At 55.1% G+C, this 57671-nt stretch carries 46 protein-coding genes and 2 pseudogenes (1 of these 48 running past the window's edge); 8 read left to right on the plus strand and 40 right to left on the minus strand.

All coding sequences use genetic code 11. The features are described from left to right. The 8 genes and pseudogenes from VJ464_02025 to VJ464_02060 form a co-directional block, all read right to left on the minus strand. The coding region (locus VJ464_02025) for a fibronectin type III domain-containing protein (protein ID HKQ03882.1) at window positions 1-3933 on the minus strand (3933 nt) is incomplete at its 3' end. Between the two features lie 102 nt (window positions 3934-4035). Continuing rightward, window positions 4036-4377, minus strand: coding sequence for a hypothetical protein (locus VJ464_02030; protein ID HKQ03883.1), 342 nt, complete (start codon window positions 4375-4377; stop codon window positions 4036-4038). 1280 nt (window positions 4378-5657) lie between these two features. Beyond that, on the minus strand, window positions 5658-6638 hold the full coding sequence (locus VJ464_02035) for a hypothetical protein (GenBank protein HKQ03884.1): 981 nt from the start codon (window positions 6636-6638) through the stop codon (window positions 5658-5660). Between the two features lie 572 nt (window positions 6639-7210). Then, a pseudogene (locus VJ464_02040) lies at window positions 7211-7483 on the minus strand (type II toxin-antitoxin system PemK/MazF family toxin). 50 nt (window positions 7484-7533) lie between these two features. Then, entirely contained in the window at window positions 7534-7767 is a 234-nt protein-coding gene (locus VJ464_02045) for a CopG family transcriptional regulator (protein ID HKQ03885.1), read from the minus strand. A 160-nt stretch (window positions 7768-7927) separates the two neighbouring features. After that, the gene (locus VJ464_02050) at window positions 7928-8986 is read right to left on the minus strand and encodes a nucleotidyltransferase family protein (GenBank protein HKQ03886.1); all 1059 of its coding nucleotides are present in this window, start codon (window positions 8984-8986) and stop codon (window positions 7928-7930) included. Between the two features lie 95 nt (window positions 8987-9081). Next, window positions 9082-9579, minus strand: coding sequence for a PqqD family protein (locus VJ464_02055; protein HKQ03887.1), 498 nt, complete (start codon window positions 9577-9579; stop codon window positions 9082-9084). 279 nt (window positions 9580-9858) lie between these two features. Next, entirely contained in the window at window positions 9859-11388 is a 1530-nt protein-coding gene (locus VJ464_02060) for an MraY family glycosyltransferase (protein HKQ03888.1), read from the minus strand. A 798-nt stretch (window positions 11389-12186) separates the two neighbouring features. Here VJ464_02060 and VJ464_02065 point away from each other — a divergent pair. Both VJ464_02065 and VJ464_02070 read left to right on the plus strand, forming a co-directional pair. Beyond that, window positions 12187-12465, plus strand: coding sequence for a hypothetical protein (locus VJ464_02065; protein HKQ03889.1), 279 nt, complete (start codon window positions 12187-12189; stop codon window positions 12463-12465). A gap of 51 nt (window positions 12466-12516) precedes the next feature. Next, the gene (locus tag VJ464_02070) at window positions 12517-12750 is read left to right on the plus strand and encodes a hypothetical protein (protein HKQ03890.1); all 234 of its coding nucleotides are present in this window, start codon (window positions 12517-12519) and stop codon (window positions 12748-12750) included. A 36-nt stretch (window positions 12751-12786) separates the two neighbouring features. Here VJ464_02070 and VJ464_02075 read toward each other — a convergent pair whose 3' ends face one another. From VJ464_02075 to VJ464_02215, 29 genes and pseudogenes are all read right to left on the minus strand, one after another. Then, window positions 12787-14073 (minus strand): glycosyltransferase family 4 protein, encoded by a 1287-nt coding sequence (locus VJ464_02075; GenBank protein HKQ03891.1) that lies wholly within the window; start codon window positions 14071-14073, stop codon window positions 12787-12789. 53 nt (window positions 14074-14126) lie between these two features. Next, window positions 14127-15074 carry a GDP-L-fucose synthase gene (locus tag VJ464_02080; GenBank protein ID HKQ03892.1) on the minus strand — a complete coding sequence of 316 codons (948 nt, stop codon included), beginning with the start codon at window positions 15072-15074 and terminating at the stop codon, window positions 14127-14129. A 5-nt stretch (window positions 15075-15079) separates the two neighbouring features. After that, complete coding sequence (gmd, locus tag VJ464_02085; GenBank protein HKQ03893.1) at window positions 15080-16123, minus strand: GDP-mannose 4,6-dehydratase; 1044 nt, start codon at window positions 16121-16123, stop codon at window positions 15080-15082. 45 nt (window positions 16124-16168) lie between these two features. Further along, a complete protein-coding gene (locus VJ464_02090; GenBank protein ID HKQ03894.1) occupies window positions 16169-17956 on the minus strand; it encodes a carbamoyltransferase C-terminal domain-containing protein in 1788 nt (595 codons plus the stop codon). Between the two features lie 73 nt (window positions 17957-18029). After that, window positions 18030-18527, minus strand: a complete 498-nt coding sequence (locus VJ464_02095) for a glycosyltransferase (protein ID HKQ03895.1) — start codon at window positions 18525-18527, stop codon at window positions 18030-18032. Next, window positions 18524-18964, minus strand: coding sequence for a PssD/Cps14F family polysaccharide biosynthesis glycosyltransferase (gene pssD, locus VJ464_02100; GenBank protein HKQ03896.1), 441 nt, complete (start codon window positions 18962-18964; stop codon window positions 18524-18526). The genes VJ464_02095 and pssD overlap by 4 nt, the downstream gene beginning before the upstream one ends. Further along, a complete protein-coding gene (locus VJ464_02105) occupies window positions 18961-20112 on the minus strand; it encodes a glycosyltransferase (protein ID HKQ03897.1) in 1152 nt (383 codons plus the stop codon). Before VJ464_02105 ends, pssD begins: the two co-directional genes overlap by 4 nt. Further along, the gene (gene asnB / locus VJ464_02110; protein ID HKQ03898.1) at window positions 20109-22037 is read right to left on the minus strand and encodes an asparagine synthase (glutamine-hydrolyzing); all 1929 of its coding nucleotides are present in this window, start codon (window positions 22035-22037) and stop codon (window positions 20109-20111) included. The genes VJ464_02105 and asnB overlap by 4 nt, the downstream gene beginning before the upstream one ends. Before the next feature lie 120 nt (window positions 22038-22157). Then, complete coding sequence (locus tag VJ464_02115; GenBank protein ID HKQ03899.1) at window positions 22158-22781, minus strand: glycosyltransferase family 9 protein; 624 nt, start codon at window positions 22779-22781, stop codon at window positions 22158-22160. Between the two features lie 492 nt (window positions 22782-23273). Then, a complete protein-coding gene (locus tag VJ464_02120) occupies window positions 23274-24776 on the minus strand; it encodes a hypothetical protein (GenBank protein ID HKQ03900.1) in 1503 nt (500 codons plus the stop codon). Between the two features lie 85 nt (window positions 24777-24861). Next, entirely contained in the window at window positions 24862-26034 is a 1173-nt protein-coding gene (locus VJ464_02125; protein HKQ03901.1) for a glycosyltransferase family 4 protein, read from the minus strand. A 136-nt stretch (window positions 26035-26170) separates the two neighbouring features. Continuing rightward, complete coding sequence (locus tag VJ464_02130; protein ID HKQ03902.1) at window positions 26171-27001, minus strand: FkbM family methyltransferase; 831 nt, start codon at window positions 26999-27001, stop codon at window positions 26171-26173. Between the two features lie 33 nt (window positions 27002-27034). Continuing rightward, the gene (locus tag VJ464_02135) at window positions 27035-27964 is read right to left on the minus strand and encodes a hypothetical protein (GenBank protein ID HKQ03903.1); all 930 of its coding nucleotides are present in this window, start codon (window positions 27962-27964) and stop codon (window positions 27035-27037) included. Between the two features lie 7 nt (window positions 27965-27971). Next, window positions 27972-29186 (minus strand): glycosyltransferase family 4 protein, encoded by a 1215-nt coding sequence (locus VJ464_02140; GenBank protein ID HKQ03904.1) that lies wholly within the window; start codon window positions 29184-29186, stop codon window positions 27972-27974. Continuing rightward, window positions 29186-29815 carry an acyltransferase gene (locus VJ464_02145; GenBank protein HKQ03905.1) on the minus strand — a complete coding sequence of 210 codons (630 nt, stop codon included), beginning with the start codon at window positions 29813-29815 and terminating at the stop codon, window positions 29186-29188. Before VJ464_02145 ends, VJ464_02140 begins: the two co-directional genes overlap by 1 nt. Window positions 29816-29830: 15 nt before the next feature. Continuing rightward, window positions 29831-30703, minus strand: coding sequence for a glycosyltransferase (locus VJ464_02150; protein ID HKQ03906.1), 873 nt, complete (start codon window positions 30701-30703; stop codon window positions 29831-29833). A gap of 12 nt (window positions 30704-30715) precedes the next feature. After that, complete coding sequence (locus tag VJ464_02155; GenBank protein ID HKQ03907.1) at window positions 30716-31660, minus strand: glycosyltransferase; 945 nt, start codon at window positions 31658-31660, stop codon at window positions 30716-30718. A gap of 27 nt (window positions 31661-31687) precedes the next feature. Beyond that, on the minus strand, window positions 31688-32632 hold the full coding sequence (locus VJ464_02160; GenBank protein ID HKQ03908.1) for an FkbM family methyltransferase: 945 nt from the start codon (window positions 32630-32632) through the stop codon (window positions 31688-31690). Next, window positions 32578-33804: a glycosyltransferase gene (locus VJ464_02165; GenBank protein HKQ03909.1), complete on the minus strand. Its 1227-nt coding sequence runs from the start codon at window positions 33802-33804 to the stop codon at window positions 32578-32580. The genes VJ464_02160 and VJ464_02165 overlap by 55 nt, the downstream gene beginning before the upstream one ends. Window positions 33805-33832: 28 nt before the next feature. After that, the gene (locus VJ464_02170) at window positions 33833-34801 is read right to left on the minus strand and encodes a glycosyl transferase (GenBank protein HKQ03910.1); all 969 of its coding nucleotides are present in this window, start codon (window positions 34799-34801) and stop codon (window positions 33833-33835) included. A 79-nt stretch (window positions 34802-34880) separates the two neighbouring features. Beyond that, window positions 34881-35753 (minus strand): methyltransferase domain-containing protein, encoded by an 873-nt coding sequence (locus VJ464_02175; protein HKQ03911.1) that lies wholly within the window; start codon window positions 35751-35753, stop codon window positions 34881-34883. Then, complete coding sequence (locus VJ464_02180) at window positions 35750-36493, minus strand: methyltransferase, TIGR04325 family (protein HKQ03912.1); 744 nt, start codon at window positions 36491-36493, stop codon at window positions 35750-35752. The genes VJ464_02175 and VJ464_02180 overlap by 4 nt, the downstream gene beginning before the upstream one ends. 135 nt (window positions 36494-36628) lie before the next feature. Next, window positions 36629-37384 (minus strand): class I SAM-dependent methyltransferase, encoded by a 756-nt coding sequence (locus VJ464_02185; protein HKQ03913.1) that lies wholly within the window; start codon window positions 37382-37384, stop codon window positions 36629-36631. 82 nt (window positions 37385-37466) lie between these two features. After that, window positions 37467-38252, minus strand: a complete 786-nt coding sequence (locus tag VJ464_02190) for a hypothetical protein (protein ID HKQ03914.1) — start codon at window positions 38250-38252, stop codon at window positions 37467-37469. After that, window positions 38249-39514, minus strand: a complete 1266-nt coding sequence (locus VJ464_02195; GenBank protein HKQ03915.1) for an ABC transporter ATP-binding protein — start codon at window positions 39512-39514, stop codon at window positions 38249-38251. The genes VJ464_02190 and VJ464_02195 overlap by 4 nt, the downstream gene beginning before the upstream one ends. Window positions 39515-39524: 10 nt before the next feature. Continuing rightward, the gene (locus VJ464_02200; GenBank protein HKQ03916.1) at window positions 39525-40373 is read right to left on the minus strand and encodes an ABC transporter permease; all 849 of its coding nucleotides are present in this window, start codon (window positions 40371-40373) and stop codon (window positions 39525-39527) included. Between the two features lie 44 nt (window positions 40374-40417). Next, window positions 40418-42823: a polysaccharide biosynthesis tyrosine autokinase gene (locus tag VJ464_02205; GenBank protein ID HKQ03917.1), complete on the minus strand. Its 2406-nt coding sequence runs from the start codon at window positions 42821-42823 to the stop codon at window positions 40418-40420. A gap of 176 nt (window positions 42824-42999) precedes the next feature. Beyond that, a complete protein-coding gene (locus VJ464_02210; GenBank protein HKQ03918.1) occupies window positions 43000-43221 on the minus strand; it encodes a DUF433 domain-containing protein in 222 nt (73 codons plus the stop codon). 495 nt (window positions 43222-43716) lie between these two features. Next, window positions 43717-43941, minus strand: a pseudogene (locus VJ464_02215) (ATP-binding protein). A gap of 199 nt (window positions 43942-44140) precedes the next feature. Here VJ464_02215 and VJ464_02220 point away from each other — a divergent pair. After that, the gene (locus VJ464_02220) at window positions 44141-44455 is read left to right on the plus strand and encodes a hypothetical protein (protein ID HKQ03919.1); all 315 of its coding nucleotides are present in this window, start codon (window positions 44141-44143) and stop codon (window positions 44453-44455) included. A gap of 433 nt (window positions 44456-44888) precedes the next feature. Here VJ464_02220 and VJ464_02225 read toward each other — a convergent pair whose 3' ends face one another. The 3 genes from VJ464_02225 to VJ464_02235 are packed head-to-tail and all read right to left on the minus strand — an operon-like array spanning window position 44889 to window position 49323. Then, window positions 44889-46589, minus strand: a complete 1701-nt coding sequence (locus VJ464_02225) for an alpha/beta hydrolase-fold protein (protein HKQ03920.1) — start codon at window positions 46587-46589, stop codon at window positions 44889-44891. Window positions 46590-46609: 20 nt separating this feature from the next. Next, window positions 46610-48871, minus strand: coding sequence for a molybdopterin cofactor-binding domain-containing protein (locus VJ464_02230; GenBank protein ID HKQ03921.1), 2262 nt, complete (start codon window positions 48869-48871; stop codon window positions 46610-46612). Beyond that, window positions 48868-49323: a (2Fe-2S)-binding protein gene (locus tag VJ464_02235; GenBank protein ID HKQ03922.1), complete on the minus strand. Its 456-nt coding sequence runs from the start codon at window positions 49321-49323 to the stop codon at window positions 48868-48870. Before VJ464_02235 ends, VJ464_02230 begins: the two co-directional genes overlap by 4 nt. A gap of 473 nt (window positions 49324-49796) precedes the next feature. Here VJ464_02235 and tkt point away from each other — a divergent pair, with 473 nt between their 5' ends. The 5 genes from tkt to VJ464_02260 form a co-directional block, all read left to right on the plus strand. After that, window positions 49797-51842, plus strand: coding sequence for a transketolase (gene tkt, locus VJ464_02240; protein ID HKQ03923.1), 2046 nt, complete (start codon window positions 49797-49799; stop codon window positions 51840-51842). Window positions 51843-51991: 149 nt separating this feature from the next. Next, window positions 51992-54865: a bifunctional transaldolase/phosoglucose isomerase gene (locus VJ464_02245; GenBank protein HKQ03924.1), complete on the plus strand. Its 2874-nt coding sequence runs from the start codon at window positions 51992-51994 to the stop codon at window positions 54863-54865. Window positions 54866-55038: 173 nt separating this feature from the next. Continuing rightward, a complete protein-coding gene (locus VJ464_02250) occupies window positions 55039-55875 on the plus strand; it encodes an HAD family hydrolase (protein HKQ03925.1) in 837 nt (278 codons plus the stop codon). 20 nt (window positions 55876-55895) lie between these two features. Beyond that, complete coding sequence (gnd, locus tag VJ464_02255) at window positions 55896-57335, plus strand: decarboxylating NADP(+)-dependent phosphogluconate dehydrogenase (GenBank protein HKQ03926.1); 1440 nt, start codon at window positions 55896-55898, stop codon at window positions 57333-57335. Between the two features lie 123 nt (window positions 57336-57458). Further along, window positions 57459-57671, plus strand: the start of a protein-coding gene (locus VJ464_02260) for an ROK family protein (protein ID HKQ03927.1). It continues 549 nt past the right edge of the window; 213 of the gene's 762 nt are visible here — the first part of the coding sequence; the start codon lies at window positions 57459-57461; the stop codon falls past the right edge of the window.

Here is a 57671-nt window from a genome sequence, read left to right on the forward strand (position 1 = left end):
AAACCCTGTCACCTGCACCATCTCGCCGCCCGCAGCCGACAGCAGCAGACTGTTCTGATCGGCGACGAAGCGATGCGCGTAGCTCAGTTTGACCGAGTCAATGACGCTGAAGTCCGAGCCACCTTGCGAGGTGAAGGTGAGTTGATTGTTGCCTTCTTGAAGCAGGCGCTGATTGATGCGGAATTGCGCCACCTGATGCTGCTGGCCGGTAAACGACATCGCGCCGATCTCCTGGCCGTTGAGCTGAAGGCGGACGGCGTGTTCGGGGCCGGTCGAAGAGCCGAGGCCCTGCAAGGCGACTTCGAGGAGGGCGTCATCCGAGGCTGCCTGGTTGAGCTTGGCGACCGAGATGGGTTGATTGAAAGGCGTCGGCGAAACGATGGCGCCGAACCAGTTTTCAGCCTCACCGTTGTTGATCGAAGGGAAGTAGAGGAAACGGTCGCGCCGCTCGACGGTTGAAGTAAAGCTGCGATTGCGGGTTTCGCGGCCTTTGCCGACCGAGACGACTGAGACGCGGCGACCGGGCAGCGCGCCGTTGGTGAGATAATAAGCGCGGCGATTGGTCGAAGGGGTATCGAGGCCCTGAGCGTAGAATTCGATGAAATCCGTTGGCTCAAGTCTGCCGCCGAGGCCGCCGCTGACGATGAGTGGGACTTCCTGGGCATCGGTGAAGAGTTGCAGGAAGCGGGGGTCTTTTGAAGTATCAAAGCCGGCGGCTAGAAGTTGCGGCTGAGTGATGCGATACCAGCCGGGTTTGCCGATCAGAATCTTCGCGCCGGCCTTTGCGGCAATCTCCCATTGCTTTTGCAGGTCACCTGACGACAGGCGCACAGGCGCAGCCGAGTCAGTTGCGGCGCTTCCCGGTCGCAGGATGCGCACGGCGTCAGCGTTAGCAGCACTGGCATTCACCTGGCTGAGCAACAAACTATCGGCGCGCGCCGGAAGCTTCCCGACCGGCAAGACGCTAAAGGGGCCGTGCAGGGTCGTTGTGCCGTCGAGGTCAACATCTTCGAGCCAGTAGATGGCCTCTTCTTTTGCGCTTGCCAGTTTATCCACCCAACTGTAATTGATACCGGCAGTCATCACGGTGCGGCCCGCAAGCGGCACAGACCCGGCGACGAGCGTCGGGTTAACCTTCTCACGCTGCCCCGCCTGCTCGCGGTAGATGTTGAAGCCGAGATTATTGACCTCTGTGCCGGTCTGCCATTCGATCAAGACATTGCCGCTCTCATCGCTTACGGCATTAAAGCCCATCATCTCGACCGCCGTCGGCGCATTCGGCCCTGAGATCGTCCAGGGAGAAAACTGGGTGACGCCGCTGAGCTTCACCCAATTGTTTGAAGCATCGTTACCGCCCGAGACATCCTTGCCTTTTGCTTGCCAGCCGAGCGTAGCATCTTTTCTCCAGAGCTGAAGCATGGACTCATCTGTGTTGCCGTTCAATTCGTTATCGAGGTAGTGCAACTGAACTGTGGCCGCAAGGTTAGTGCCGTTGTTCACCGTGATTGTATATACCCGCTTGATTGAATTGAGAAAATCGCTCGGCGTCGAGCCCTTGATTAAGTTCACAGTGATATCGTTAACCGTCCCAGCCGTTTCCGTGATCTGCACAAACGGATTTCCGAAACTCCTAGTGGTTCCCCCATTGAGATCAGAGCGGTTGACACTGCCGACCACGTCGCCGGTTCCTGTCGAATTGGGCGCATTGACGCCCATAAAAAGTGTGAACGCTCCGGTTGTTATATCGCCGCTAGTAAGCGCCAGCGTGCCGTCTACAGTTATATCGGCATTGAGTGTAACGCCGTTGGAATTATTTACGGTCAGGTTGCTGAAGGTTCTTGCTGCTACGAATTGTGCTGCTGTTCCCTTAAACTCAACCGTGCTTCCGCTATTGAGTGTTACCCCTCCCGTTGCAGTTATATTTCCGTTGATTGCACCCGAGGCACTCGTCGATCCGACCTTCAAAGTGCCTCCATTATTAATAGCGACAGAGCCTGCTCCCGAAATGACATTGGTAAGACAATCAAGTGTCCCATTAACTGTTACACTCTTTCCGGTTGCAACAGCCAGATTGTTATTTAGGGTTATGGAAGCGCCACTATTCACTGTCCAATTTATGTTGGTGTTTGTCAGTGTGCCTCCCGACTGCGTAAAGGTTTTGCTTGTGCCTGCGAAATTAAAACTCAAAGTCGCATTAGGATTGAAGGTTCCTCCAGATTGATTATAGGAACCACTCAAATTAACCGTACAGGTATTTCCTGTGCCGTTGGAGATGTTTAGAATACCGCCCTCAATTATTAAATCCCCACCTATGTTGATCGTATAGCCATTGGTTGAAGATAGTCTGAACCCGTTTGCGGCAGAGCCAGTATTCACAATTCTCAAATTGCCATTTACGGTAACCAAAGTACCGCTTGCCTGATAAGTCGCCGTTTGTCCTGAACTATTCCAAGTAACGTTTCCGTAGGAAGCTGAACTCGAAAATAGATTCGTGGAGGTTGAGTTGATCCAGCCTGTAACTTCAAATGTGGAGTTCGTGTCCCAAGTCGCAGTAGGACCCGCACCGCCATCTTGATTATGCTGATACTTGCTTCCACTGCCGAAGACTATGCTACCTGTTTGTGAAATTGTTCCCGCATTTACTAAAGTGCCGTTGACTGTCAGGTCGGCTCCTGATCCGTCCGCGACGGTTAGAGTAACACTGCTATTGAGGCTAATTTGCCCTGAGGTATTAACAGTCACTTGATCAACAGTTACATTGGCGGTGATTGTAACAGTATGACTAGCGCGTATAGTGATGGTGCTGTTAGTAGACGTTGGCGTTTGAGTAGCAGTTGACCAGGTCGTTCCATCTGTGGAGCTTTCCCAGGTCGCTGTCGAATTCCAATTCCCAGAAGCTGCGCTGCGGAATTGTATGGTCGCCGGGTCAACAGCGGTCGCCTGACTATTTGGATTATTAGTAGCCGTCGCTGTCAGGAACTTGATGGTAGACCCGCTACAGTTAGCCTCATAGACTCTGAAGAAATATGTCGTGTTTGCACTTAACCCCGTCACGCTAACACTGCTTCCGCTTCCATTAAAAACAACTTGTTCACCAGAGCCACCATAAGCCGCATTAGCTGAAGGGTCAGTTCCATCAACAGGATTAGTGAAAGAGTTGCTCGTATTAATCTTTACGATTCTCTTGCTGCCATCACCGTTCGTCCAACCAACCGTCATTGAGGTTGAAGCAACTGAACTGAAAATAAGTGCACTCGCTTGTGTCGTAGGAGTCGTGCAAGAACCCGTCGTGCCAGTTATCTTAACATCATCAATACACCAGCGTTCGCTCGTCGAATTATTAGTAGCAGTTATCTTTAAACTCACTTGAGAAGTCCCATCAGGAACATTAATAGTCACAGTGCTATATCCATCTGTTGTTCGCGCACCACCATTAGAAGGAGCAACAGAGATAGGTGTTCCTAAAGTGGTTGAAGCGTTACCTGTGCCAGTGGTGTAGTGCCAGAATGCATTATTATTCCCACTAATTGTTACTTGAGTGGAATAGTTTGTTCCACCGTCAGTACTGACCGCGGCGATAACAGTATCGGTACCGTCCATGCCATTGGTTGACCCAATAGAAAATGCAGCGACACGGAACGTTATTACGACGCTTGTATAACCAGAGAGATTTATGTTGGAGAAGGTAACCGTTGTGGTTCCATTGAGCGCAGACATTGCCGTGTTTGAACTGGTATAAAAAGTTGAACTTGCTGGTCTATCACCTGACCCGCTACTGCCGGCGACCGTATTAGCTGATCCTGTAAAAGTCCATGTGGGTGTTGCCGGTGTTGATTCAAAATCTTGTTGAGCAATAGTTGTCTGTCCCCATGCCGTTGCACTCAACAACAGAGTGCAAAATGCTGTGGCCAAGAAGAATCCTGCTTTCTTCATATACTCCTCCGTAGGGGCTTCCATTTGTGCTTACTAGATCGCTGCAAGATCAAGCTGCTGATTTGAGCGATCATCGGCTATCGCGATGTTCGCCGATTGGGACTATGCCACTCGGCTACGCGGAATTAACTCGCCAAAGGCTTCAGGCTCTGTACCGCCGTCGTGAAGAATAAGGGCTGTAATCGGGTGAGTTTCGCGGGTCAATGAGGCCGACAAGGCTATTTTGCAGGGGGAAACGCGACCTAAACCTGGCTTTTGTCGCGATACAACAGGCTGTTCTGCCTGCAAAAGCCGCACATGACCTTCGTAAATTCCTGTCAATAAAAGGATCAAAGATTCTTTGCGTGACATAGCGTTACAAATCGGGGGGTTCAGGGAGGTGACAGTCGCACCAATCCAGGGATTGCGGACTACCGCGGTCACAAACTTATTAACTGACTTCATGGGGGCTCCTACTAAACTAAGACTAAAAACTGCGAGCTTTTACACCTTACCAACTGGATGCCTGTGCGCCGCCCGCACATATTTGAGCGGTCGCGCAATTCTTCGCATTCGAGTTGAACGGCCGGAATTCTTGCCTGCGCTCGCAGGCCCGAGCGAATCGACTGCCGTGGGGAAGGCGCTACCCTAAAGAAAACAGCATCATGAGCTTTCTTTAGCGAGAGCGGCGCGGTCATGAAGAAGATACTGCAACCGCATTCCTAATTCGCCATCATCTGGCGAGCCTCTTAACCGCGGTTGAAAACCTCAATCTGCGGCTAAAGACATCTCAATGCTTTCGTTGTCACCCAGCGTCTTGCCGCTGTGCGCTGCTGTTCCACCAAGCGAATAACCTCGCCCTTACAACCTTGTGAATCAGCCATGCAGGTTTTACACCCGCGCCCGAGGGATTTGCAAGCAAAAACTGAACGGACTAGGGCTTCGCAAATCAGCGGACCTACATTTAAGTTTCTTCTATTTCTATAAGGTTGTGATGAGCGGTCGCCGTAATATGGCCTTGCTTTAAAAGCCTGTTTTTCCATCACGAAAGAAGTGTCACTCAGGATGACAAAAAACTTTGTGTGACAATGCGTGACAAATAGGGGGTAGCCCCTAGCACACCAGATATGGCCACTTTGTCAGGAAGATGAATCTAAAGGACCTTGCCCAAATTGCCTATGCCATCTCATAGCGTATTGCTTCGAGCCGCCTACAGGCCCACAAGTTGCCCTTGCGCGACATTGCGCGACAAAACGGGGGGTTGGCACCTCTCACTGCTGTCGCCGCTTTGGTAGGATGATAAGCCTACAGGAGACAAGTCCAAGCAATTGCGCTACCCGAATGTGAACGACTTCAGTTCATCAAGAAGGCTGCAAGAAATCTCTGCGTCACATTGCGTCACAAAACAGGGGGTTCATCCGGTTGAAATCAACGAAAAAGTAATTTAAACTCCTCAAAACATATCGTCTTCAGCTTACAACCCACTCTGATTACAAAGACTGTTCCAGATTACTCTATGGGATTAAGAGGAGGTGGAAAAGGGCAGGCCAAGATAGAAGCAAGTCCGCGGCAATGGAGGATTCCATCATGGGAATGAGGACTAAACAATCGTCAATCCTTTACAAGGACAAATGCCATGAGGCGTTTCAATCTTTGCATGGTCGGATGACGCCGCGTAAGGCTGTGGGTCGTGCCTGAAATTTTTATTGTCCCGAAAGGGGTGCGCTTGTTACCTATCGTGATAGCTACGATGAAGGCTTGCGCGGCTCCGAAAAGACTTTGATTGCATAATCTAAAATCTTCTGCATCTGTTTATAGTCGCCGCGATTCTGGGTAATCAATTCGAGCAGTTTCATGGCCATGTCTTGCGCCGTCATGTTGCTGGTATCTATCTTGCCCTTATCGTCATCTTTAACCATTTTCTTTTTCCATTTGCTCAGGTCTAAGACTCGTGCTGGTTTCGGCTCAAATCGTGGCTCGCTCGCTTCGCGTTCCGGCATGATCAGCACATTATAACGCGACGTGCTGAGGGCGACAGATGAACGATTCGCCCCGCGCAATTCCTCCCCTGTCTCGCGCCACTCAGGATAGGCGAAGGCGAATGGGGATGCAAGGACAGCGCGCATGATGTTACGAGCCTCATAAAACCGGCCTACCGCGCCGAGTTCGGTAGCATAGGAGTTGAGCGTTTCAAAAAACCGTATCGGCTCTGCATACCGCATCATTGGGATAAGGTTTTCTATATCGTTCAAAGCTGCCTGATGGAAGCCTTCAAAGCCCTTCACCTGGGCAATGCCTAATTTTATATAGATGTAATCAGGGACGGCGGGGGAAGTCTTTAGAGCTTCATTATGGAAGTACGAAGCCGCTTCAAATTTGCCCCGATAAATGTCAATCGCCGCTCTTGATAATAGAACCTTAGCGTTGTATGTGTGAGTCTGGCTGGCGAGGTTTTCTAACGCTTCCGCTTTGAATACAGATTCCCGGCAGTTACACCATACGAGATAATATTGCCCGATGAGTTGATATTCTTTAATCGGGATGTTGGTAAGTATTGTTGCAAGCTCTTTCACTTGCTCAATCTGACGAAAAGCATAGGCCGCTTTGAGTCGCCCCAAAAGCCGTTTCCCTAATGCCTCGTAACTGCCTACCCCTTTAAGTAGGGCTTGATACAATCGCGGCTTGGAGGAAACTATGAAAAGGCTTTTGGCTGTTTCGGTGATCATGCTCTGCCTGTCCTTTCCCGCTTTGGGCGGACACAACGTAGCGGGTGGCGGTTACTGTGATCCTTGTAACAACATGGACTGCACTTGCGATGAAAGCGACCATCCGCGAACCGCAGCAACGGGGAATGATGTGCCTAAAGGTTTAGGCTCCGAAGTGCTACTAGCTGTCTTTGGGCTGCTGTTACTGCTCCGATACAGAGCCTAAGCGACAAGCAAAATCAAAGTAACTTGCGCCGCTCTTGTGGCAGCCTAGTATCTGTCTGCGCCATTGTAGCCAAACGCACACGGAATGCAAGCCGGAAGTTACAGAGGCGGGATTCTCAGGCGGGTAGGATGCTATACTAGGCGGGCTGACTTTTTGTGCAACTCACGGCTTTTTGTGCAAAAGCGATTATTTGTGCAAAGCCACCTGATTTGTCTGACTCAGGCTAGTGGATTAAGGAATCGAGCGGCGCAGCGCAGGCCCTCCGCCAGTTGGTAGGGGAGGCGTGGCAGGCGGTTGAACGATCCGTTCAGCGTGTAGGTTGCTTCGACGGGGTTCGGCCAGATGACTCGTAGTCCAGATGCACCGCTTACAGCAATGCGTCAAACCCCAAAGAGAATTCGATGGCGGTGCGAACCTCGCGCATCCTATCCGGCGATAGCTCAGTAATGAATTCGACGAGATTCGCCTTTTGCACGGTCTGAAGGTTGTCTGTGTTGACGACACACTCCGCAAACACTCCATCAGCTTCAGGCGTGAGTAAAACTTCCGGCGGAATTCCACGAATAGTCGTGGTGATTGGTACAACGGTGATGCCGGTCAAGAATCGTAGTGCCGAACTTCGCGTCATAATCAGCACAGGGCGGCGTTTGTCAGGAGCGCGGAATTACTACCAATAGACCTCGCCCTGTTTCACGGCTCGCTCCACACTCGCTCCGGCTCCCAATCGTCAAATTCCCCAGGCGTAGCCGGGCAACGGGAGTAGCCCTGCGCATGCTGGCGCTCCAGCGCAATGGTTTTCTGGTTCCGCAAGGCAAGCTCTAAAGCAAGGCGCGCAAAATCGGCCCGCGTCATCGAAAGCTGCTCGGTCGCGCAGTCAACTTCCGCCAGCAAAGATTCATGCATGGGTACTTCGATGGTTTCCATAACGGCAAAGACGCTTGCGAGATGCAGGCACGCGGACGGACTGCCCCTGCTATTCCATAGGATCATGGCAATCTGAATTCGTCGAGCCGGGCAGCCGTGGTTTTACACTAACCGCCCGCCGGATGGCAAGGGTATCTGTGGGAATTATCGACCCGACAGGTCAGGTGCGAGGCGAGAGGAAGCGGGCGGCGCGGCGCAGGCTCTCGGCCAGTTGGTAGGGGAAACGCGGCAGGTTGTTGAACGACCCGTTCAGCGCGTAGGTCGCTTCGATGGGGTTGGGCCAGCGGCGCTTGAACGCGCCCCACAAGCCGCGCGGATTGCGGAGGTATTCGCGCATCGGCTTGCCATAACTGAGCGGCGCATTACTGGTCGGCTCAGGCGTCTCCCAGGACTTCAGCACCTGCGCGATCATCCAGCGCGGCACCCGCCGCGCCTGCGCCGCAAACGGGTAGCCTTCGATGTCTGCGCCTACGAGATGATGCGCCAGGCCGATGGCCGTTGAAACCCAGTTGATCTCGCGGCGGCTACGGCCTACGCAGATGTCCCAACGAAACTCCGGTGACCGCATTTCGACGAGCACGGCGATGTCACAGAATTGCAGCGGTCGCCAGCCGCCATGCCTGAGCATGTGTAGACAGACGATGCGCAAGAGGTCTTCATCAGACGGGATGCGCACCCGTGTGTCGCCAAGCTCGACAAGCTGTGTACGCTCGAAGACTTCATCGAATTTGCGGCAATCCAGATTTTCTAATCCTCTGTGCAGGTCGAGATTGAAGCGCCGGGCTTCTGGCGTAGCGGCCAGTTCCAGGGCTTTCGGATAATCCAATTCACGAAAGGCAAGATCGATGTCACCATAGGGCCTGAGCCCCTTGGCAGGATAGCGCCGGCCTACAGTCCAACCTTTTACCAGTACCGGCTCAATGGCATTGGCGCGGAAGAATGCAAAGGCCCGTCGGGCTTGTGTTTCATAGTAAGCGGCGTGAATGGTGTGCGAGACATAGGCTTCCCGGAATGGTAAGAGGAGACTCTCTAGTTGCGGCGTTGTGGGTTGTAACCGCAGCCATACCAGGCCCGCCGTTCCGCTCTTCAGCAGCGTTGAAGCCGCATATGAAATAACATCGAGGGAGAAGCCACTCGAATGACAACACTCTCTCCAAGACTGAGCCAATATCTCAGCCATTAAACGACTAACATCATGATTGCCGTTGTCTGTGACCATGCTGTATGCAGACGTGGCGAGATTGTAGGATGCTATTAATGGGTTCTATATTGGGCTGCCCTCCCCCGTTCACCGCTTCATTAAGACTTTTGCGGCTACCCACATAGACAGATCATCCCGGTGCAATTACAAGGTGCGGCGTCACAGCAGGGTGTGCCGCCTTGTGTACATGTAGAATTATGAGCGATGCAGGTTACGGTTGCTTCGGCGGTCGGCGCAAGAATTGACGCGACCAGAGGCAGAGCGATGGCCCCGACTCCTACCCTTCGTATGACGTCGCGGCGCGATAGCGCTCGGTGACTCATCGTTTTGGGGAGGTTACTGACTAAGAGTTGCGCTTTGCCGAGTTGCTCAAGCGCAAGCCATACGACCTCAGCGCGCACCGGCATACTCAACTCGCTTTCAAGCACCTTGGCCATCTCGCCAACTGTCGCCCGGCCATCGCAGCGGCTCCAGACGAGCGCCGCCGTGTGATTCAAACAATGCGCCTTGTGCGTGCGCATGTCATAAACCAATGTTTCACCGCCCAGCCCTTCAATGACAAGATCTTCCTGGCGCGCTCTGGGCGCGTAGGTGTCTAGGAGTCTTTCCATAGTCGCTCCACGAGAATAACCTGAATGCCTGCGGATTTGTACTTACCTGTCTAGAAAAAAGCCGGGGTGACTCGCCAATAATATTCGCAACCTGAAAAACTGTCAAAGCGAATTCGGCGAGTTCTGCGGGAGGGTTGGCAGGCAGGTGGGAGCGTGGCGGGGTGATGGAGGATCAGAAATTCACCGCGGCACGTGACGCACCACGGCGCAGGGGGCGCAAACCGACTCAGGCGAGACTCTGATTAAACGACAAGCTGACGAGCAGGTGGCGTAAACCGCTTACATGCCGGCGGCAAGTGGCGGCTTGTCGTCTGCCGATTCAGTGACGCGCGCCACTGCCGCGGCCAGCGCGGCACGAAATTCCGTCGTCAGCAGGTTGATGTCTACGAGCAGCGGCTTATCGTTGCAGGCGCGGTAGACCGTAAACGCGCCGACCGATTGTTGTGCCGCATCAAGCAATTCGAGCTTGAGGCTCCAGGCCGGCAGATGGCTGCGTTCAAAGCTGATTTCATTCGTTTGCTTCTGCCATGCATACGGGCCGTCAAACTGACTGTGTGGGGAAAGATCACTGGCGCAGCGATAGCGCCACGGCGGCAGCTCCAGATGAAAGCGGTCAAAATCGTTGGCCTCGAACGCCTGGCCGAGGATTTTGCAAATCGCTTCGAGGCTGCCGGCGCCCGACAACCCCTCGCCGGCGCGCCGGATTGCCAGGTTGTTGATGATGATCTTCTTTTGATCGATGGTGCGCTGCGCCACACGGCGAATCTCAAAGAACTCGTGGTAGCCGAGGTGCTGCACGCCGACCCAGACGCCGGCGCCGATGACGAAGAGGACGATGCCGACGGTCGGGCCGCTGGGGTTCAGCAGCAGCAAGCTTAGGAGGCCGCAGAGCGCCGAAACCGCATAAAGAATAATCACCGACTGGCGCTGCGTCAGTCCCCGTTCGAGCAGCTTGTGGTGGATGTGCTGACGGTCTCCGACAAACAGCGGCTGGCCGTTCATAAAGCGCCTGATGACCGAAATCAATGTTTCAAGGATCGGCAGCCCGAACGACACCACGGGGATGGCGACGGCGACGGCAGTAGAGGATTTCTGTGTCCCGGCGAGCGCCAACGCGCTCAACATAAAGCCGATAAATAAGCTTCCCGAATCGCCGAGAAAGATCGTCGCCGGGTTGAAATTAAAGCGTAGGAATCCAAGAATCGCCCCGGCCAGCGCCAGCGCGAGAATCGATACCATCGAGTTGCTCGAAGCCAGCGAGATCACAAAGACGGTCAACGTCGAAAACAACGCTGAGCCGGCGGCCAGCCCATCAATTCCATCGATCAGGTTAAAAGCATTCGTAATCAGCAACACCCAGAGAATCGTGAGCGCCAGCGACGCCCAGCCGGCGAGCGGCCCGCCCGTGAGCGGCACCGAAAAGAAGCCGAAGCCGCCGAAGTAAAGCATCACGGCGGCCAGTCCCTCGACCAGAAACTTCGCCACCGGGGGCGCACTGTAAACGTCGTCAAAAAGACCAAGCAGAAAGACGACGCTCGCCGCTCCAAGTATCCAGTAAACCGGTCTTGAAACCAGATGGGTGTCTAACGCAAAGCCCGCGGAGACCGTCACCGCCAGGGCGATGGCGCAGATAAAGGCCGTAAAGATCGCCACGCCGCCGAGGCGCGGCACCGGCGATTGATGAATGTGGTGCCCCGAGGGAGCGGTGGCGGCCCAACCGCGCGATGCCGCCAGATTACGGACTCTGCGAGTCACGACAAAAGAGAGTAGCGTACAGATGACGAATACAGCGAGGTAGACTGCTGACATCGAACACAACCTCCTGTCGGAGATTCGGTTAACCAATGACGACTGACGCAGCCGGCGCTTTACGGTCTGGCAGTGGACTGAGTGACTATTAGCCGCAGTGCCATCCGACGGCTTTCACCAGCTTAGCGACAATTTCACCATTTACAACTAACACGCCGGGGCAAAGGCAACTCGCGAGGGCCGATACATCGCGATCATTCTACGGGCACTTCGTGGCGCGGGCAAGTACCTTATATAGTCTAAGGCCCGGTCAGGCAATAATTAATGTTGGACGGCATGGCCTCAACGTGTACCGATTTCAAAGCGCGTCGAGCCTATCACTAACAAAGTGAGCCGAATAAGCAAATAATGTCAGGCAATGCGAATGATTTAAGAAAAGATTGATCGCCCGGTCAGATTCGTTGTCCTGTACCGCTCCTTCCTCCCCTTCATACACGGCCTTAGTAGCCGAGTAGAAGTGAAGGCACTGCAAGAAGTGTTCATTAACGTGGCCTTCAAAAGAGTTCATAATGGTCTGCGTCCACGATGACCTTTACAAAACCTCAAGTTGAACAGGCGTGATTGTTGCGGACCCGACCGTTGAAGTTAAACCGAGTTTTAGTATCTTAGATGGCTGGTATTCTTAATTCACCGAACAGCGAATCTTATTCTCCTGGCCGCGGAAAGTAACGTCATAGCCTTGCGATCACCCTGGCTTCCGTGCCCGGACTTATTGGCCTAGAACTCTAAGCCGGGTGCATACTATAACATTTACCGCGGTTGCACATCGTACAATTGTGCCTAGAAAGGAAAGCAACAATGCCAACTTACTGCGACACTGAAATCGATCAAAGGACTCTGATTGGCACGATTACTTCGCCGGAATATGTCTTTCAACAGAAGGTTCAAGAGCTTGAAGAAGCTGACGATCCGCAGTTTGATCAAGAAGATATACAAGACCGGGAGGCGGCTGAAGAGCTGGCCTGGCTCGGCGCACGAGTCGTAAACGGCGTGCTGATCAAGAAAGCTTGCGAACACGCCGCCTGTAGTCACTACCGTTGTGAACGGGCTCTCAGAATTGGCGGCATCGAGATTTGAATCTGCGGCTATGCGATCAATTATTGTCTCAATAAACGGAGGGAGTCCACGATGAGCAAACCCAAGGTAGTAGCCGAGGCCAATTCCAGCATCTCTGAAGAGATTGGCACAGACACCGAGATCACCATTCGGCTCGCGAGCGGCGACAGATATAGCTTTGTCGATCCCGATGGCGTAGAGTACGCCACCATCGAAATTGGCCTTGAAGGCGATCCGGTGATGAGCCTCTATCTGTATGGGCCGCGCGGTGCGTTGCTCGGTCATTTCTCTCTGTGGAATAGGTGATTCGAAGCCGCTCATTATGTCGTGGTCTGCTGGTGCTTACACAGGCGTGCCTTGAGAGCGCTTGGGGCGCACGGCGTCGGATTGCTCGTACCGCGGAACAATAGAACCCGACTGCGACAGGCACTTCTCGAAGCTGCGGATATACGCCATCACGGCATGGGAACGGTCAAAGGATTTTTCAAAAATCATCCGCGCCCGCCTTCCTGCTTGAACCAGCGGGGTCTTGTCTTGCGACCATGCATCGATGAGGCGGGCCAGCTTCTCGCTTTCGCCCGACGAGATAACCGTCCCGCAGCCGTTTTCATTAATGATGCTGGCAATCTCACTCGACAAATCACCAACAAATAGAATGGGGCGGGCGGCGGCCATAATGCCGTAAGTCTTGCTTGGCACGCTTAAGCCGGCAAGCCCCGGCGCCAGCGTAATCAGCGATACATCGGCGGCGGCAAGACTGAAGCGCAGCATCTCACGCGGCTGGTAGGCCAGGGTTCGAACATTGTCTAAACGATGACGAGTGCAAAAGGACTGCAATTCACCCGCCCTGCCGCCATTACCAACAAACAGGAAGAGGATGTCGCGGCGCTCGCGCAGCAGCCTTGCGGCTTCGAGCACGGTTTGAAAGTCATTCACCCGCCCCCAGTTTCCGGAAAACATAATAACGAAGGCATCGCCCAGGTTGTGATCCGCGCGGAACGGGTTTTCGTCCTCGCCCAGAGGCTGAATAGAGCCATCCGCCCAGTTGTGAATGACATCTATCCGTGTCTCATCCTCTGGCCCGATCTTAGAAACGACGTGCCGGCGCATGCACTCGCTTAACACGATGACGCGGTCCGCTTTGCGCAGGACGAACCGGTTCAGTCGGTCAAGAGCGCGAGTCAGCAAGCTGTTCGCATTGAGGGTTCCGAGCGCAACCGCAATGTCGGGATAGACGTCCTGCACGAGCGCGACCAAGCGCATTCGTCGAAGGCGAGCAACGAGTAAGGCGACTAAGCCGATAAGCGGTGGCGTCGTCAGCGCCATCACGATGTCATGGCGCGGCTGGCGCAGGAGCGTCCAGGTCGCCCCAATGTAAAACGAAAGATAATCGGCGAGCCTTCCCGCAACCGTCCGCTTGCCAAAACCACTCGCCCACGCCCGCGCAATTCTGACGCCCCGGTAATCTCCCCGTGCCGCAAGTTTTCCGCCGCCGTCATACCGTCCCCGCCCGGCAATTGCGGTTACAGTGATTCCCTTCTCAACCAGGCTCTCGGCCAGATCAGTCATCAACTGGCTCGTCGCCGAGTGATCCGGGTAGAAGAACTGGTTGAGAATGATGATGCGCATTTCGTGTGATCGTGATTAAGCGTGAAGGTTCAGTCTTCTCTCGTGGGCCACAGCTATCGGCTCAAATGATTCTCGCGATACCAGGCAATGGTTTGGCGCAGTCCTTCGACAAAATCGGTGCGGGCGCGAAAACCGAAGGCTTCGGCGGCACGACTCGTATCAAGCGCGCGGCGTGGCTGGCCGTCAGGCTTTGTTCGATCCCAAACAATGTTGCCGGTAAAGCCGGTCTCCCTGGCGATCAAATGCACGAGATCGCGAATGCTGATCTCTTTACCGGAGCCCAGGTTCACGGGCTCACGGCCATCGTAACGCTCGGCGGCCATCACGATGCCTTCGGCGGCATCGTCTACGTAAAGGAACTCGCGAGTGGGGGTGCCCGTGCCCCAAATTTCAATCACGCTATCGCCGCTACGAATCGCGTCAACGCACTTTTTGATCAACGCCGGGATGACGTGCGACACCGCGGGGTCGAACTGATCGCCCGGCCCATAGAGATTGACCGGCAGCAAGTAGATGCCGTTTAAGCCGTACTGCTCGCGGTAGGCTTGCAGCTGCACGAGCAGGGCTTTCTTGGCAATGCCGTAAGGCGCGTTGGTCTCTTCCGGGTAGCCGTTCCAGATGTCGGCTTCTTGAAAGGGCACCGGCGTGAATTTCGGATAACTGCAAACCGTCCCGATCTGAATGAATTTCTTGACGCCGTGCAATCGCGCGCCTTCGATGAGCTGCGCGCCCATCATCAGGTTCTCGTAAAAGAAGCGCCCAGGGTTTTCGCGGTTGGCGCCGATGCCGCCGACGACCGCCGCGAGATGAATGACAACCTGCGGGCGGGCATCAAGGTAGAGTTGCTCGACGGCTTCGAGGCGAACCAGGTCATAATCATCGCGGCGAACGATGAACACATTCTTGCAGCCGAAGGCTTCAAGGCGCGCGACAACGCGACGCCCCAGGAACCCCGCGCCGCCGGTGACCGCGATGCGTTTATCCGCCAACCAGCCAGGCATCGGCATTAGAACGCTCCCCAGCGTTTGGCATCGAGCTCCCTGCCCTCTTGCTCGGCGATCATTCGCTCGCGTTTCGCAAGTCCCAGGTCGTGATCGACCATCCGCTTGACCAATTCTTTAAACGTCACCGTCGGCTCCCAGCCAAGTTTGTGGCGCGCTTTGCTCGCGTCGCCTTGCAGCAGATCAACTTCGGCGGGGCGATAATAGCGCGGGTCAATCTCGACGTGCGCCTGCCAATCAAGGTCGAGTAGTCCGAAGGCTTCGTCTAAAAACTCGCGGATCGAATGCGTCTCACCGGTGGCAATCACGTAATCGTCTGGCTCCGGGGCCTGCATCATTAAATACATCGCTTCAACGAAATCCCTGGCATATCCCCAGTCGCGGCGCGCGTCGAGGTTGCCGAGATAAAGCTTCTGCTGCAAGCCCATCTTGATGCGTGTGGCGGCGCGGGTGATCTTGCGGGTCACGAAGGTCTCGCCGCGCCGCTCCGATTCGTGGTTGAACAATACGCCGTTGCAGGCGAACAGCCCATACGACTCGCGGTAGTTGACCGTGATGTAATAGGCATACGCCTTGGCGCAGCCATAAGGCGAGCGAGGATAAAATGGCGTCTTTTCCGTCTGCGGCACTTCGACCACCTTGCCGAACAGCTCGGACGACGACGCCTGATAGAACTTCGGTTGCAGGCCGGTCTCGCGAATGGCTTCGAGCAAACGAACAGTTCCGAGGCCGGTGATCTCGCCGGTGTATTCCGGCACGTCAAAGCTGACGCGCACGTGCGACATCGCGCCGAGGTTATAAATCTCGTCGGGCCGCACCTGTCGCAAGACGGTGTTGAGCGAGCTGGAATCGTTCAGGTCGCCATAGACTAGGCGCAAACGGGTCTGCGGCTCGTGCGGGTCTGCGTAGAGGTGATCGATGCGGTCGGTATTGAACGACGAAGAGCGGCGGATGATGCCATAGACTTCGTAGCCTTTTTCCAGCAACAGCTCGGTCAGATACGAGCCGTCCTGCCCGGTGATGCCGGTAATCAATGCGCGTTTAGGCATGGTAATTCCTGAGTAAGCTTAGCGGTAAAGATGAATCATTGGAAGCTATGCACGCCTGACGGCGTGATTGCCGAGGTAAAGCACGTCCATGCGCGTCTTCAAGAAACAATCAATCGCGTGACGTGGCGTGCAGACAATCGGCTCGTTTTCGTTGAACGAAGTATTGAGCACCACAGGTATGCCGGTCAGCTCGCGAAAGTCGGCGATGAGTTGATAGTAACGGGGATTGACAGCGCGAGAGACGGTCTGCAATCTGCCCGAGCCGTCCACATGCGTGACCGCGGGAATTTCTGCACGGCGCTCCGGCTTGATCTGATAAACCATCAACATAGTCGGTGCCGGGTGGGTCTGCTCAAAGTAATCGCCGACACACTCTTCAAGAATTGAGGGCGCGAACGGACGGAATGGCTCGCGCTTCTTGATGCGCTCGTTCAGTATTTCTTTCATATCAGCGCGGCGCGGGTCAACGACAATCGAGCGGTTGCCCAAAGCCCGCGGCCCGAACTCCATACGCCCCTGAAACCAGCCCATCACCGCGCCATCGGCAATGTCGCGGGCGGCGCGGCGCGTCACTTCGCGGTCATCAAAGCTCTCATAGCGCAAGCCCGCCCGCTCAAGCTCGGCGCGGATTTCCTGGTCGCTGAACTCTGGGCCGGTATAAGCGCCTTCCATAACCTCCATGCGCTGGCCGCCGAGCTTGCCGTTGTAGATTTGATAACAGACGCCGATGGCCGTGCCGCTGTCGCCGGCGGCGGGCTGTACGTAGACGCGGCGGAAGGGCGTATTCAACAGAATCTTGCCGTTCATCACCGAGTTATAAGCGACGCCTCCAGCAAGTCCCAGATCGGTCAGTCCGGTCGTTTCATAAAGGTGATTCAGAATATGAAAGCCGACCTCTTCGAGGCGCAGTTGCAGACTTGTAGCAATGTCCTGCTCGCGCTCTGTGAGTGCTGCGCCCGGCTCACGCGGCGGCCCAAAGCATTTGGCATATTCGTCAGAGAAAATACGCCCGATGGTTGGCGAGCCGTCGTCCCAGGTCATGTCAACGCCTTCGGCGTGGTGGCGAAAGTAATCGAGGTTGAGCGTGAAGCGTCCGCCTTCTTCAGTGCGGATGATGTCGCGGAATGCTTCCATGTAGCGCGGCCTGCCGTAAGGCGCAAGCCCCATGACTTTGCCTTCGTCGCCATAATGCGGGAAGCCGAGAAATTGTGTCGTCGCGGTGTAGACGATGCCGGTCGAATGCGGATACTCGACCTGGCCTAACACGTCAATGGCATTGCCGTCACCTACGCCCCACATCGTCGAGATGAAATCACCGAAGCCATCAATCGACAGCAAGGCGGCGCGCTCGAACGGCGACACGAAGAAGGCGCTGGCCAGATGAGCATGGTGATGCTCGACGTTATGAAACTCTGCGCGCAAAGCGGCGCGGGCGACGCCGAGCTGGCGGGCGAGATCGTCCCGTAGGTCGCGGACTTTGGCGGTATTCGCCAGGCGCTCGGCGACGGCGTTAAACAGGCCGCGTGTCTTTGTAGCAGCAGACGGCGTTTTCGCCCGGTCAAATGAAGTCAGGTTCTTTGCGGCGCGGGTCGCGGCAAAGAGAATCTTTTTGTGCAGGTGAGCCGATGGGTCGCGCGAAATGCCGATGTGGTCTACGTCGCTGATCTCGACACCGGCATCCTTCAGGCAATAGCGAATCGCTTCCGCAGGAAAGCCTGCACAGTGCTTGTGCCGGTTGAAGCGCTCTTCTTCAGCGGCGGCGACTAACTGGCCGTCGCGGACGATGGCCGCTGCCGCATCGCCGTGATAGGCATTGATGCCAAGTATGATCATTTCAGATATTCCCTTATTAATTAAGCCGTCGTGCTTTTGCACCGGGTACACGGCCCGGGGCATCGGGGCAATATCACTGGAGTCCTAACAACTGGTTAATCGCCTGGGCGACCAGATTAATCATTGGCGGCGGCGGCAATGCGGGCGAATGGGCATTGCGCTCCCTGGCTTCGACAATGGCGCCGGGCAGGTCTTCTGCTTCATAAGCCGGCACAACCCTGCCTTGTGAAGCCAGCTCGTTTACCAGTTGCAACTGGTGATCGTTGACATGCTCGCCATACTTTTTCCGGCGCGGCATGACCACCGGGGTTTTCCCGGACCTTGCGGCATAGAGCAGGGTGCCGCAGCCGCCGTGACAGATGATCATTTCCGCGTCCTGAATGTGCCGCTCAAACTCGTCCAAGCCGAGAAAGGCTTGCTGCTCACAGTGGCGGAGCAGAATGTATGCGTTATGCCCGGTCTGCACGAGTACCTTTTGCGATTTGAAAAAGCCGCTTCCTGAAAGCTCATCGACAGCCTGCAACAAACGGGCAAACTGTTGTGTCGCGTTGCCGACGGTGACAAAAATCACAGCAGAGGCCCCCCATAAGTCGCTCTCGGGAAATGCGCCTCCAGCGACCGCCACTGGTAGAAAAAGCGGTCGGCGAGGTGGTACATGATGCGCCCGGTTAAAGAGGGCTCGGTGACCTGCGCAGAAATCTCTACGAAGATATTCGGGATGCGAAAGAGTTTGCCGACGAGGGCAAACGGCACAGCCGGCCCAGCGCCTGTGCTGAGGATTAAATCGGGCCGCTCCTGGCGAATGATTCGGTAGGCTTCCCAAAGATTGACGAAGAAGAGCCAGTCGCGCTCGGAATGGCGGATGAAATAGGTTCTCTTCTGCATGTCTGCCGGCAACTGCATTTGATCATTCAGCACATAGAAATGGTCGTGCGCTTCGTAGGCGGCCCTCATGGCGCGGATTTCAGTCAAATGCCCGCCACAGGAAGAGACCAGACAGATTCTCATATGGTCGGGTTGGGTGCCGGTCGCTCGATCAACGATTGATAAACCGCCATCATTTTTCTGGCGATGATGTCACCGGCAAACTCTTTCTGCATCCACTCGCGGCCCCTGAGTCCCATCTCCCGCAATGGCATGCGGCTGATGTCTCGAATGGCTTGCGCGAGGCTTTCCGGCTGGTTATCCACCCAAAGGCCGCAGCCTATTTCTGGAAGCCGTTTCCAGGGTGTGCCGGTGCTGGCGATGACCGGAACCCCATATGCCAGAGCTTCGGCGACGACCATCGCGAAGTTTTCTTTATATGATGGCACAATCACTACATCGGTGTTCCTAAGAGTCTCCGCTTTCTCTGCGCCTAAGACGGCGCCGGTCATCCGAACTTTTTCCGACAGTCCTGACTGCCTGATTTCTTCCTTCAGATGATTCGTGTACTTGAGGTCGCCGGCGCCAGCGATGGTGAGCGACAGCGGCATCGCGATGCAACCGTCTATGCGTCGATAAGCCTCAAGTAGATTTTCGATGCCTTTCTGAGGATGCAGGCGGCCCAGGAAAAGAATCCGCAAAATCTTATGGCCATTGACTGCGGCGATTCTATCGAATACTTCTATGCCGTTCGGGATGACCTCTATCTTAACAGTCGGCAATCTGGGCAGGCTTTCTTCCCGCTCTTCTTCTGAAGTGACATGCAACACTAGTTTGGGCGGAGCGACTACGCGGCAAACCCGCTCCCAGATCGCTTTCAATGCCAGACGCGTGGTGCCTTCCCATCGTTGTAACATCCCGCGCGGCGACCATACAACCGGCTTGCGTAACACCCGACAGGCTAACAAAGTCGGGATGGTGGGAAACGAGTAGACGGCGCTAAGGTGCACGACATCCGCCCAGCGAATATATTCCGGCAGCAAACGTAAAAGCGTTGGCGAGACAGAAACGTCTTTGATCCGATGACAGTAGCGGACGCGAAACCCGGCGAGGTCGCTCTCCCGTGTGGTATCGATATTTAATACCGCATCGGGACCATTGGCATCCGTCGTCAGCACGCGCACCTGGCAACCGGCGCGATTGAGGCTGCGACACAATTCATAGACCGAGCGGGTCGGCCCGCCATAGACGTACGCAGGATGAAATGAGGGAGTAACGTGCAGGATGTTCATAAGCCCACTTCGTTGATCTCGCACCATCTATTGAGAACGTAAAGCGCCCAGGATCGTGACCAGCGCTCGCGTTGAGGATTGCGCTTGAATATCTGCCATATCTCACTGGCAAACTCGCTGATGCCCACATGATCTAGCCTGCCATTCTGGGCAAGAATGGAGTCCAATTCAGGCTCCAGAGATGAACGCAGCCACCGGTCAAACGGCAAAGTAAATCCCATCTTCGGCCTTCGCCAGATTTTCTCGGGCAACACGCCTCCGAGCACATCCAGAAGCAACGGTTTAGGGCGCGGGCCATCCATCTTCCATTTGCCCGGCAATCCCAGGACAAACGGCGTGACCACCGAATCCACAAAAGGAACGCGAACTTCTAATGAATGCGCCATACTCATTTGATCCGTATCGCGCAGCAGCGTGTTCGCCATATAGCCTTGCAGCTCATAACGCGAAATCGCATTTAACGGATCAGAGAGATCAACTTCGCCAAGCGATGCAGCGACTCCTCGCGGCTGGCTCTGGCTTCTCGCTTTGCCCAGCAAGGCGAGAATTTCTTCATCGGAAAACAGCCGCCGGGAAATCGTGTAGCTGCTCTTAGCGGTTGCATCGTTAGCTAACAAATCCCATGCCTTCCGGTGATGGACGGAGGCGCCCATCACCGCCTGTCCCATGCGCGCCGCCGCCTTTCTAAACGGCTGTGGGATCACCTTGAGCTTTTGCAACCGCCGCATCCGATGAAAGCTCGGATAACCCGCAAACAACTCATCCCCCCCCAGCCCGGATAGCGCCACAGTGATGCCGGCCTGTTTGACCGCCTGGGAAATCACGTATGAATTGACCCCGTCAATGGTCGGCTGATCCATTGCCGACAATGCGCCGGGCAACGTACTCAAAAGGTCTTTCTCAGATAAGAAGACTTCATGATGATCTGTCCTGAATTGTTTGGCGATGATGTGCGCATAAGAAGATTCGTCGTATTCCTCTTCAGCAAAGACGACGGAAAAAGTTTTCGGGCGCTCTTGGGCCACGCGGCTCATCAGGGCAATGATGGCGCTCGAATCGATGCCGCCCGACAGAAAAGCCGCCAGTGGAACATCGCTAACCAGGTGGAGCCGGACGGATTCTTCAAGCCGGGCCCTGAGAACATCTATCGCTTCCCAGCGATCTGATACTTGTGTATTCAAAGCCGATTCAAATAGCTCAGGCGCATATCCAACTTCGTCAATCTGCAACCTGCCTTCTTCAAGCTTGACCGTTAAGTAATGGCCGGGTTGCAGAGACCGTACACCTTCAACAATCGTCAGGGGCGATTCCACAGAGCCGCACTGGAGATAAGAGGTAACACCTTCAAGACTCAGTTTTTTGGGGGTCAGGCCGGCGGCCAACAGGCTGCGGACTTCAGAGGCGAACACGAAAACCTCTGGTGTCGCATAATAATATAACGGCTTGATGCCGAAAAGATCGCGCGCCAGGATGAGTTGTTGTTGCTGATTATCCCAGATGCCAAAGGCAAACATCCCTCTGAGTCTCTGTAGACAACCAACTCCCCAACGTTCGTAGGCGCGCAGCAGCACTTCGGTGTCTGTATGAGAGCGCCATGTTTCGGCTTTGAGGTTTAATTCCTGGCGGATATCTTTGTAGTTATAAATCTCGCCGTTATAGGTCAGTGAGTATCTTTGATTATCGCTGCACATTGGCTGATGTCCGGACGGGGAGAGGTCAATGATAGACAGCCGCGTATGCCCGAAAGAGATAGCCGCCTCAGGGTTGCGGTAGATAACCACTCCGCGATCATCGGGACCGCGATGCTGAACATGCATCAGCATCTGATCCATTACTTTTTGTAATTTGCTTTCTCCTTGCTTGAACGGCCCGCCCCCATCACTAAAGAAGCTCGCCGTTAGCTGAATGCCTGCAATTCCACACATGCGTGTTTTGTCCTACATCAAAGCTTAAGAGATTGTTTCATTCTTAGAGAATTCGACTTAGATTGCCGGCTTCGCCATCCCTGATGCAAATTTTAAGGATACGACAACCATTTCGGCCTCTCACTGCGGGGCAAAGATGAGGCTCTGGATGGCGTCTATCACCCTGCCTGCACTAATCTCTTTCAAACATCTCATATTCTGCTCGATGCAGACTTCCAGCAGACAGCCGGCGCAGGCTGGTTCGGTACGCAGCACGATATGTTTTGAGCCATATGGGTCCCAGCGGCCAGGATGGTCGCGGGCCGAAAAGATAGCGACGCAGGCGATTCCCGCCGCCGCGGCTAAATGCATGGTTCCCGTATCGTTTCCAACATAAATACGACATCGGCGCAAGGCTTCCGCGGATTCCAGCACGCTCAACTCACCGGCAAGATTCACTACCCTTTCGCCGAGGGCTTGCTGAAGGGCTTGGCCTTGAGCATGGTCTTCAGAGCCGCCGAGAATCATCAGCCGGGATTCCTGATAATTATCAAGAATCCACCTGCCGACTTCGATAAAGTGTTCCAGGGGCCAGCGTTTCGCCGGCATCTTTGACCCTGGCGCAATACCGATGGCCAGGGCGCTATCGGGAATCCCTCTTTCGCTCCAGAGCAAATCGATGCGAGAGCGTTCTTTATCAGAGAGTGGCAATCCAAACTCCGCGGTCCCCGGCTGCGGCACAGCGACCCCGGATTTGCCGACCACCTCTAACAAATAGTCTGCCTCATGTAGATAGGGAATCAAGTTTCCCGAAGCATCCCGACGCCCAAAGTCCCGATACACCCGAGATGTTACCCCGTAGCAATGAGGTATTCCGCAAAGCGCCTGAAAAAAGAAACGGTCTCGGAATGCATGGTTCCAGTGCGGGCCGCGTAAACAAAAGAGCGCTTCAGGGCGACATTGCCGAAGCTGGCGAGCCAGCTTAAACAGAGGCAGCCAGCCATCTAGTCTATCTAATGGGGGAGTGTAAAATATCACCCTGGCAAAGAGGCGGGTCGCCTCTAATACTTCCCAGGAAGAGACGAACCCCTTACCGGGATGCTGATCGGTCAGCAACACCAGCTCGTGATCGGGATAGGCATTACGAATTGCCCGCAGGGCCGGTAGGCTTACCAGTGTGTCCCCAAGCTGACCCGTGCGATGAACAATTACACTTCCGGGTCTCCTTGCTCTCGCCGTCATTGCTGTTTGCTTCGCCTAGCGTCGAAACCTGAGAAGGTGAGAAGAGATGCCAACTGCGCCTGAAAGAGGCCGAGCACCAGACCTTTGATCTTCCACGTCCAGCTTCCGATTGTCCGGCATCTGGGCCAGTTTATTCGCAGGGACAATCCAGCCCGCAGCCCGCCCTAAAGCGAATATGCCGAAAATCAGAACAACGGCGATGGCCATTCCTCCCACATAAAACTCGAAGTTTGGCGGCTGGTTGACGATGGTACTGAAGAAGCTCGTGTAAATCAGGCAGGTGCCAATTTCGTAGCCGCCGAATAAGCGCTCGCAGATGCGGCTGAACAGCATGGCTAGTGCTCCAAAAAAAAGACAGGCCAGGATGACGCCTCCCGCTCCCCAGGAGAGATAAGCATCCTGGTAATAGTTCGACTTGGCAGACACTTGCGCTTGTCTTGAAACAATGCCGGCTTCATAGACGCGCTGCATGGAGATCTTTTCCATGTCAGGTTTATCCGACCAGACAACTCGCGGTACTAAAGCAATCATGGCATCGCTCACAATATCAAATTGGTAATAGGGATGATTGGCGGGAACATATTCAACATAGTTAACAAATTGATTCAAGTCGTTAGCGCGGACCACCATCGCTCCCCAAACCGTCTCGAGGCGCTCGTCCAGTGACATATTCAGCGCGCGCTCCATTGACATCTCGACCGCTCTATCCTGCTCGACGCCTTCGTACCAGAGGAGGGGCCGCAATGCCAGCCCGAAGGGATAAAAGTACAATGCCCAGAAAAGCATAAAAGCAAGACCGCCAATCAGCACCCGTTTCGGCATCAAAGGATAAAGCATGACGGCAAGCGTTATCGTGGTCCAGAGAAGGTTTCCCTTCCACCCGCTCACGGCTTGCTGTAATAGATTAAGACCCAACAGGGCAAGGGCCATGACCAGATTGTTCCGCCGCCGATATCGTATGCAAAGCACGATATCCAACGAGACGGCAGCAATCGAAATCCCAAGAATCTTTTGACTGAGCTGAAATAGCAAGGGGCTGGATGACAGCAGGGTCCCCAGACCCAGACTGATCAATGAAATGATAAGCAAGCTGAAGGGAGGAATAGAGGGAACCACATATTTGGGCTTGTCATAAGCGAACCCAATCAGCTTCATTCCGGCAGTCACACTGGCATGAGCAAGTAACATCAACCGCTGACACTCGGCAATCAGGGATTGATCGATTGTTACCGAATTCGTGCCCGTTCCCCAACTCGTATGTCCGGCGGCATTCACGGCAAAAGCTGCCCCACCCAATACATAGGAAATCACAAATAACAGATGATACATCGATCCGGGGCGCAGTAACCGATGTGTAACAGGTTGGCTTTCATTCGACTGTCTGAACCAATTTGTCTGAGCGATTCCCGCAATGAAAACCGACCCTGCAATAGACAAGGCAATCGAAACTCCCGGACTATCATGCCATAATAATCCAATAAGATATGGTGAAAAGATAATCAGAATTCGAATAACCATTTCTTTCAGAAAAACGCGCCTGCCCAACGATGGACCGGCATCAGGCGATCAATGAAACAGATGGTGGTCAGCAAAGACCGGAAACTTATCTGCTAATAGCGGCAAGTTTTTCTTCGCGGCTTTCCCCGCCTGAGCTTGGAGAGGATTCCAGAACTGCCAAGAACTCCTTCACAAATCGCTCTTTGGAAAACCGCTCCATAATGCGCTGTCTTCCTCTCGCTCCCATAGCGTGGGCCAGGTCAGGATCAGCCAATAATTGTTGGATAGCTTCAGCCAATCTAGTTGGATTTTCCGCGGGCACGAGGATGCCGGTAACCCCATCTTCAACAATCTCAGGCAACCCGCCCCGTTGAGTTGCCACCACTGGTAGACCGAAAGCTGATGCTTCAATCGCTACCATCCCTAAGGGTTCCTCAAATCGGCTCGGCACCACACAAAGATTCAGGCGGCTAAAGATGGCGGGACGATTCTCGATAAAGCCATGCCACTTTACCTGGCCCGCTATTCTCAATCGTGCGGCTCGTTCTCTTAATTGACGCTCATAGCTATCGGCTCCTTTACCAAAAATGTGAAGCTCGACGGACGGCCATTGAGGTGCTAGCAAGGCAAAAGCATCGAGTAAATCCTCATGTCCTTTCCATGCTCCAATCTGACCAGCGATTCCCAGTCTGATGATGCCATTTGATTGTGGCTCAAACTCAACACCGTTCGTTGGATCGCTCAAGCCGTTGTGGATCACCCGAATCTTATGATCGGGAATGCCGATCCACTTCAAAGATTTGCTTACTGCATTTGAAACGGCAACAAAACATTGCAGGCGACGGCCCAGAAACTGAAAGACCGCTCTATAGTGTCGTCGATTGGGAACCACTTCATGCAGCCAGAACAGATCGCGGTTCGGCCTCAACATTGGCCAGAGGAGCAACAGATGATGCCAGTTGGTGTGAATGACCTTTACCGGTTGGACGGTGCGAAGAAAGTTCCGGTAGCCGCGCAGCAGCTTCGGCCACTGCAGCATCTGTTCTCCTGTCATTCGCATACACTCAAGTGTGAGAGTGAGAGAAATAAACCCGATAGGCAAGACATAGAAAGGTAGATTAGCTTCTGTGAGTCGGTGCGGGAAATCCCCATTGTTCCATCGACTTACCACTAGATGGACCCTGTGACCATATTGGGCCAGGCTCTGCGCCAGCTCTAAGGATATGATTTCCTTGCCGGCAACATATCCGGCACCACAAATGATGGCGAAATCACTCATGCCCAAACGTCCGCTGCAACCGGGCCATTCCCTAACAGACCGCACAGCATCAGGCCCGTTGCGTTCAGCTTAGAGATCATAAACCAGTCATTAAAGGGCTGGCAGTAAGCGAATTGCCCCCAGATAAGATCATTGTTTATATCTTACCCTTTATCTGTGCGACCAATTGTGATTCAAATTTGGATCCCCGGCGGAAGGCGACAAAGTTGGCAAACCGCTCAAACTCCCCCCATTTCTCGTAGTCGAAATGCCACAGGGCTCGATGGCGTAACAGGTAACCTTGGTAGCCATTCGACGCCAGCCATTCTAATGCCTGCGCCAGCGTGTACCCTGCCCTGATCCACATCGAATTATATTCAAATTGTATAAGTCCCACGCGCCCTTCAGTGATCATTTTTCGGCCCCCTTGCAATACGGGGAGGTCAAACCCTTCGCAGTCGCACTTTAGAAAATCGATAAAATCACAACCTGACTCTTCGGCAATCATGTCCACCGTCTTAAGATCAACCTCGATGGATGACTGAATTGGATTATTGCGTGGAACAAGAAGGGAAGAGGTTTTCGCGTTACCTGGCATAATAGAAAACCTCGCTTTCCCGCCCGAACTACTCAGCGCAACTGGCAATAGACATAGATTCAAGTTTCCGGCAAAGCGGCACAAAAGAGACTCATAACACCAGGGCACAGGCTCACAGAGCACTCCTCTCACGTCTGCGTTCTCAGACAAAATACATGCGGTCCAGTCACCAACATTAGCGCCGACATCAAGAAACCAATTAACCTCGCGCGCCACCAGTGATACTAACCAATCCTCGCTATTGCCCGTATCGGTAACTTCCGCGTCCTCCCCCAATCTATAACCAATGATGCATTCGCACTGGTTACGGACTTTTAATGCCAGCCAAGCAAGTGGCGCAACATTTCCGGCAGTTCGATGCAGACTGTTCACCCAGCCTTTCAGCACCATGAAAGATCCTTAATCTACTTTAGCAGTAATCCTTTAACCACGCTCCCGGAGCCAGGGCGGCAGACTGACTCCAAGATGATGGGCAACGCGGGGGATGCCCTCTTCGAAGAACAAAAACCGCCGTGGTGTGGTGTAATGTTTCGCAATTACTCCTTGTAACCCCGGTTCCATACCAATTTGATAGCTCTCCGGTAGGAGATGGCACTTACCGTATACTGCTGAATAGACAGCACTGTAAGGCATATCGTCCATTGTCGGTAAACCGAGTTGTGCCGCGCGCTGACCAACATAGGATTGCTGCATGAAATCCAAAACGCGACTAGCCAGCATAGGATCGAAGCATGATCGTGGTATTCTTCCTAATCCGCCATTTAATTGGGGCAAGGTAATCCCGCCAAATCTGTCATTGGCTTCTTCCTGCGTAATATGCAAAGAATAGAAGCAATCTCTCATCCATAGCGCACTATCCGACCCCTCGAACAAATGAGTAGGGCTTGCGAAAAATAAGACATCGGGATCTAGAAAGATGATGAATTTTGAAGCTCCCAGTAGATAAAAGTCGATCCACCTGATGGAAGCAAAAGAATTCCGATTTGTCTCAAGCAAGTTAGGAAAGCCTCTAAGGTGTTTGGCGACCTCCAAGCAGGCTTGTCTCCGGGGAATTACCGTAGCCCCCAGGAAGGTTTCAGAAAATCGTTTGAGAGTGTTGGGAGAACAGCTACCATCGTCATGAATCACAAGCTGGAAAGGTTCGGACACATGGCTTGCAAAGCTCCGAACGGCCCAATGTAACATGAGCGCGTCCCGCTCACACGTCAAGATGTGTACCGCGAAATCACTGTCTTGTGAAATCTGGATTGGTGGCAAATTTAGAATTCTTTTAAATGCAGCATAGCGCTGCAGCAAGGGCCAAGTTCCCTGCCGTATACCTCTCCGCACAAAACGGATAAATTCAGGCTTCATTGATTACTCACATTGAACGTAGCCGCAAACCAACCACGGTAGACAGGGTGCGCTGGATAGAGAAGTCCTGGTGCAAATTACATAAAGGTGGATTCTGCGCCGCTCGTTTTGCAAATCGGTGTACCCCCTCTGCAAGTTCGGCGCATCTTCCTAGTTTGAAAATCTCTGCGCCGACCAATCGCCCCATATCTTCAGCGCAGCCACACGCATCGCTCACGATACACGGCAAACCACTCGCAAGGGCTTCATTAACCACTAGCCCCCATGTCTCTCCATGATCGCTTGGCAGCACGAGGCAGTCGGCCACAACATACGCCTTTGGAATCTCGGTTTGATTGAGGAACCCGGCGAATGAAGCAGGCGGGCATTTGCCGTCCAAAGCCTTCACGCTTGGCTGGTCGCTATCATTTTCTGCGTCGAAGACGACCTGCAACTCACGACGCAAGGCATCGCCAAGTTCACCGCTACCCACAAACAATAGATGGATGTTGGACAATTGGCCGGATTCCCTTAGCTGCCGCGCCGCCGCAACAATGTCTAACGGTCGCTTTTTGGGAATGAATTTGCCGCAGAATAAGACGCAAAATGCATCTTCGGCCACGCCCCATTGTTTACGCAATGCCGCCCGCTGCGGGCGAAGTCTCGCGGCGTGTTGCGCAAAGCGATCATTATCGACAGCGTAGGGAGCCGGATGAAGCCTGTCGGCGGGTACGCCATAATTCTCGTAGAGCCGCCGGTTGGCTCTCCCAATATAAAGGAAGTGATCGACTCGACGAAAGAATTGCCCAAGCAGTAACTGTTTGATGCGGCGCTTCCAGAACGGGGCAGGTGCCAGAGCATTACTTTCAGCACGCAGCCAGACTTCGATGCCAGCTTGTTTAGCCCCCCACACCGCTTGCCAGTAGGCGGCCACCTGCCAGCCCTGAACCCAAAGCGCAGTTACACCGGACGCCTGAATACGCTCGGCTAAAGACTCACGCAAACGGCATTTCCAAAACGATCCAGGGGTTGCTTCGGATGCGGTTTTGAGAAACCTGTGCGGATAACCCTCCAGCATATTGATATCCCAGGCAAACGCTTTTCCAAATTCCCGGTCATGGCTGACATGTAAGGCATGGTCGGTTAAATACCAGACCTCAAAAGGGACACGTCCGTCCCGAGCTAAAGCTTGCCAGAGAGGCACCTGATATTGAATAGGATGGGTAGTCAGAATTGCCAGCATCAATCTGCGCCAATCATATTCAGCGGCGGATCAACAAGGCGTTCAGGGCTCAACATCTTCCTTGTTCCCTTTACCGAATCTAGAAGGCGGGCCGGCGCGCCGACGAGCACCGAATTGTCAGGAAAACTGCGCGTCACGACAGCCCCGGCGCCGACCACGCAACCATCTCCCAATTCCACATCTTTCAAAATCACCGCCTTCGCGCCGATCCAACAGCGATTCCCAATCTTCACCCGCCCGGTTTGCATCGGGGCAGTCTTAGGCGAAATTCCGATACCAAATGAATGATTGCTATCGGTAATATAAACGTCCGGCCCGAACATATTTTCATCGCCAATCTCGACATATCCGCAGGCATCAATCATGAGGTCACGGTTGAAATAATTTCCATTGCCTATGCGAATACGAATACCTTCATAATCTCTATCCTCTGGCCATAGCCAGCAACCTTGTGTAAATGCGTTATAGTTACCGAGACGAATTTGCCGGACGCGACGGCATCGCCCGCCGCCTTCCATTCGATTCCTGATTCCTTGTTGCATTCCCAATAAACGATAAATGCCGAGTCGAATCCGGCTGGTCAAGCCGCGCGGGATTCGGATTAATAACGGTTCTACATTTAACCGCATCGTCAACAATCCCACTTATGCCGTCAACCGGACAAATGCACGTAAGGTTGCCACCTTGACCGGATGACGTGTCTTCCATACCTGCGGAATTGAACCAAAGAAGAGCCTGAATCCTTGCAGGCAGGATTCGGTCAAGCCATTTCGCAGTGAAAATCTCCAGTGACGATAAAGTTTTACAAGCAGCGCCATTGGCAGCAGCATGGCAGGGGTGCGGCGCAATGCCAGTACCAGATCGTTACATACGCCGGAACAATACTGCGCGGGAAAGTCTCGCGCCACCGGCGTTTTGTCGTGCCACACATGCACGCCTGGAAGCTTGACGATTTGATAGCCGGCGTCCAGCAGACGTAAACAAAGGTCTTTTTCTTCACCGCCATAACTGCCGGGTGCAGCCTCGTATCCACCAACCTCGCGGACGGCAGATAAACGTAACACGTGACCGCAGCCAATAAACATCCCTGTTGGATGAGGCTCAGTTCGTCGCGCCGCCTCAGGCCGATCCGGGGAAAGAATATCAAAAGCCACTGCCGCCACTTGGCGATGCTGTTCCAGATAATCAACCGCGATGCAAATCTCATCTCCCTGAAGAAACCAGGCATCGTCGTCTAAGCTAACAAAATAAGCGGCTCCCTCCATCGCCATGAAATAATTGCGCGCTGCCATGTGTCCGCGGTTTTCCTGCCATCGAATCCACTGTACTGTTGAAAAGCGCACCGCCAAATCATTAGTGGCATCCGTGGAAGCATTATCGATGAGGGCTACCTGTAAGTTCGGATACGTTTGCGCCAATGCTGATGCAACTGCTTTAGGTAAAACCTCTGCCCGATTCCATGTCACAATGCCAACCAGCACTGCAGGTATCATCATTTCTGTGTTCCAGTCAGTCATTTCTTATAATCGCTAAACCTTCTGCGCCCTTCGCCGGATTTCCCGAAATCCCAGGATTTTGCCCTTCAAGATTTGCAGTAATTTGCTGCGCGTCGAACGGTCGGTTGCGCACACCAGCAATTGAAACATTTCCCAGAGCAGCAACTTCAAATAAGCAGACGTATGCGTTTGCTCCAAAACCCTTGTCATTACGTAATGCCTGTTGGCCAGCTCCATCGCCGCTAGGGCGCGCACATCCGCTTTGTGTGTTCCAGGTTGGCTGTCGTGAAAAATCCGCGCAGTTCTGACATTTGCAAGTTGCCACTTCTTTCCAACGCGAAGCGAAAGCGTCAAATCTTCCATCATTGAATATCCTGTGAATACTGAATCGAACGGTGGCGCAGGCAAAGCTTCTCGGCGATACATCGTGCAAGTGGTATTCATCCACTCGACGGCAACCACTTCTGGTAAGTCGTCTCGGTCTTCAGGTAATAAGTTGACTGCCGGACCAATGACAAGTCCGGCATAGGTCGTTTCGGCATGGCCACGAAGCACCTGGAATAATGTACGACTCACCCATCCCGGAGGCTGATACCGCTGATTCACAATCATGGCGTTGACCCCGCCTAACCGCGCCTCTGATTGTAGAGATTGCCAAAGCCGGCACACGCATTCCGGCTCAAATAGAATGTCATCATCGAAAAACCAGATCACCGGTTGTGTGGCTATAGGAATACCCTGGTTGCGCTGCGCAGCGGCACCACAAATATCAGCGGGCATCCATCGGATCGAGCATAATGAGCCAAGTCTTTCGGGCAATTCGCCCAGCATATCTCTTGTCTTTGCATCATCCGACGCATCAACGACAATTAACTCAGCCGGGAATAGCTGTTGTTTTTCAAGGGAAGCCAGCGTTTCTCGAAAAACCTCGGGGCGGTTTCTCGTTGGGACAATCGCACTCACTGGCAGCGTATGCATTACTTCCTGCAAGCCTTTGGCAAGACTTTAACTCCGGCTAAGGTCAAGTCGCTGTCTCACTACTTTCAACGCAGTCACCCATCGGGCTGCACAAATTTCAGTCGAGGGAACAGCGAAGAGATTACATACCCATTGAATATCATTGAGCGAAGCAATACTATGCCCTAAAGGCATCTGCTGTTTTTCAAAATCATCCACATAATAAAACTGGTAGTCTGATAGTAATCCGTTAAAAGCCGCAACATCGGCTCCTGTCTCAGCAAGCGTGAGCGGGTTGTATTCAAACATCAAAGCAGGGCGGTCTGTCCGTTTGAGCAGATGCCGGGCACCACGCAAAACTTTGACTTCGCTTCCTTCAACGTCAATTTTCACAAGCGCGGGTACAATTCCCAATGTCATGACAAACTCATCCAATGTGAGACCGGCAGCATACACTAATCGGTCGCCTGCACGGGGATTTATGTTCCCATCGGTTATCTGGGCAAACAACGAATCATGCGGGGAGTAGCTCAGGCGTACAGGGCGCGATTCATCAAGCACGGCTGCCGCAACCACATTCACATTGGCCCCGAGGTGGAGACGTTCGACCGAATGAAGAAGCTTTTGAAAGGTTTGTGGGACCGGCTCGAAAGCATAAATTGCCGGTGATTGATTGGCCAGCATCTGCGCAAGGTGAGTAGACCAAAAACCCACATTGGCTCCCACGTCAAAAACGACCGGTTCATGCTGTGGTTGCAGCCAGGCGGCACAGACTTCCAACTCTGCACGAAACGCCTCGCGATTGTAAAAAGGGTTTTCACCAAGAAAATCCCCAATATGGCAGACAAACCGATGTCCTAAACCACTCGTCGCCACAAATTGTTGTACACCTGCTGCTGCCAGTATGCGAAGCCACGCTTGTCGCAAGATCGTGCTCATCAGGAATTCTGAAGACCTAGCGCCGCAAATAATTGTTGAAAGCGTCGCTTCCATGTGTGGTCGCGTAGTGCGCGGCGGTAACCGGCTTCGCGCAACCTTTCAGCTTCGCCGGGATGCGAAAGATAAAACTTCGCTTTATCAACTAATTCGTCGGAACTGGCATAGGTGTCTATCTCTCTGCCGAGCTCGTAAAACTCGGCGATCTCGTCTGTATATCCTGTTAGATAGCAAGTGCGGCACATGGGAGCCTCGAAGTCACGCAGTCGCACATGAGGGATTAATTGCGCTGCCGGGCGACCGTCGGCCCAGACATTGCTAAAATTCAGAATGACCTCGTACTGCGAAAACGTTTCACTGATATTTCCAGCAACTCCGCGAGCGCTTGGAGCAAGCAGCGAATCTATTCGGCGGGTGTGATGGCGGTAGCGCGCCTGCCGGAAGCTTCTGCCGATTCCGGTCAAGACGCCTTCTCTTTCGATATTCCCAGAGATGGCCTGAGAGTAACTGGCAAGGCTGCCTGGCCTGGGGATTCGGCGGCCCAAGTATTCCTGAGTTTCTTGTGATGCAGGCTTTTGCAACTGATCATTCGACAAGAGCGATTTCCAGCCACTGCCGTATATGTCAACCGGGACCGAATGGGTGACAAGCTTTGCAAGCAGCCGATCTCGATCCGCATAATGCTGTCCCACGAAGCAGGCTCTTGGCTGCCGCCTCTGGTTCGGCATCGGATGATAGACTTCTGGATTGGCTCCCATTTGCACCCATATGGGATTGGCACCGATAGCAAGATAGGCAGGGCGCGCATCGCGTTCGGCGTGCCAGGAAAAATCTACTTTGGCCGCAATAGCAGACACTAGCGCGAACTGATAGATGCTGTTGCAATAAAAGTTGACCGATGGAATGCCAAGCCGGCGCAGTTCATCGAAGCCTTGTGGATCGAAGTGAGAGTTATAGAAGTAACTGAGAAACAGATGTACCGGCCCTTGCTGTTGTGCGGCGCGCACTTCATCGAGGATATGTTCGGTGATGCTAGTCCTGAGATTGATCTCAGCATGTGTGAAGTTATCGGCAACCGCCATGAATCGGCTTGCAGGAAACAGATCTGTCTGTGATTCAATGATCTCATGCCCAAGTTCGCGTAGGGCAGGATAGAAATTCTCACTCCACAATCCACCATAGAAAAATTCCGGATCATTGGAATGCCGAACCGCGCCGAATATACGCATTGCTCAAAGCAACCTTTGATTACTTCTATCAGTTGAATGAAAGCAGAAACCGGCGTGCAAGCACACCCCGATAAGCGGATAGCAGCTTTTCAATGTTTGTACTGGCGGGTCGGTCTATCAATTGCGTTATGTCCACATTATCCTCAGATCTGCCTCGTTGAAGCCCCATCAGCAACTCGGTGTGCCCCATCGCTGTAACGATCAGTTGTTGGGCCTCCTGTAACCTTCTGAGATAAGGTCTGAAGAGTTTCCATTCCATGAACCAGGATACTCGCAAGTTGTAGAATTGCACACAAGGATCAATCACCCCCGGAGCAATCTTTCGCAAGCCCTGGAAGTGATAAAACAGCAAAGGCTGATCATCCACCAAAAGAACGTTAGAGGATGCGTACAGCTTGTAATTGCCCAGATTCCACGCGGCCAGGTTCGCCCCCTTGTGTTCAACCACTTTGAGGCTTGCAAAGAGTTCCGGGAATCGGTCCAGGTATTTCTGGTCTGCGAATCTCTCGCCATCTATATAATCGTGACACCATTCAAGACAGCGCTCACGCCACCACGACAAACACGCAAGGCCCTCGTTATCTCTTCTGAAAGTCAGCCAGCCGACGTTGAAGATACCATTCTGCTCCATCCAACGGTGTTGCTCAGGAAAGCGGTGTTTGATAATCGCAATCGAGTGATTCTGCATCTCCTGGAAAATCGGCTCAGGATCATTAAAAAAGAAAAGGTCTGAGTCGAGATAAGTGATGAGATCAATCGCAGGGTTATGATTGAGAACGAAAAGCGGCAGTGAAGGGGTACAGGTAAAGTAGTATTCGATCTGGCTGCGGTTAGCTTTCGCGGCTAGCAATTCACTGTCGCCCTGCTCAAAATCTTCAAGCTTTATGGGAATGATGTCCGGCCAGGACAATTCCTCAAGCACATGGTAGCATTCGTCACTTAAGCACAAGACCCAGAGCTGCGCCGCTGGACAGTGTTGCTTGAGCGAGCGATACATTGCCAATCCTCGTGGCAAATAATATTGATCGAAGTAAGTACAAAAGTAACGTATCATTGCCCATTTCTCTTGACGGGTTTCATTGACCAACAGTCATCTTTGGTCTGATGGCCTCCATATAGAAAAGGTCTGGTTTTATCACAGTTCCATCCGCCAGCGTGTCGAGATTATAGCTTGTCCAATGGGGGATTTGACTGCTCACCGCGCTTTGATGCAGGGGACTGTGGAAACCGGCTTCTATCAATAATCGAGAAAGAGAATATCGATCATACATCCACTGATGTACCTCGCCGCCGAGTCGGAATCGGCCAATGCGTAAGGCGCGGACCGCATCAGGGCCGGCAAGCAATTCGAGTAACGTATTGCGAATTCTCCTTAAGCCAGTCCGTCCCAATTGGCCAGCAAGCCTTATCATTCCTCGCTTGGACGGCCGCTCGCTCGCTCCCGCTCGTAAGCTTTCCACAATTTCGCGTCCCTCCTGGCCAATGCGCTCATAAACAAACTGCTCGTTAGGTAGCGGATATTGCCTAAAAAAACCGATCATCTCCCCGCCGCTATCTTCGCGAACAGTTTGATCAAACATTTCCAGCATAATCCAGTCGTAATCATGGACAGCTATCGTATCCCCATCCAGCGCAGCCTCCAGCTTCAGAAGATATAACTGACATAGCTTTTCTAAATCCGGGACCGCCACACGGATTATGCCTCCAGGTCTTAAGACCCGAAGGCATTCACGCAGGAAAGTCAGCGCATCACTTCGCCGAAAGTGTTCCAGGACAGCAGAATGATAAATTGCATCGCTACTTGCATCCGCTAGGGGTATGCCACGACTTAAGTCGTGTTTAATAATGCCCGGTGCCTGAGGGGCCGTATCAATATTAATCCATTCTGGATGATAGCGGTGACCGCAGCCGAGATTCACGAGGTGCAAAGATGCCGCCTCGGCGGTCATGATCTTTCCTCCAGGTCGAATATGAATCCCTTAAAGTAGGATTCCTCTTGGGGCTGTGATAGCGACACGTGATCTGCGCCATCGAAATCCGCCACGAGTTTGTAGTTCATTTCATTGCAGAAGGCCACAAACTTTGGCTCATTGAAAAACCAAGCTGGATAGGTCGCTTGATAAATCGACTTCGGGACAGATTGGACGCTGAGCCTCTCCCGGTTCCCCACAAGGAACGCGGTACGGTCAATCACGACATGCGGGATGCGATATGTAAGTAGTTGCCGGAGCATATCGTATGGCGCAGGAAGATACTGTAAGACGCTAGACAGTAGCAACAGATTTGGCCGCTGTGAAGTCAAGCATTCCTCGGCGGTCGGGTAAAAGCGAAGTTCTTCGTTGCTAAATTCGGCCTGCCCACAAGCGACATGATCCGGCTGCTCGACCACGCTCCAACGCATATCTTTTACGGCAGACAAGAATTTACGGCATTGAAAATAAGTGCTTCCCAATGCGCCACCAAAATCCAATACAGAGAGCCTTCCGTCAGCGAGTAGTGCGGCGCGAAGCAAGCCGACGATCAAGGGGAATGGGTACTCGGGTGTTGCCAGCAGGACAGAGTCACGCTCGAATATGGCTTCATCATTTTTCACCTTGGCCATTGCGGCCCGTGTCCGCTTTAGAATCTCTGGAGCAGCATATCCGGTCGAAGCAGATTCAGCCTCTTCCCATAAATCAAACTTTCCCATAAATCGTATAGAATCAGGCTTAGGAGGCGCGGAAATCCTGCGAAGCAAACTAAGCAAAATAGGGGGTAAAATGCCCTTGATGAAGTGTCTAGCCTTCACCTATCATCCCTCGGATCAATGGTAACGAATGGTATCTTATCTCTCATTCGAATAAATTGTAAATTTGACATGAGTACCTTCATATTTATCCAGTATCTTTCGCCTTAATACGTAAAAGCCACAATTATTAAACAAGGAATCGAGGAACGATTGTTGATGATAAAAGGCTTGAATATGGCTCCAAGGTTTTAGAGGAGCATTTGATTCCGTTGCTTTTTTGTAAAAGAGACCAGGGAATATCTTATGCAGGGATCGGAAAGCCTTATTCTTAAGGCGAGAGCGCCATAGACTTATGCGTGCCGCCTTTGTCAATGTGTAGGTTTGTACTATGATTTCACCCTTTGTAACTCTACATAACTCTCTGATAGCTTTGGCAACCATATGCTGAGGGATTAAATGAAACAGTCTACAGACAAGGGTTACCTCAAATTCATTATCAGTGAAGCGCAACGAGAAAACATCTCCACATTCTAGCCGAACGGAAGTTTCTGAGGATAGGAAAACTAATTTCTCTCTGGCTTCTTCCAACATAGCTTTGGATATATCTACTCCAACTAGATTCCGTACATTGTGGTAGTGAATAAAAAAACGGCCCGTTCCCACAGGCAAGTCAAGCAAGCTGTTGATTTGCCGCTTATTGAAATATGCTTCGATAAATTGATCTTCACGCCACCAATGAACTTCTTTTTCACGAGATGTATCATAATCCCGTGCAATATTCGCATCATATTTATAGTAACCATCATAGGCTGGCTCTTCAGTCCGGTTTGATTCGCAAGATGTGGTTTTCATCCTAAAATCCGATGCCAAGTTAGCACAATAAATCTAGAATCAGCAGAGCAACATATGCCATGCCTGTATGGGAGTTGAAGACTCATGAGAAATAAAACTGCTCCCAGCCATGTGGGGCAATGATTCGAGCGGGCGTTTCGCTCGGAGTCCAAGAAGGATTTCCTCGGAAGTAAGCATGAAACAGCGCTAAAGCATCTTCGCGCTTCATCCAACCATTCTGGACTGCGGGCCAGGTGTCTACTTTCTCTTCCTGAACAATTCTTTCACATCTTGCAACTATCGTCTCACGACAGCCTAGAGCGGCGAGGGCGCTGGCACGATGGTTTCCATCAAGAATCAAATATGCAGAAGTATGATCTGCGCGACGAAATTCTAATACTCTAGCAGGGCCATGTTTCTCCGGTTGATAACCCAGGTTAGCTATCGAGTATAATGTCTTTTCCAACCATACAAATTCTTCGTCAATTCGAATGGAAGGAATACCCAGTTCACAGAAATGAGTAAGAATATCAGGACACTCCCCCGGGGTGTTTCTCCAGCCATACTTTCGCCATTCACGAGGATCGTAGTTATCCCACGGATAGATCCACAATCCATACCGTTGACTAAAGGATACCCCCAGTGCTTCTCCCATGTGCCGCGGTCGATAGTGCCTTAGAAAATCAATAAAACGCCGCCTTACAACACGCAAATGCAGGCCACGGTGTAAATCAATTAGATATGTCTCGTATGGATTGTACTCTTGTCTCCCATAACGGAAACCGCAAAAATGTACGCATTCACGCACGGGCACTTCTACGTCTTTCTGAGTAGCCCATTGATGAGTATGGTCTAGAGATCGAATCAATAAATTCCCCAATCGCTTCATGCGACTACTCTCTCTGCATGCCAAATTACATTGGCGTAAACATAACCGAGGGAGCTAACAGGGAAACCACTGATTTCACCTTCTGTCTGAATCACCTCAAAGGAAAGAATGTTTTCTTGATAATCAAACAATTGCACGTTTGGGCGATGCAGTGCCAAGTTTATGAAGTAACGACCTGGCAGCAATAGCTGAGATGGAATGCTTGCTGTAATAGCATAGTTGCCTGCAGATTCTATGGATATTGGCACTTCTGCCATTTTATTACTTGAATAGAAAATTCGTTCTCGCTTGGAATTCAAGACAGCAAGTGCCACCTCGAGTCCCGGCTGGGGAGCGCGCACCTGAAAATGACACATTAAGATAACACGCTCGCTCATCTGAAAACATAGAGAGATATTCCCATTTTCATTACACAATTTTGCCGAACAAAAATAGGCTTCCGTAGATTTCTCTTTCAGGTCAATCGTGGCCTTTGTTGTGTTCGCCGCATCAAGATAGCAAGCTATAACATTTGCTGCATTATCCCTCAATACAAGCTGGCCGTACTGAAGTAACATACAACTCTCACACATTGCACCTATTGCTTCCATATTATGACTAACGAAAATCACAGTTTTCCCATTGCTGTCAGCAACTTCGCTCATTTTCCCAAGGCATTTTTTCTGGAAAGCTATATCGCCGACTGCGAGTACTTCATCAACTACGAGTATTTCCGGTTCTAAATGCGCAGCTACAGCAAATGCTAGTCGAACATACATTCCGCTGCTATAGCGTTTCACCGGCGTATCAAGGAACTGGTCAATCTCGGCAAAGCTGACAATCTCATCGAACTTCTGTTTAATCTCCAGCTTTGTCATCCCAAGGATGGCACCGTTCAGATAAATGTTCTCGCGTCCGGTCAGCTCCGGGTGAAAGCCTGTGCCCACCTCCAACAGGCTGGCCACACGACCGCGAATCTTAACCCGCCCCTCGGTCGGCTCTGTGATCCGGCTCAAGATTTTCAACAACGTCGATTTGCCCGCGCCATTGCGCCCGATGATGCCGACGACTTCGCCTTGCTTGATCTCAAACGAAACATCCTTGAGCGCCCAGAAATCCTCTACCGATTGCCGGTGAGCGCTTTGCCTCTTCGCCCAGCGCCACGGCGTCAGCAACTTATCGGCAAAGACATCGCGCAGGGCGACATAGCGCTGGCGCTCCTGCTGGTGGTGGATGCGGTATTTCTTGCCGAGATTTTCAGCGCGGATGACAACGTCGCTCATTGGCGTGCTTTTAGATTACGTCTGCAAATGTCCGTTCCATGCGGCGGAAATACCAGATGCCCGAAGCGCACAAGGCGACAGTAATTACGATTGAAGCCAGCAACGCGGGCCAGTAGATGTGGGCTTCGCCGCGCAAGAGCGCCCAGCGGAAGCCGTCAATTACACCGACCATCGGGTTACATGCATACAACAACCGCCAGCGCTCCGGTACGAGGTCGCTGCTGAAACCGACCGGCGAGACGAACAGCCCAAACTGCACGATGAACGGCACGATGTAGCGAAAGTCGCGATACTCCACATTCAGCGCGCATAACCAGAGGCCCGCGCCAAAGGCCGCGCTGAAGGCCAGCGCGATGAAAAGCGGCAACATCACTAGCCGCCAGTCCGGCAGGTAGCCATACCAGAGCATCATCACGGCCATCAGCGCCAGCGTGATCAAAAAGTCTACGAAACTAGTGATAACTGAACCCGCCGGCACGATCAGGCGCGGGAAGTAAACCTTCGAAATTAGGTTGGCGTTGCCGATCAGGCTGTTACTGGATTCGCTTAGTGCCGTCGAGAAAAATTGCCAGGGCAGCATCGCCGCAAAGACCATCAGCGCGTAAGGCGCTGCGCCGGGGGCCGAGAGCTTCGCCACCTTATTAAAGACGAAGGTGAATACGACCATCGTCAAGAATGGCCGGATGAGCGCCCAGGCGACACCGATCACCGTCTGCTTGTAACGCACTAAAATGTCGCGCCACGCCAGGAAGTAAAACAACTCGCGGTATCGCCAGAGGTCGCGCCAGTAGTTCTTCTCCGTGCGGCCTGCTTCAATCCACAGGTCGAATTGTTCAACCGCCGATGATGGTTCACTCATTGCGGATGCTTTGGCTGTCATTAGAGAGTTGAGCTATACAGATTCTAGGTGGCGCTATCGCCCGTGCTCTCCTGCCCGTAGGCCGAGTAGTAGCGATAGTAGTAGTAGTTGTCGTAGCCTTCGCGGCGCAGATCAACATTGTTCAGCACAACGCCGAAGACTTTGGCATTCACCGAATCCAGGTCATGGCGGGCGCGGCGAACCACATCGCGAGTGCTCTTGCCGCCATGCACCACTAGAAGCACGCCGTCTACCATCGTCGAAAGAATCACCGGGTCGGTGACGTTCATCAGCGGCGGCGAATCGAGTATGACATGGTCGTAGCGGTCGGCCAGCTCTGTCAGCAGACGTTTCATGCGCTCAGAGCTGATCAACTCTGCCGGGTTCGGCGGAATCGGCCCGCAGGGGATAAATGAAAGATTCGGCATTTGCAGCTTCTGGATTAACCCATCCACATTCATGTTGCGCGATAGATAGGTCGAAAGGCCCCGCATGTTGTCTATGCCGAGAATCTTATGGGCCGACGGCTTGCGCATATCACAATCGATCAACAGCACCGACGCGCCGAGCTGCGATAGCGAAATTGCGGTGTTCACCGCCGTCGTCGTCTTCCCTTCACCGGGCTGACCGCTGGTCACCAGGATGGTTTTCGGCGGTTTGCCCGCCGATGACAGCAGCACCGAGGTTCGCAGAATGCGGTAAGCTTCTGCCGCAGACGAGCGGCTATCAGGCGCGACCAGATGAGCAGCGTTTGCGTTCTCCGCCCCGTTGCCGTTGACGCTGGCCGGCAGTGATTTCAGTTTCTTTGCGCCTTTTGATGGCAGCATCCCTCGCGGCGCAACCAGACCGATGGGCGGAATCACGCTCAAGGCGGGAAGCTGCACGTAACGACTGACGTCTTCGACCGTTTTGATCGTGTTGTCAATATATTCGAGGAACATCGCCAGGCCGATCCCTGCCGATAGCGCCAGCATAAAGCCGATGACTACGGTGCGCATGCGCGCCGGGCTGATCGGCGTTTTGGGAACTCGCGCCGGGCTGATGATGCGCACGTTGTTGTGCTGCTCGGCGACTTGCAGGTTGGCCTGATTGGTGTTTTGCAAAAACTCCGTGTAGAGCTTGTTCGCCGTGTCCACATCTTGCTTGAGAATATTGAGCTGAATAGCTGCTTGATTCTGCTGGACGGCTTCGCCTTTGGCTTTCTCTAACGCTGCTTTCAGTGATTGCTCATCGCGCACGGCGCGCTCGTAATCGGCCTTCAGGCGTTCGGCCAGCGTGCTGCGGCTCTCGCTGATCTGCCCCTGAATGACCGCAATTTCCTGCTTGACGCGAACAATCTGCGGGTTTTCCGGACCATATTTTGTTTCAAGGTCGGAGAGCGTGATGGCCAACTCCTGAAGCTTCTTTTGCAGATCACTGCTTTTGGGGTCGGCAAAAGCTTCGGGTAGTTGCGCGACACGCCCCATCTTCACCTCTTCATAGAGCGACTGCTTCAGCATGCGATCAGTCTCGGCGCGCATCACCTGCTCGTGCAGGCGCGAGAGCTTGTCTGCGGTCAGCGTCTCTTTGCCCTCGGTCGAAAAGATGTTGTTCTCGCGTGTGTAGTTCGCGAGCGCCTGCTCGGCCTGCTGCACCTTGGCCTTCAACTCGCGGGTCGAACGATCAAGCCAGTCCGAGGTGGTCGTAAACTTCTGGGTCTTTGCTTCAAAGTTCTGCTTGATGAAGACTTCGGCGATGGCGTTGGCGATAGCCGCGGCGATCTTCTGGTCAGAGTGTCTGAACGAAATCTTCAGGTCGCGCGTGTCCATTACGGGAACAACCGTCAGGCCGCCATCTACGGCATCCATGTAGGGTTCGAACCGCGCCTGATCTTCCGGCGTAAGCGGCAGGCCAGATTTCGCGGAAGAGATCGCCTCTTCCGTATCATCCTCATCTAGCCTGGCCGGGCGCCCCGAGACGCGCTGGCCGAGCAGCTTGATTGCGTCCAGTACGGATTTTTTAGCGCCGACGCTAAAGAACTTTGGGTTCTGGTCGAGGCCGAGCTTAAGCACTACGGCTTGATAAACCGCGGGGCTACGTAATGCCTGAATCTTCGTCTTCAGGCTGACATTCATCGGGTCTTCAACTTGAAATACAAAACTGCCGGGTTTGCCGGGCGGCGGGTCTTCCTTGCCGATCTCAATCATCGTCGAGGCTTCATAAATCGAAGGCGTGCGGTACATCTCAATCGCCACTACGATGGTGATGACGACGGTGATGGTGATGATCAGCCATTTGTGCTTGCGGATGTTGCGCCAGACTTCGCGGACGCGGACGTTTTCTTCCTTGTGGCCATAGCCGTAGCCGTAATCGCCTTCGGCGCGGTAATCCGCCGCTCGCGGATAGGCCGGCTGGAGCGATATCTCGTCAGGTATCACTACCTTCTCTATTTCATGATTCTCTTCTGACATTGCTGATACTCCTGGCGACTGATGACCGATGCCAATTTTTAGCCCGATCAGCCTAGTGAATCCAGATTACCCACCAGTTATCTGATCGCTTCAATTCTGTCTATGTAGACGGTAACCAATTTATGCCCCGGAAGCGGGGCTTCCACCTGTGGCCATAGCCGCGCAGAGAAATCTTTTCAAGCCACTTCCCGAAAACTAAAACGATGCTTCAATAGCTCAGACGAAAATCGCAGACATTCCAACACGTCTTCACGGGATAGCGACGGGGACGCTTCAAGCACGTCATCTATGGAGTCGCCGGCGCCGAGAAATTCAAGCACGGTTTGTACAGTTATTCGCGTACCTTTGATGACCGGGCGATCATTACAGATATCAGGATCAACGATGATGCGTTTCATGGCTTAACGATCATAGTCAAGGAAGTGGCCTGGAGCAAGATTATCTAAGCGCAATGATTGCTGGCGTTGCCCGGTATCTGCGCACACCTCTGCCAGCAATGGTTGAACCCCGCAGGGAAGTCGCCACGTGCGACACGCTGATTATCAAAATCGTGCCCCCTGGTGAAGGTTTTCTTGGGAGTCGGGAGGGGCAGCTTTGGAGAGAGCCCGGCCAGGGTGTGAGCGCGACTACATATCTAAATTTCAGTTTTCGTTGTCAAGAATGCGTCCCCCCGTCTCATTTCGCTTACCTCCACTTGGCACCGCCTTACGAAGCATCGGGTTGATGCGCCAAACCTGCAGTTTGACAGGCTCATTTGCATTTAAAGTAGCTGTAGCAAACCACCTACCGGGGGACTCGTTCATTGCGACCCGCGTAGCATATCTACCCTCAGGCAAATTTGTCAATCCCTGCCGTATGCTTCCGCTGCATTGCGGTATGCATTGGCAAACGCTTCAATTCTTCGGCAGGGAAAAGTAAAACTTTGCGCCCTGCTCTTTTGCGCCTTCGGCCCAAACGCGGCCGCCGTGGCGCTCGACGATGCGCCGCACATGCGCAAGGCCGATGCCTGTGCCTTCGAACTCTGCTGCGGTGTGCAAACGGTGGAAGGGCTTAAACAGGTTGTCCGCATCTTTGCCGTCAAAACCGACGCCGTTATCGGCAAAATACAGAACCGTTTCATGATATGAGGAGTATGCGTACGCTCATAACTGCTCATTCCGTCTTTCAGCTTTCGGGGTTGCGATGCCTAAGCCGGCGATAAACTATCCAAACTTCATGCCGTTTGTAAGGAGTTGTGCGCCCCGCGACCAGCGTTAACATTCTTCTCGCCCCACGCTAGCGAATGTGTAATAATCGGCTCATTCGCACGGAGGCACTTTGACTAATCGAATCTGTCCGGCGTGCGGCTGGCGCGTTCACCATTCGCACGCGCGCGGCGTAAAAGAAAAATTTATCAGGGCCGTGACTTCATACAAGCTCTACCGCTGCCGCGAGTGCGGCTGGCGCGGCTGGCTCGGCAAGCCCAACCTGATCGCCCGCAAGCACCGTTTGCGGGTCATCCTGGCGCTGCTCATCACCCTGCTTTTAACCCTGCTGCTTGCCCTCTACTTGATTGACCATTCGACGCAACCGCCCATCGCGCCCAAGCAGTTCGTTCTGCCCCGGAGTCTTGGCTCGCTCTCAGTCAAATAAACAGGACTTGGGTTTGCTTCCAAGTCCCGGAATTGAGTCTCTAGATTCTCAGGCGAAAATCGGGTTGGCAGGATCGAGACTCAAGCCCCGGCTTTGAAGAGGGGATAGCCTTCTGAGCCGGGACGGCGTTGGCCGTCGCAAGCAGGAACGCCGGCCAGCACTACGGATGAGATTGGAACCGCTCACCGGAATGCAGCGCCATCATACGCGTCAGCCAAAGACTTCCGCATCGGGCAAATGTCCCATTTCGAAAAGCACAATTGTGCTGGGTTCTAGAGTGGTGTTCAATTGCATTTGCCATGTAGCGCAAGCTGTTAGCTTGCGCCAGTCGATGCACAAGCTAACAGCTTGCGCTACACCCGATTGAAATCCGCCCTAGGGGTTGGCACCACCGGCTAATTTCCGGTGTGCCTTCGGGACTTCGGCCATCGCTCTATTGCCTGCCGTTTAAGGTTACCGCACCGCTTGCCGTCATCCGTGCGGCATCCCCGTCCGGCATACGCCAGCTCCCGTCAAAGCGCCCCTCGGCGACGGGAGTATCAATCGTCCCTTTAAAGAGAAGATAATCCTTCATGCCTAAAAGCAGGTCGGGCGCGCCGATGCCGAACGGGTTGCGGCGATTGCGCGGCGCAGGCCCTGTCATCCCCGCCCACCACGGCAAACCGGAACTGACTAGCACGTAATGGCCCGCTGCCGGGAAGACATACACCAGCCCATAATTTGTGCTTGCCGCCGCGTTGAACTGCACGGGTAAGCGGTCGCTATACTTCGCCACCAGGCTGTTGCTTTCTTTGGTGCCGAATAAGACGAGGTTGGCGCTTTCGAGATCGCTCGGCCTGACTTCTTTATCTGCGAGCACGCGCGGAAAGATCATCACGCGGCCCAAAAAAGCGTTGCGATAGACCGACCAGTTCGCGGCGTACTCGGCCTGCTCGCGGCGCTTCTGCCTTTCAGCATCTGTCGGGCTGTCCGCTGTGCCGTAAACATAAATGTGGCGGCTGCCGATGACTTCGCTGATCGGCCCTTCACTGCCGGCGCGCTTTGCTGTCGCCTCTGGCTCGTACTTCGCCGTCACCCAGTCATTCTGTTGCTCGGTAAGCGATAGCTCGCTTGCGACGCGGGCGCGCACCTGTTTGCCGTTGATTAAAACTTCAAGCGGCTGGTTGGCTTTAAATTTCGGGTGGCCAGCAAGCTTGAGCGTCAGCGCGCCTACGGCTGCCGTCGTGATCTCAAGATGATTCGGCGAAGTAAATCGCGCATCAACGCTTGCCAGGGTGCCCGGCGTCAACTGATCGATTGCGACCCAGTAAGCCGAGGTGTACTTGTAACGGCTGGTCGCAAAGCGCACGCGGTCGGGATAGCGGTTGCGGCGGAACGGTTTGAACCAGTCAAAGATGGCTTCGTCTTTGTAAGCGTTCTCCCAGCTATTGTGCTGGACGCCGGGGTATTCGGTGTATTCGACGCGGGTGCCGAGCGCTTCAAGCCGCTTCACCCATTCGCGCGTGCCTTCGGGCTTGACTACAGGGTCGGCGCCGCCTTGAAAGAAATGCACGGGGTAGTTCAAGGCGTTGGGCGCAAGCTCTAGCGTCCCTTCAGGCGGCGCCGGGCAGACCGGCGCGATTGCCGCCCAGATGTCCGGGCGCGTCAGGCCAATCCAAAGCGTGCCGCCGCCGCCCATAGATAACCCCGTAAGATAGACGCGGTCTTCATCAATCGGAAAGCGCCGCTTAACGTCTGCGAGCACATCTAAGACATCGCGCTCGGCGATACCCTGATAGCCAACCGTGCCGCGCGCGTAAGGCGATGCGACAATGAAATCGACGTCCTTCCATTCGGGAAAATAGCGCGTCGCTTCGACATCGGTTTCGCCCTGCTGATTGCTCTTGCCAAAGACGCGGCGGAGCGACAGCCGATGATTCGACCCCGCGCCGTGCAGCATGACGACCAGCGGATACTTCTTCTTCGGGTTGAAGTTCTTCGGCAGATAGAGCCCATAAGGCTGCTCTGTGTCGTCTACGTCTGAAAAGATCGTCAGCACCTGCGGCCCCGGCTTCAAGGTTTGTCCTGTCGCGCCATGCACACAGGCAAGCAGCAAGAGCAAGGCGACCACGCGCCGGCGATTCGGATGATCCATAGAGGGTCAAGCTCCTTAAGCTATGCGGTAAGCTTGTTGCCCGTGAGCGGCAGCTCGCGAACGCGCTTACCGGTGGCGGCGAAGATCGCGTTCGTCAGCGCCGGCACAAACGGCGGCACCCCCGGCTCGCCTACGCCTGCCGGCGGCGCGCTGCTTTCAACGATAGTGACGTTGGTCTGGTAAGGCGCTTCATTCATGCGCGCCACCTGGTAATCGTGGAAGTTCGATTGATCGATCCGGCCCGCGGTTGCGGTGATCGCGCCGCTGCGCACGATGCTTGTGCCAAAGACCGCTGCGCCCTCGAACTGCGCGCGCACGACATCAGGGTTGACCACCATGCCGGCATCTACAACGGTTTCTACGCGCGGGATGCGCACCTTGCCTTTATCATCGACTTCGACTTCGACGACCGTCGCCACGTAAGTCAGGAAACTGCGATGCACGCTGATGCCGAGGCCGTGGCCGCGGCCCATCTTGCGTTTGCCCCAGCCGGCCTTCGCTGCCGCCATCTCGGTGACGCGGCGCATGCGAGCGGTGTCAATCGGATAGGCGTCTGTCGCGCCGCCATAGTTCGGATAACCAATCGCCTTAAGGTCAATCTGTCGTGCCGGGCCGAGGGCTTCGAGCAAGTAGGCGAGCGGGTCGCGACCGGCGGCATGCGCCAGCTCGTCTATGAAGGAATGGACGGCAAAGGCGTGATAGATGTTGGATACCGAGCGCAGCCAGCCGATGCGCACGTGCGCTTCAGCCGGGCCGTTTTCGACGCGCAGATTGGCCACATCAAACGGCATGTCGGTCCAGCCCATCGCCAGCTCGAACGGCGCGCCATAGGTCTGATTCGGCGCAAACGTCGAAGAGATGGTCGGAAAGACCGAGCGTTGCAGCCACGCCGTGGGCCGGCCCTTGTCATCAAGCGCCGCCTTCATATACATCGCTGCTACGGCGTGATAATAGTCAAACCGGATGTCGTCTTCCCTGCTCCAGACGACCTTGACCGGGCGCCCGACCTTCTTTGAAAGCAGCGCCGCTTCGACCGCATAATCGGGCTTCGACTTGCGACCGAAGCCGCCGCCGAGCAGCGTTACGTGACAGATGACATTCTCTTTCGGAACGCCGAGCGCGCGGCTGACTTCCGATTGCACGGCCTGTGGGTTCTGCGTCGCCGTCCAGACCGTAACCTTGTCGCCGCGCACGTCCGCAAGCGCCGCGGGCGGCTCCATCGAAGCATGCGCCAGATGCGGCACATAATAATCGGCTTCGATGATCCGGCCGCCTTTGGCAAACACGGCGTCTACGTCGCCCGCGTTGCGCGCCACCTTGCCCGGCTTGCGAGCCGTCTCCTGTAACTGCTTCTTGTAGTCGGCGGAGTTGTACGCGGCATGTGCGCCGTCGTCCCATTCAATCTTCAGCTTCTCGCGCCCCTGAAAAGCCGCCCAGGTGTTGTTCGCGATGACCGCAACACCGCCGAGCGGCTGAAAGGCATGCGGCGCTTTAAACGGGTCGAGCGAGACGGTCTGCTGCACGCCTGCGACCTTGAGCGCTTCTTTATCGTCTACGGATTTGATCTTGCCGCCAAGCACGGGCGGATGCTCAATCGAGGCATAAACCATGCCCTCGGTGCGCGCGTCCATGCCGAACTGGGCATGGCCTGTGCAGAGGTCGCGGAGGTCTACGCTCGGCGCCGGCTTGCCGATATATCGCCATGCGCTTTTGGGCTTAAACTGCAACTCCTCTTTCTTCGGCACCGGCAACTTTGAAGCGGCTAGAGCCAGCTCGCCATACGAAGCTTTGCGGCCCGACTTGCGGTGCAGGATGGTGTGCAGGCTCGCTTCACACTCCGCAACCGGCACCTGCCACTGAGCGGCGGCGGCCTGCGCCAGCATCAAGCGCGCGGTTGCGCCGCCCTGGCGCATCACGTCAAAGAAGTCGCGCACCGAATGCGACCCGTCCGTGTCCTGCGAGCCATAGCGCGCATCGCCGATGGCCTGCTCGACGCGGACGCGCTGCCAGTCGGCGTCTAATTCGTCGGCAAGGATGAGCGGCAGTGTCGTGCGGATGCCCGTGCCCATCTCTGAGCGATGCGCGATGATGTAGACCGTGCCGTCCGTGTGAATGCCGACGAAAAGATCGGGGCGAAAGACCGCGTCATCTATGCCTGCGGCAGCCGTCGCGCCGCTGGCGTGGACGAATTTGGGCACCAGCTGCATGCCGAGGACGAAAGCGCCGCTGGCGAGCGCGCCTTTGAGAAAGCCGCGCCGACTGACATTTTCAATCTTGCTCATGCCTTGACCTCCGCGGCGGCTTTGATCGCCGCACGAATCCGCTGGTAGGTGCCGCAGCGGCAGATGTTGCCCGACATCGCCTGATTGATCTCTTGATCGGTGGGCCGATGGTTCTTATTAAAGAGCGCCGCTGCCTGCATGATCTGGCCCGACTGGCAATAGCCGCACTGCGGCACGTTCGTCTGCATCCAGGCGCGCTGTACCGGGTGGAGGTTGTTGCCGGCAAGACCCTCGATGGTGACGATCTCGGCGCCGGCAAGCGAGCCCACGGGCGTCATACAGGAGCGGATCGCTTCGCCGTTTTTATGAACCGTGCAAGCGCCGCACATGGCCATGCCGCAGCCGAACTTGGTGCCGGTCAGTCCCAACAGATCGCGAACGTACCAGAGCAGCGGCATCTCGGCGTCGCCTTCATAAGTGCGCTCGACGCCATTGACTTTGAATCGAATCATTGGCTCACCTCAACGTTTGGTGTCGGAGGCGCTCGCCGAAGCGAGCGTCACAGGTTTAGTAGCACTTCACAGGCGAACGCGCAACTGCCGCCGGTCGCTAGTCAGGGTCTATTCATTCTCCGGACTTGAACCGCCAAGACGCCAAGGACGCCAAGAGAACACAGAGCTTTTCTTGGCGGTCTTGGCGTCTTGGCGGTTTATATCCCCATGGTTATTCGAGAATGAATAGGCCCTGGGTCGCTAGTGCCGGCACGCGATTGAAACTTAGGCTTGAGCTTCAGGAATAAACCCGCGCCCCGGCGACATCTTTGAAGGGTGAGGAGGCCGGGCCTAAAATCGGCAGCGAAATTGTCAAAAAAGCTTTCGAGACTTTAGCCCTTGAGTGATACACTATCAGCCGCTTCGACAGCCGGCATTCACGGCTTCTTCCAGATTTTTCTTTGAGAGATTCTCAGCAAGGAGATCAGCAAATCATGAGTACAGCGTCGATGCCTACCGACACCCCCAGACATGACAGCCAGCTCGACGAGCTATGCATTAACACGGTTCGCACGCTGGCCATGGACGCCGTGCAGCAAGCCAATTCGGGCCACCCCGGAACGCCGATGGCGCTCGCGCCGGTCGCCTATGTGCTTTGGGACCGCTACATGCGCCACAATCCGCACAACCCGCAATGGCCGAACCGCGACCGCTTCGTGCTGTCGGCCGGGCACGCCTCCATGCTCTTGTACGGCATGCTGCATATTTCCGGCTACGACCTGCCGCTCGAAGAGATCAAGCGCTTCCGCCAGTGGGAGTCGAAAACGCCGGGCCACCCCGAATACGGATTGACCGCGGGCGTCGAAACCACCACCGGGCCGCTCGGCCAGGGCGTCGCCAACTCGGTCGGCATGGCGATTGCCGAGCGCTGGCTGGCGGCGCGCTTCAACCGCCCCGGCCACGAGATCGTCGATTATCGCGTCTATGCCATCGCCGGCGACGGCTGTATGATGGAAGGCGTCTCGTCCGAGGCCGCTTCGCTCGCCGGCCATTTGCGCCTCAGCAACCTCGTCTGGATTTACGACAACAATCACATCACCATCGAAGGCAATACCTCGCTTGCCTTCAGCGATGACATGGCCTCGCGCTTCATGTCTTATCACTGGAACGTCCTCAGGGTCGGCGACGCCAATGATCTTGAACTGCTCGACGGGGCGATCCGCACGGCGCAGAAAGAGAGCGAGCGCCCGACCTTGATCATCGTTGACAGTCACATCGCCTGGGGCGCGCCGAACAAGCAGGACACACACTCGGCGCACGGCGAGCCGCTCGGCGAAGAAGAGATTCGCTTGACCAAGCAGCGCTACGGCTGGCCCGCCGATGCCAAGTTTTTGGTGCCGAACGAAGTCAGCGCCTACACCAACCGCTCAATCGAGCGCGGCGGCAAGTACGAAGCCGACTGGAACGCCAAATTCGCCGCCTACAAAGAAGCGCACCCGGAGCTGGCCGCTGAATGGGAGAAGTTGCACAGCGGCGAATTGCCCGACGGCTGGGAAGCCGCGATTCCAACTTTCCCTGCCGATGCCAAAGGCGTCGCGGGCCGCGATGCCAGCGCCAAGGTGTTGAACGCCATCGCCGCGAGCGTGCCGTGGGTGCTGGGCGGGTCGGCAGACCTCGCGCCTTCGACCAAAACGCGGCTGACGAAAGAAGGCGACTTTGAGGCCGACTCCTACGCCGGGCGCAACTTCCATTTCGGCATTCGCGAGCATGCCATGGGCGCGATCCTCAACGGCATGGCGCTGGCGAAGTTGAAGGCTTACGGGTCGGGCTTCCTGATCTTCTCGGATTACATGCGCGCGCCGATTCGCCTGTCATCGCTGATGGAGCTGCCGGTGACTTACATCTTCACGCACGATTCCATCGGCGTCGGCGAAGACGGCCCGACGCATCAGCCCATCGAGCAGTTGATGTCATTGCGCGCCATCCCGCACCTGCACGTCATCCGTCCCGGCGACGCCAACGAAGTCAGCGAAGCATGGCGGGTCATCATGACGATGAAGAATCATCCGGTGGCGCTCATCCTCAGCCGCCAGCCGATGCCGACCTTTGACCGCACCCAATACGCTTCGGCTGAAGGCACGCAGCGCGGCGCTTACGTGCTGGCCGACTCCGAAGGCACGCCCGAAGTGATTCTGATCGGCACCGGCTCGGAGCTTCAGCTCTGCGTCTCGGCTTACGAGCAACTGACCCAGGAAGGCATCAAGGCGCGCGTCGTCAGCCTGCCCTGCTGGGAGCTGTTCGAGCGCCAGTCAGCGGAGTATCACGAAGCGGTGCTGCCGGCGGCGGTGAATGCGCGCGTCGCGGTCGAAGCCGGGACGAATCTCGGCTGGGAGAAATTCGTTGGGCGCGCCGGCCGCATCATCGCGCGCCGCAACTTTGGCGCGTCAGCGCCGCTCAAAGACCTGCTCAAGCATTTCGGTTTCACCGTCGAAAACGTCGTCGCTGAAGCCAAGGCGGCAATCGAACAGAACAAGGGCTAGAGAAAAGGAGGCAGGAGACAGGAAGCAGGAGGCAGTCCAGAAGTTGTGCAAACGGTCTTGACGGTCAATAGCGTGTAATCATTAATGATACCGCCTCCTGCTTCCTGCCTCCTGCCTCCTCTCTCGCCTCTCACGGAAAGGATGTGTCTATGAGCAATCCACTGGTTGAACTGCAAAAGCACGGACAGAGCATCTGGTATGACAACATTCGCCGCGCCTTGATCGATACGGGCGACATTGCCCGCAAGATCGAACAAGACGACCTGCGCGGCGTCACCTCGAACCCCTCGATCTTTGAGAAGGCGATTGCCGGCAGCACCGATTACGACGCGGCCATGCGCCAGTTGATTGCCGAGGGCCGTAACATCAATGAGATTTACGACGCCCTGACCATCGAAGACATTCAGCGCACCGCCGACCTCTTCCGCCCGGTCTACGACCGCACCAATCGCATAGACGGCTACGTCAGTCTCGAAGTCTCGCCGCTGCTTGCCGACGACACGGCGAGCACCGTTTCGGAAGCCAAGCGGTTGTGGGCGGCGCTCGACCGCCCGAACGTCATGATCAAGATACCAGCGACCGCGGCGGGATTGCCGGCCATCACCGAAGTGATCGCCAGCGGCATCAACGTCAACGTCACGCTGATCTTTTCCGAAGAGGTCTACGAGGCCGTAGCCGATGCCTATATCAGCGGCCTCGAACAGCGCGCCGCCGCGGGCGGGCCGGTTGACCACATCGCTTCGGTCGCAAGCGTCTTCGTCAGCCGCATCGATGCGGCGGTTGATAATCAACTCTCTTTCCGCGCTCGCCGCACGGATGACGACGCCGAAAAAGATAAGCTCAATGCGCTGCTCGGCAAGGCGGCCATCGCCAATACGCGGCTGATCTATCAACGCTTCAAGCAGATTTTTAACGACGCCCGCTTTGCCCCCTTGCGCGCTAGCGGCGCACAATTGCAGCGCCCGCTCTGGGCCAGCACAGGCACCAAGAACCCTGCGTACAAAGACACGCTCTACGTCGAAGAGCTGATCGGCCCCGACACCGTCGACACGGTGCCGCCCGCGACCTATACCGCCTACCGCGATCACGGCGCGGTGCGATTGAGCCTCGAAGAAGATATTGATGGCGCCCGCGCCACCATCGAGCAGCTGACGGAAGCCGGCGTTGACCTGAAGGCTGTGATGCGGCAGTTGCAGGACGAAGGCGTGCAGACCTTCATCGATTCGTTCCGCAGCTTGATCGATAGCATCGCCTCGAAGCAGGCGGCCATTCAAAGCGGCCTGCTCGACCGCCAGACGGCGTCGCTCGGCGCACACACCGAGGCGGTCAAGCAGACGCTCTCGCGCATGGAGAAGGAAGACTGGATGCGGCGCATCTGGCGCAAAGACCCGACGCTGTGGAAGAGCGATGAAGATCATCAGAAGATCATCCGCAACGCCCTCGGCTGGGTGACGGTCGTTGACCTCCTGGAAGCCAACGCCGACGAGCTTGCGGCCTTCAGCCAGCGCATTCGCAATGACGGCTTTACAGACGTGATGCTGCTGGGGATGGGCGGCAGCAGCCTCTGCCCCGAAGTCTTTCGCCGCACCTTCGGCAACGTCGAAGGCGCGCCGACCTTGCATGTTCTCGATAGCACCGACCCGGCGACCGTCAAGAGCTTTGAAGAGCGCGTGAATCTCGGAACCACGCTGTTCGTCGTCGCCAGCAAGTCGGGCACGACGACCGAGCCGCTGATGTTTTATCGCTACTTCTTCGAGCGGGTGCGCGAGATCAAAGGCGAGCGCGCCGGCGATAACTTCGTCGCGATTACCGACCCCGGCACGTTGATGGAAGCGATGGCCACAGGCGACCGCTTCCGGCGCATCTTCCTCAACCCGGCAGACATCGGCGGGCGTTATTCGGCGCTGTCGTTCTTCGGCATGGTGCCGGCCTGTTTGCAGGGCTTCGACTTCAAGACCTTGCTCGACCGCGCCGCCCGCGCCATGCACGCCTGCTCGCCGGCAGTGCCGACGGCGGATAACCCTGCGGCGCGGCTCGGCGCGATCATCGGGACGATGGCCGCAGCCGGGCGCGACAAGCTGACGCTCATCGCATCGCCCGATATTGCTTCGCTCGGCTTGTGGGTCGAGCAGTTGCTTGCTGAAAGCACCGGCAAAGAAGGGCGCGGCATCATCCCCGTAGCGGGCGAGTCGCTCGGCAGCCCCGCGGTCTACGGCGACGACCGCTTGTTCGTTTACATCAGCCTCGGCGATGTTGACGCTGACACGGATAGCAAGCTCGCGGCGCTCGAAAGCGCGGGCCACCCGGTGGTGCGCCGCAGGCTCCGCAGCCCGCTCGACCTCGGCGAAGAGTTTTACGTCTGGGAGCTGGCAACGGCGGTGGCAGGCGCTTGTCTCGGCATCAACGCTTTCGATCAGCCGAATGTGCAGGAGAGCAAGGACAACACGCGGCGGCTGCTCGAAGAGTACAAGCAGAAGGGCGCGCTGCCCGAGCAAGAGCTGGTCAGCGAAGACAACGGCCTGCGGGTCTACGCCGAAGCCGAGACCGGCAAGCTGCTGATGGCCGACACGGCGACGCTCGCCGAGGTGATCGTTTCGCACCTGGAGCGCGCCGGTCGTGGCGATTACATTGCGCTGCTCGGCTACATTCAAGAGACCGCCGCGCATGACCAGTTGCTCGAAGCCCTGCGCACGCACCTGCGCGACGCTCTGGGCGTGGCGACGACCACGGGGTATGGCCCGCGCTTCCTGCATTCGACCGGGCAGCTCCATAAAGGCGGCCCGGATTCAGGCGTCTTCGTGCAGTTGACCGCGGACGACGCGGCAGACCTGAGGCTTCCGGGCGAGCCGTTCACCTTCAGCGTCTTGAAGCAGGCGCAGGCGCTCGGCGACTTCCAATCGCTCGCCTCGCGCCATCGCCGCGCCATTCGCGTCCATCTCGGCAAGGACGTTGCCGCCGGTCTCAAGGCGCTGCTCGAAATCGTGCAGGATGGCTTGCCGCTCACTCAGGGGCAGGCGCAGTAGAGCGGATTTCATCCGGGTGTAGCGCAAGGCGGTTAGCTTGCGCAGTGACTCGCGCAAGCTGTTAGCTTGCGCTACTTGGTCCCTGGTCATTGGCGCGCTGTCGCGCCGTAGGCGACACACAAAAGACGATGACCAGGGGCCAATGACTCTTCCGAGAAATGAATGGGATGGTTATGACTGAACCGATGCCCGCCGCATTGCCCATCGCGCTCGTCATCTCTGACATTGACGGCACGCTGATCACCTCGAATCACGAGATCGCCGAATCCACGCGCACGGCGGCGCTGCGCCTCTACGAGCGCGGCATCAACCTGTCGTTGTGCAGCTCGCGCCCGCCGCGCTCGATTCGCCCGCTGGCCGAGACGCTGGCGCTGCGCTCGCCATTCGCCGCCTTCAACGGCGCGTTAATCATCACCGCCGACGGCGAAGTCAAACTGCGCAGCACGATTCCGACCGCGGTGATTGCCCGCGTCAAAACCATTGCCGATGCGTTCGGCATCGGCGTCTGGCTTTACGACGAAGAAGATTGGTGGGTCGCCGGGCGCGATGCCTTCGTCGAGCGCGAAGAACACACTTCGGGGTTCGCCCCGCGCATCGAAGGCTACGACGAACGGCTCAAAGGCGAAGCCACCAAGCTCACCGTCGTCGGCAAGCCTGAGCTGGTGGCGCAGGCCGAGCAGCGCGCCCTCGCCGAGCTGGCCGGCGAAATCTCGGCGTCGCGCTCGAAGCCGCGCTTTCTTGATGTCACCGCTTACGGCATTCACAAAGGCTCAGCCGTGCGGCGCATCGCCAGTGTGTTTGAGGTCACGCCTGCACAGGTCGCGGTCATCGGCGACGGGCCGAACGATATCGAGATGTTCCGCGAGGCCGGCATCAGCATCGCTATGGGTCAAGGCGTAGACGAAGTGATCGACGCGGCGCGCTTCATCACCTCGTCCAACGATAACGACGGCTGGGCGCGCGGCATTGAAAAATATGTCCTGGGCGCGGTACAAACGGTGGGCGTTTAGGCAAGACAAGGGGAATCCGCATGTCATCAGAACAGGCAAAAGCGAAGCAGGGGCAGTTCGGCATGATCGGCCTGGGCGTCATGGGACGCAACCTGGCGCTCAACGTCGAAGAGCATGGTTTTCCGGTCGCCGTCTGGAACCTGGAAACCGAGTGGGTGGACAGCTTCGTCAGCGAAAACGCCGCCAGGCAGTTCATCGGCACGCACACGCTCGAAGAATTCATTGCCGCGCTCGAACGCCCGCGCCGCATCATGATGATGATCAAGGCCGGCGCGCCCGTCGATATGACCATCGAGCGTTTGAAGCCGATTCTCGCGCCCGGAGACATCATCATTGACGGCGGCAACTCGCACTTTAAAGACACGCAGCGGCGCGAGGCCGACCTGAAAGCCGCCGGCTTGAACTTCGTCGGCTCAGGCGTCTCGGGCGGCGAAACCGGCGCCCGCTTCGGGCCGTCTTTGATGCCCGGCGGCGCCCGCGAAGCTTACGAACATATCCGCCCGATCTTTGAGGCCATCGCGGCAAAGACCGATTCCGGCCCGTGCGTCACCTACGTCGGCCCGGACGGCGCCGGCCATTTCGTCAAGATGGTTCATAACGGCATCGAGTACGGCGACATGCAATTGATCGCCGAAGCCTATGACATTTTGCGCCACGCGCTGTCGGCCTCTGCCGATCAGCTCGCAGAGATTTTCGGCGAATGGAATCGCGGTGATCTCGAATCCTATCTGATCGAGATCACCGCCAACATCCTGCGCGTCAAGGACGATGAAACCGGCAAGCCGCTGGTCGATCTGATTCTCGACAAGGCCGAGCAGAAAGACACCGGCAAATGGACGATGCAGGAAGCGATCATCGAAGGCGTGCCGGTGCCGACCATCGGCTCGGCCATTGAAGCGCGCTTCCTCTCATCTATGAAAGACGAGCGCGTCATCGCCAGCCGAAAGATTCGCGGCCCGCGCTCGCAAGCGACGCGCGGCGATAGGCAGAAGATCACCCAGGCGGTTCACGACGCGCTCTATGCGTCGAAGATTTGCTCGTACGCGCAGGGCATGAGCCTGATCGGCAAAGGCTCGGCGGCGCACAATTGGGCGATTAATCTGAGCGAGATGGCGCGAATCTGGAAAGGCGGGTGTATAATCCGTGCGCGCTTTCTGGATGCGATCATGAACGCTTACAACCGCCGCGCCGACCTGCCGAACTTGCTGTTGGATGACGAGTTCAACCGCTGGATCGAATCGGCGCAAGCGAACTGGCGACTGGCCGTCAAGACCGCCGCCGGCATGGGCGTCGCCATCCCGGCGATGAGCGCGAGCCTGGCTTACTTCGACAGCTATCGCACGGCGAGCCTGCCGCAGAATTTGACGCAGGCCCAGCGCGATTACTTTGGCTCGCACACCTACGAGCGCATTGATCATCTGGAGCGCGGCCACATTCACACGGAATGGACAACTGAGTGATAAATGACGAGTGATGAGTTGAACGTGATGAGTGAAGCATAAGCGGGTTGTTCAACGCACCTTCTTTCAACTCATCATTCATTACGCATCACTTTTCACTCATCCTTATTTTTGGAGGAGCAAATGACTGCACCGCAACATACGATTAACCCTGATGATGTCGTCCTGGCAGAAGACGCGCGCGTCCTATCAATTGACATCGGCGGCAGCGGCCTGAAGGCCGCTATCCTCGATCTCAACGGCGATATGTTGAGCGAGCGCGTGCGCGTCGAGACGCCGAAAAGCCTGGTGGCTGACGGCTTATTGCAGGCGCTCGTCAAGCTGGTCGAACCGCTG

It is taken from the genome of Blastocatellia bacterium (genome assembly GCA_035275065.1).
In the GTDB taxonomy this organism is placed as follows: Bacteria; Acidobacteriota; Blastocatellia; order UBA7656; family UBA7656; genus DATENM01.

Bases quoted from the DNA above. Each gene is read 5' to 3' on its own strand.
- VJ464_02030 (HKQ03883.1), bottom strand. From the start codon at position 4,377: ATGAAGTCAGTTAATAAGTTTGTGACCGCGGTAGTCCGCAATCCCTGG.
- VJ464_02035 (HKQ03884.1), bottom strand. From the start codon at position 6,638: ATGATCACCGAAACAGCCAAAAGCCTTTTCATAGTTTCCTCCAAGCCG.
- VJ464_02045 (HKQ03885.1), bottom strand. From the start codon at position 7,767: ATGGAAACCATCGAAGTACCCATGCATGAATCTTTGCTGGCGGAAGTT.
- VJ464_02050 (HKQ03886.1), bottom strand. From the start codon at position 8,986: ATGGTCACAGACAACGGCAATCATGATGTTAGTCGTTTAATGGCTGAG.
- VJ464_02055 (HKQ03887.1), bottom strand. From the start codon at position 9,579: ATGGAAAGACTCCTAGACACCTACGCGCCCAGAGCGCGCCAGGAAGAT.
- VJ464_02060 (HKQ03888.1), bottom strand. From the start codon at position 11,388: ATGTCAGCAGTCTACCTCGCTGTATTCGTCATCTGTACGCTACTCTCT.
- VJ464_02065 (HKQ03889.1), top strand. From the start codon at position 12,187: ATGCCAACTTACTGCGACACTGAAATCGATCAAAGGACTCTGATTGGC.
- VJ464_02070 (HKQ03890.1), top strand. From the start codon at position 12,517: ATGAGCAAACCCAAGGTAGTAGCCGAGGCCAATTCCAGCATCTCTGAA.
- VJ464_02075 (HKQ03891.1), bottom strand. From the start codon at position 14,073: ATGCGCATCATCATTCTCAACCAGTTCTTCTACCCGGATCACTCGGCG.
- VJ464_02080 (HKQ03892.1), bottom strand. From the start codon at position 15,074: ATGCCTGGCTGGTTGGCGGATAAACGCATCGCGGTCACCGGCGGCGCG.
- gmd (HKQ03893.1), bottom strand. From the start codon at position 16,123: ATGCCTAAACGCGCATTGATTACCGGCATCACCGGGCAGGACGGCTCG.
- VJ464_02090 (HKQ03894.1), bottom strand. From the start codon at position 17,956: ATGATCATACTTGGCATCAATGCCTATCACGGCGATGCGGCAGCGGCC.
- pssD (HKQ03896.1), bottom strand. From the start codon at position 18,964: ATGAGAATCTGTCTGGTCTCTTCCTGTGGCGGGCATTTGACTGAAATC.
- VJ464_02105 (HKQ03897.1), bottom strand. From the start codon at position 20,112: ATGAACATCCTGCACGTTACTCCCTCATTTCATCCTGCGTACGTCTAT.
- asnB (HKQ03898.1), bottom strand. From the start codon at position 22,037: ATGTGTGGAATTGCAGGCATTCAGCTAACGGCGAGCTTCTTTAGTGAT.
- VJ464_02120 (HKQ03900.1), bottom strand. From the start codon at position 24,776: ATGGTTATTCGAATTCTGATTATCTTTTCACCATATCTTATTGGATTA.
- VJ464_02125 (HKQ03901.1), bottom strand. From the start codon at position 26,034: ATGAGTGATTTCGCCATCATTTGTGGTGCCGGATATGTTGCCGGCAAG.
- VJ464_02130 (HKQ03902.1), bottom strand. From the start codon at position 27,001: ATGGTGCTGAAAGGCTGGGTGAACAGTCTGCATCGAACTGCCGGAAAT.
- VJ464_02135 (HKQ03903.1), bottom strand. From the start codon at position 27,964: ATGAAGCCTGAATTTATCCGTTTTGTGCGGAGAGGTATACGGCAGGGA.
- VJ464_02140 (HKQ03904.1), bottom strand. From the start codon at position 29,186: ATGCTGGCAATTCTGACTACCCATCCTATTCAATATCAGGTGCCTCTC.
- VJ464_02145 (HKQ03905.1), bottom strand. From the start codon at position 29,815: ATGCGGTTAAATGTAGAACCGTTATTAATCCGAATCCCGCGCGGCTTG.
- VJ464_02150 (HKQ03906.1), bottom strand. From the start codon at position 30,703: ATGACTGACTGGAACACAGAAATGATGATACCTGCAGTGCTGGTTGGC.
- VJ464_02155 (HKQ03907.1), bottom strand. From the start codon at position 31,660: ATGCATACGCTGCCAGTGAGTGCGATTGTCCCAACGAGAAACCGCCCC.
- VJ464_02160 (HKQ03908.1), bottom strand. From the start codon at position 32,632: ATGGAAGCGACGCTTTCAACAATTATTTGCGGCGCTAGGTCTTCAGAA.
- VJ464_02165 (HKQ03909.1), bottom strand. From the start codon at position 33,804: ATGCGTATATTCGGCGCGGTTCGGCATTCCAATGATCCGGAATTTTTC.
- VJ464_02170 (HKQ03910.1), bottom strand. From the start codon at position 34,801: ATGTATCGCTCGCTCAAGCAACACTGTCCAGCGGCGCAGCTCTGGGTC.
- VJ464_02175 (HKQ03911.1), bottom strand. From the start codon at position 35,753: ATGACCGCCGAGGCGGCATCTTTGCACCTCGTGAATCTCGGCTGCGGT.
- VJ464_02180 (HKQ03912.1), bottom strand. From the start codon at position 36,493: ATGGGAAAGTTTGATTTATGGGAAGAGGCTGAATCTGCTTCGACCGGA.
- VJ464_02185 (HKQ03913.1), bottom strand. From the start codon at position 37,384: ATGAAAACCACATCTTGCGAATCAAACCGGACTGAAGAGCCAGCCTAT.
- VJ464_02190 (HKQ03914.1), bottom strand. From the start codon at position 38,252: ATGAAGCGATTGGGGAATTTATTGATTCGATCTCTAGACCATACTCAT.
- VJ464_02195 (HKQ03915.1), bottom strand. From the start codon at position 39,514: ATGAGCGACGTTGTCATCCGCGCTGAAAATCTCGGCAAGAAATACCGC.
- VJ464_02200 (HKQ03916.1), bottom strand. From the start codon at position 40,373: ATGAGTGAACCATCATCGGCGGTTGAACAATTCGACCTGTGGATTGAA.
- VJ464_02205 (HKQ03917.1), bottom strand. From the start codon at position 42,823: ATGTCAGAAGAGAATCATGAAATAGAGAAGGTAGTGATACCTGACGAG.
- VJ464_02210 (HKQ03918.1), bottom strand. From the start codon at position 43,221: ATGAAACGCATCATCGTTGATCCTGATATCTGTAATGATCGCCCGGTC.
- VJ464_02225 (HKQ03920.1), bottom strand. From the start codon at position 46,589: ATGGATCATCCGAATCGCCGGCGCGTGGTCGCCTTGCTCTTGCTGCTT.
- VJ464_02230 (HKQ03921.1), bottom strand. From the start codon at position 48,871: ATGAGCAAGATTGAAAATGTCAGTCGGCGCGGCTTTCTCAAAGGCGCG.
- VJ464_02235 (HKQ03922.1), bottom strand. From the start codon at position 49,323: ATGATTCGATTCAAAGTCAATGGCGTCGAGCGCACTTATGAAGGCGAC.
- tkt (HKQ03923.1), top strand. From the start codon at position 49,797: ATGAGTACAGCGTCGATGCCTACCGACACCCCCAGACATGACAGCCAG.
- VJ464_02245 (HKQ03924.1), top strand. From the start codon at position 51,992: ATGAGCAATCCACTGGTTGAACTGCAAAAGCACGGACAGAGCATCTGG.
- VJ464_02250 (HKQ03925.1), top strand. From the start codon at position 55,039: ATGACTGAACCGATGCCCGCCGCATTGCCCATCGCGCTCGTCATCTCT.
- gnd (HKQ03926.1), top strand. From the start codon at position 55,896: ATGTCATCAGAACAGGCAAAAGCGAAGCAGGGGCAGTTCGGCATGATC.